Consider the following 57,671-nt stretch of genomic DNA (forward strand, 5'->3'; position numbering starts at 1 on the left):
CCTTTGCGGCGGCGACCGACGCGTTGTCGAGCAAGGTGCCGGCGCCGACGATCAGTTCGGGCCGTTCGGCGCGGATGCGGCTCATTGCCTCGGCAGCGGCGGCGGTGCGGAAGGTGATCTCGGCCACTGGCAGGCCGCCTTCGAGTAGGGCGTCGGCCAGGGCGATGGCGTCCTTGGCATCGTTGATTGCAATGACCGGGACGACGCCCAGGTGGGCGATGGCTTCAAAAGGATGGGTCATGGGTAATTACCTGGCCGCAGTGAGCTGGAAAATGTGGCTGATCTGTTCCTGGCTGCGTGGCCGGTAGTCGGTGTTTTCCACCTCCGTCCAGCCACCCTTGCCGTCATCGACGATGCGGGTTCGCATGCCGCCCGAGCGGGCGATGATGTCGTAGTCCTGGCCGGCGTCCGTGGGATAGACGAACACCATCACCAGGTCGTCGTCGCCGACGTTCACCGAGCGGTGAATCCAGTACGGCGGTACATAGCAGATGGTGTGCGCGCTGATTTCCACGGTGCGGGTTTCGCCGTCCGGGGATTCCATCAGCATCACGCCGCGGCCACTTTGGCCGTAATAAATTTCCGGGCGGTCGGCCCTGGCATGGATGTGTCCACGGGTAATGAAAAACTCGTTACCGATTTTGCCGGGGCTCATTCTCGTGACCCCGAAAATCAGATCGCCAGCCTCGGTGGTCGGGCGTTGCTCGGTGACGTCGTAGACGATGCGCCCGGCCTCGCGAGCTACGTGCTCTGCAAAGGCCTGGCTGTCGGCGTACAGGCCTTCAAGGTCTGCAAGCTTCTTGATATAGGCGCCACTGCTGTTGAGCAATCGGCCGTCAGGCACGTCCACTTCGCAGGTTATGGGCTCACGGATAGTCATTACTGAGTTACCTTTTTTTGTACTAAAATTACGTTATGGAAATTTTAAGCACATTTAAATCGGTTTAAAAAGCCTTATTTTGCCAAATCTTTCAGCGATAGGCGTTTCAATCTGTTGACGTGAGAACGTTTTACGTAATAAATATACGTAAACCGCAGGCCGCGATGCCTGATGCCAATAACAAGATCGATCCCGGGCAAACCACTTAAGGGCTGTTCGCCGGATCAATAAAAGAGGTAGTCATGTTCAGTCCACTTCGCCTTACCTGCTCCGCACTGGCCCTTGCCGGGTTTCTCAGCCACACGGTGCAAGCCGCCGACGAATGCATGGTGGGCATCTCGATGTTCACCCTGGGCGCACCGTTCTATGCCGCTCAACAGGAAGCAGCCTCGAAAAAAGCCAAGGAGTTGGGCTGCAAAGTGACCACCGCCGACGGCCAGAACGACATGGCCAAACAGATTGGTGACGTGGAAGACATGGTCGCCCGTGGCATCAACGTACTGATCATTGACCCGCGTGACCCCGAAGGCCTGGTACCGGCGGTTAATGCTGCCGCCAAGGCCGGCGTCAAAGTCGTGGTGGTGGACAGCGCACTCAACCCGCGCGCCAATTACGTCACCTTGATTCAATCCTCCAACGACCAGAACGGCCGCCTGATCGGTACCTGGCTGGCGAAGAAAACCAAAGGCAAACCACTGAAAATCGCACTGATCTCCGGTGCCAAGGGCAACGTAGTCGGTGAAGAGCGCCGCCTGGGCGTGATTCGGGGGTTGGTCGAGGCGCAACTGCAACAGGGCAGCTCGTCCAACGCGAACATTGTTGGCCAGGGTTGGGGTGGCTGGACCAACGAGGGCGGCTTGAAAGCTATGGAAGACTTGCTCGTCGCCCACCCGGACATCGACGTGGTGCTGGGTGAAAACGACGCCATGGTGCTCGGCGCACGCAAGGCGCTGGAACAGGCCGGCAAGCTGGACAAGGTGCTGCTGGTGGCGGCCGCCGACGGGCAAAAAGAGGCGTACCGTCTGATCAAGGACGGCAAGTACGGCGTGACCGGCCTTAACGATCCTGACGTGATCGGCACCCTGGCGGCGGAATACGGCATCCAGGCGGTACAGGGCAAACTGCCTGCCGACTTCCCGCGGGTGTATTACACCGAGCCTGCGGCGGTGAGCATCGACAACGTCGACAAGTACTACCGCGCCGACTCGACGTTCTGAAACAACGCGTGCGCTGAGGCGGTGCCTGCGGGCATCGCTTCGCTTCATTCATGACAAAAACAACAAAGGAAGCACTCACGATGTCGCAATCGTTGATCGAGCTTCGCGGGATCACCAAGTCGTTCGGTGGGATCCACGCACTCAATGGCGCACAGTTGCAAGCCCACGCAGGCGAGGTTCATGCGTTGCTGGGTGAAAACGGTGCGGGTAAGTCCACCTTGATGCGCGTGCTGGGCGGCGAGCTGCAACCTGATCAGGGCCAGTTGATTATCGGCGGCGAAGTCTTGTCGTTGAAGGGCCCCGGCGATGCGATGTCGCGTGGCATCACCATTATCCACCAGGAAATGGCCCTGGCCGCTGACCTGACCGTGGCGGAAAACATCTTCCTGTACGACCTGCCGCGCTTTATTTCCTGGGGCAAGCTGCGGGCGCGAGCGGGTGAAATTCTTGATCGCCTGGGCTTCTCAATCGACCCCTCGGCGCTGGTCAGTGACCTGAGCGTGGCGCACCAACAAGTGGTCGAGATTGCCAAGGCGCTGTCCCGCCAGGCGCGGGTGATTGTCTTCGACGAACCCACCGCCGTGCTCTCGACCCAGGATGCCGACCGCCTGCTGGAAATCATCGACGGCCTGCGCAAGCGCGGGGTGGCGGTGATCTATATTTCTCACCGTCTGGACGAGGTGTTCAAGATCGCCGACCGCATGACCGTGATGAAAGACGGCCAGTGGGTTGCGACCGTGACGCCCACCGACACCTGTGTTTCCGAGGTGATCCGGCTGATGGTCGGGCGCCCGGTAGACACTCTGTTCTGCGACCGCAACGCCCGCCAGCACGGCAGCGAAGTGCTGCGGGTGGAGAACCTGAATGCCAGTCGCAAGGTGCGTAACGTCAGTTTCTCGGTCAAGGCCGGCGAAGTGCTGGGGCTTGGCGGGTTGGTCGGTTCGGGCCGCACCGAAGTTGCACGCCTGATCTTCGGCGCCGACCGTTGTGAGAGCGGCGCGGTGTTTCTCAAGGGCCGCAAGCTCAAGCTCAGAAGCCCGCAGGATGCGGTGGCGGCCGGCATCGGCCTGGTGCCCGAAGACCGTAAAGGGCAGGGCGTGATTCTGGACATGCCGATTCGCGCCAACGTGACCATGGCCAACTTCTCTTCAGTGCTTAACCTGTTCGGGTTTATCCAGTCGGATCGCGAGCGTGGCGTGGTGGAAAAACTCGCCGGGCAGATGCGCCTGAAGTCCTCCAGCATCGACGCCCCGGTGTCCAGCCTGTCGGGCGGCAACCAGCAAAAAGTGGTGCTCGCCAAATGGTTTCATCTGGGCGGCGACGTGATCATTCTCGACGAGCCGACCCGTGGCGTGGACGTCGGCGCCAAACGCGAAATCTACGAATTGATCGAAGGCCTGGCCGCCAATGGCCTGGCGGTGATTGTCATTTCCTCTGAACACCATGAGTTGTTCGGCTTGTGCGACCGCGTGCTGGTCATGTCCGAAGGGCAGATCTGCGGCGAGCTGCAACCTGATCATTATTCCGAAGAAAACCTACTGTCGATGGCCATGACCCATCGCCCGGCACTTTCCCATGTGGAGATCCGCACATGACTTCGCTTTCTGTCAAAACCGTGCCCAGCAAATCCAAGTTCGACTTCGGTGAATTTTTCCGGCGCTACGGCACCGCCGTCATCTTTCTGTTGTTGGTGGTGTGCGCCACGATGCTCTCGTCGTCGTTCCTGAGTGAACGCAACATCATGAACGTGCTGCGCCAGGTCTCCGGCACGGGAATCATGGCGGTGGGCATGTTGCTGGTCATCCTGACCCGTGGCATCGACCTCTCGGTGGGCTCGATTGCCGCGTTGGGCAGCGTGTTGTCGGCGGTGATCGTCGCGCAATACAGCACTGGCGCTTCGATCGCCATGGTGATTCTGGCGGGCGCCGCCTGCGGCATGATCAGCGGCGTGCTGGTGGCTTATGTGCGCTTGCAACCGTTCGTGATGACCCTGGCGATGATGGCGATTGCCCGTGGCATGGCGCTGATCATTTCCAACGGCCAGCCGATCATGATGGGCGAGCGGGGCGACACCATCACCGATTTCGGCACCTCGTTTGTGTATGGCGTGCCGATGCCGGTGTTGCTGATGCTCGGGGTGTTCATGGTGGCCGCGCTGGTGCTGAACTTCACCAAGTTCGGGCGCCTGATCAAGGCCATCGGTTCGAATGAAGAAGCGGTCAGGTTGTCGGGGATTCCGGTTGCCCGCTACGTGCTGGCGGTGTATGCCATATCCGGCGCTTTGGCGGCGGTGGCCGGGATCATTTCCACCAGCCGCTCGGGCGTGGGCTCGGCCACTGTTGGCGTGGGCTCGGAGCTGGATGTGATTGCCGCAGTGGTCATCGGCGGCGCCAGCCTGATGGGCGGGCGCGGCAGTGTGTTCAATACCTTGCTTGGCGTGCTGGTGTTCGGTGTCATCGGCAACATCATGAACCTGATCAACGTGCCGGGTTATCACCAGCAAGTGTTCATGGGCGTCATCATCGTTGTCGCGATGCTCCTGCAAAAGGGCACGGGTTGGCTCAAGCGCTGAGGCACACAGCACTCAGGGTTAAAGAGGATAAAAATTACAATGTCTCAAGACCTATACCTTTCCATCGACGTCGGCACCGGCAGCGCCCGTGCCGCCCTGGTGGATACACGCGGCACGATCCTGGCGATCGTCAGCCGCGAGCACGAACAGATCGTGCAGCAATACGGCTGGGCCGAGCAGCGCCCGGAAGACTGGTGGGCCGGGGTGATCCATGCGATTCGCGGGCTGCTCGATGCGCACCCTTATGCCCGCGAGCGCATTGCCGCCATCTGCGCCTGTGGCCAGATGCACGGCACCGTATTGATTGATGCCAACGGTCAACTCACCAGCCCCTCGGTGCTGCTGTGGAATGACAAGCGCACCGCGTCGCTGGTCCAGGCGTTCGAAAAAAACAATCGGCCCGAAGATTACCTGAGCCGCAGCGGCAATCCGCCGACCCCGGCCTGGCCGGCTTTCAAGCTGCAATGGCTGCGCGACAACGAGCCTGACGCGTTTGCGCGCACGGCGGCAGTGATGATGCCCAAGGACTACATCAACTATCGCCTGACCGGTGAAATTGCCCAGGACTGGACCGAAGCTTCGTGCAGTTTCCTGATGGACCCGCAAACCCGTGACTGGTCGCCGCAGATGCTCGACCGGCTGGGGATTCGCGCGCAGATCCTGCCGAAGATTCGCTCGCCCCAGGAAATTCTGGGAAGCATCAATGCCGTTGCGGCGCAGGAAACCGGGCTGGCTGTGGGCACCCCGGTATTAGTCGGCGGCGGGGATTACCCGGTGTCATTGCTGGGTTCCGGTGTCTGCCGGCCAGGGCTGGGTTCGGACGTGACCGGCACCTCGTGCATCATCACCACGGTTGCCCGCCAACCACTGCTCGACCCGGAAATCTCCAACGTCGCCTGCGTCAGCGATTGGGGGCCGTTCGTGTTGCTGGAATCCGGTGGCGACGCGATGCGCTGGGCGCGCCGGGCGTTTCACGAGAACAGCCTGAGCTACGCCGATATTTCCAACCGCGCCGCCCAGGCGCCGGCTGGCAGCAATGGGTTGTTGTTTGCGCCGTATCTGTCCGGTGAGCGCCTGGGTGATCACCGTAATGCCCGTGCGCAGTTCTTCGGGATCGCCGCCAACCATGGCCTGGCGCACCTGCACCGCGCGGTCCTGGAAGGCGTGGCCTTCGCGGCGGCGCGCCATATCGACATCATGCAAACCGCTACCGGCCAACCGCTGCAACGGGTCGTCGCTTCCGGCGGCGGTGCCAAGTCGGCGCTGTGGCTGAAGGTCAAGGCGAGTATCTACGGGATCCCGATTGCCGTGCCTGAAGAGGCCGAATGCGGCGTGATCGGTTGCGCGGCATTGGCGGCGGCAGCGGTGGGGCACTTCTCGACGCCAGAGGATGCCGCCGAGCATTTCGTGCGCTACGCCGACGACGTGCTGCCGGACCCGGAATGGGTAGAGGTGTATCAGCGCATGCAGCCGATTTTCAACCGGCTGTACCTGCACAGCCAGCAAATGTATGACGACCTCGACAGGCTCGCACTATGAAATTTCCAGCGGTTCTATGGGACATGGACGGCACGCTGATCGACAGCGAGCCGTTGCACTTCACGGCCCTGATCCAGGTGCTCGGTGAGCTGGGCCTGGCGTGGCCTGAAGATTTGCAGCAGCAACTGGTGGGGCGTTCGGCCCATGCGGTGCATGCGCTGCTGGTCGAAGGTTTGGGCCTGACACTCGACTACCCGCAGTTCACCCGGCGCAAGTACGCGGCGTACCTCAGTGGCGCGTCCACCTTGCAGGCCCGCGCGCCGGCCGTCGCGTTGTACCGGCAGCTCGCCGCGCTGGGTTGCCCGCAAGTCATCGTTTCCAATTCCGACCGAATGCTGGTGGAAGCCAACATTCAGGCGCTGGGCCTGAACCAGGTGGATTTACTCAGCGTGACCCGCAACGACGTGCGCCACGGCAAGCCCGACGCCGAGCCTTACCTGCGTGCAGCGTGGCTGGTGGGCGTCGAGCCGGGGCGCTGCGCCGTGGTGGAAGACAGCCCGACCGGCGCCGCCGCCGGGGTGGCGGCGGGCATGACGGTGTTCGCCCTGCCCGAGGCCGAAACGGCCGGCATGCAGTTCCCCGACACAGTGATTTCAGTGACCTGCGCCGAACAACTGGCGCAGCTGTTAGGTGTGCAAATAGATGGGCGCCAAGCCTGGTCCCAATAAGGAGTTGCGGTATGTATCTGCAGAAATTCGATTTGAGCGGCAAACTTGCGATCGTCACCGGTGCCGGCCGTGGTATCGGCCTGGCGACTGCCCAGGCGCTGGCCGAGGCGGGCGCGCGCCTGGTGATCACCGACCTGAACAGCGAACTGGCGGAAACCGTCGCGGCCAATCTGGTGGAGCAGGGCCACTGGGCGGTCAGCCATCGCCTGGACGTGACCGACCCCAAGGCCATCGACCAGTTGCGCGACCAACTGGTGGCCGAGTACGGCAAGATCGATATCCTGATCAACAACGCCGGCATCGCGATTTCCCAGCCCGCTGAAGACATGGATGACGCGACCTGGCTGAAGGTGATGGACGTCAACCTCAACGGGGTGTTCTGGTGCTGCCGTGCGTTTGGCAAGGCCATGCTCGAAGCCGGTGGCGGAAATATCGTCAACGTCGGCTCGATGTCCGGTTTCATCGTCAACCGGCCCCAGGCCCAGGCCCAGTACAACGCCTCCAAGGCGGGCGTGCATCACCTGACACGTTCGTTGTCGGCCGAATGGGCCAGCCGTGGCGTACGCGTGAATGCGGTGGCCCCGACCTACATCGACACCGACATGACCGCCCACGTGTACCAGAACGAAGAAATGTACCGTTACTGGGTCGGCGGCACGCCCATGAACCGTCTTGGCCGCCCCGATGAAGTGGCCTCGGTGATCCTGTTCCTCGCGGGCGAGGCCTCCAGCCTCATGACCGGCTCAATTGTGTTAGTGGATGGTGGCTATGTCTGCTGGTAAAGAAGGCGCCCTGAAGGGCGCACGTTTCCCCGGCCGTTATCTGCAAGGACCGGGCTATTTGGCGCACCTGGGCGATGAAGCAGCGATATTCGGCAGCTCGGCGCTGATCATTCTCGACGCGGGGATTTATTCGCTCTACGCCGACGAGGTCACCACCGCCTGCAAGCTGTTCAAGCAGATTGACCTGCAACGCCATGGCGGCGATTGCACCGAAGCGGAGATCGCCCGCCTGGTGGATCGCGCCAGCACCCGAAGTGCCGAAGTGGTCATCGGCATCGGTGGCGGCAAGGCGTTGGACACCGCCAAGGCCGTGGCCCATCACCTGGAGTTGACCTGCGTGGTGGTGCCGACCATCGCCGCTTCCGATGCGCCGTGCAGCGCATTGGCCGTGGTGTACGGTGAAGACGGCAGCGTGGCGTACGACCTGTTCCTGCCGCGCAACCCGGACTTGGTGATTGTCGACACCGCGCTGATCGCCAAGGCGCCGCCGCGCTTTCTGGTGGCCGGCATGGGCGACGCGCTGGCGACGTTTTATGAAGCCGACGCGTGCCGTCGCAGCGGGGCCAACAACGTGCTGGGCCTGACCGGTTTGCCGGTGGCTTACGAGCTGGCGCGGTTCTGCCGTGACACCCTGTTCGAACACGGCTTTGCCGCCTTGCAGGAATGCCGCGAAAAAACCGCAGGCCCGGCACTGGAGCGTATTGTCGAAGCCAACATCCTGCTCAGCGGCCTGGGTTTCGAGTCCGGCGGTGTGGCGGCGGCGCATGCCATCCACCATGGCCTTTGCGAGTTGCACGAGACCCATGGTTTCCTACACGGTGAAAAGGTCGCCCTCGGTGTATTGGCCGAGTTGCTGTTGCAGGAGGTCCCGCCTGCAGTGTTCAGCGAGGTGTTGGCGTTCTGCCTGAAGATTGGCCTGCCCACGCGCCTGGCTGACCTGGGCATCGTCGACCCGAGCCTTGAGATGTTGCAGCGGATTGCCGCCCGGGCCTGTCGCGAGGGCGAAATTATTCACAATGAACCGTTTCCGGTGACGTCCCAGCGGGTCGTGGAAGTCTTGCAGCGGCTGTTGTAAGTCGACGCTCATGCAACCAGTGATGCACCGGCGTTCGGGCCGGTGCGCAGGTAAATACTCATGTCTATGATGTTGAACGAGGTGCAGGCCATCCCGGATGTGCTGCGCCGAATGTTGGACGATGATGCGGCGGTACTCGACTTGGCTGCGCGTTGGGCGGTCGATCAGCCGGGGCTTTTTGTCAGCGTCGCGCGGGGCAGTTCGGCCCACGCGGCGGAGTACTTTCACCATGCTGCGATGCGCCAGTTGGGGATTGCATCGTTTGCGGTGCCCTTGTCGCTGGTCAGCCTCACCCCTGCGCCGCTGCAACTGGCAAATGCCTGCGCGTTGGGGTTTTCCCAATCCGGTAAAAGCCCGGATCTGGTGGACAGCCTGCGCTATTTGAAGCAACGCGGTGCGCGCACCACGGCCATCGTCAACACGCCGGACTCGGCACTGGCGGCAGTGGCTGACAACGCGATCCTGCTGCCTGCGGGAAACGAGGTCAGCGTCGCCGCCACTAAAAGCTGCGTCGCGATGATGATGGCGAGCGTCCAGTCCATAGCGTTCTTGAGCCATCACCGTGGCCACGGCAAAGCGCTGCTGGAGGCCTTGGCGCAACTGCCGGACCAGATGAGCGCCGCGCTGGACCTGGATTGGTCCGCTGCCCTCGAGTTATTGCTGAACTCCGATACCGCGATGGTGGTGGGGCGGGGCGGGGCCTTGCCGATGGCGCGCGAGGCCGCGCTCAAATTGCAGGAGACCTGCGCGATTCAAACCGCCTGCTACAGCAGCGCGGAAGTGCGCCACGGACCGATGGAAATCATCGCGCCTGGGTATCCGCTGGTGGTCTTCGCCCCCAATGGCCCCGAGCAAGGTGAAACCCTGTTGTTCGCCGATGCGATGCGTGAGCGTGGTGCCAAAGTGCTGGTGATTGGCCCGGCAAAAACCGAGGGCGTCGACTTGCCCTATGTCACCACCCAACACCCGCTGCTCGAACCCTTCACGCTGATCCAAAGCTTCTACGGCGTGGCCGAGGCTCTGGCCATTGCCAGGGGACGCAACCCTGACCAGCCGCAGTTCCTGCAAAAGGTCACTGAAACCCGTTAAGCCCTTTTCTCACTTCGCGCTAGACCCAGGAGTACTCATGCACGACTTTCTGCAAAGCTTCAGTTCGAACCTGTTTGCCGACAAGACCGTCCTGGTCACGGGTGGCTCCAGCGGCATCGGCCTGGAAATCGCCCGTGGGTTCGCCCACCTTGGCGCCAGGGTGATCGCGGCTGGCAGCTCCACGCAAAAAATCCAGGCACTGGCCGCGCAAGCCGCTACCCCAGGCTTGAGCTTCAAACGGCTGGACGTGGGCGACCCGGGCGCGATTCTCGACTTCGTGCAAACCCTTGGCACGCTCGACATCCTGATCAACGCCGCAGGCATTGCGCGCCCTGGCGACGAGTACCTCGACGAGGTGTTCCAGAACGTCATCGACATCAACCTGACCAGCGCCATGCGCTTGTCCATGGCGGCCTTGCCGCTGCTGGAAAAATCCCGTGGTTCAATCATCAACATCGCCTCGATGCTCAGCTACATGGCCGACGCCGACGTGCCCGCTTACTGCGCGAGCAAAAGCGGGGTGGTGGGGCTGACCCGTGCGCTGTCCCATCGCTTCGGCCCCAAGGGCATTCGCGTCAACGCCATCGCCCCCGGCTACCACCGCACCGACATGACGCGCGGGCTGTGGGAAGACGCCAAAGCCGCGGAAAAAATCGAGCAACGCACGGCGCTCAAGCGTTGGGGGGAAGCCAGCGACCTCGTGGGCGCGGCACTGTTCCTCAGTGGGCCGGCAGCGGCTTACATTACTGGCGTGACCTTACCGGTCGACGGCGGGTACGTCAGCGGGAGCTAGCATAATCGTCAGGCAGGTGCCCTCGGACGGCTTTTGCCGGGGAGTGGCTTTGTTCGGCAACTCATTGGGTCTCAATCCGCACATGCCAGGGAAGGCTTGCGACAATTGAGTTTGATCGAGCATTCGCGGCTTGTGCGCGCATGGCCATCGATATCCGTGTAAGGCTTGCTGGCCAGCACTGTCTGGTCATGCAGCGTTGTTTCAAGCGCCTCCAGATATCTCGACAGGATATTTATCGATACGCTGAGGTGTGCAGGGTCGAATGGGATTTTTCAGTTGGCAATGAGCACCTTTGCCAGTTCACAGGCTCGCTGTGAGTCATTCATCAGGCAACCGCCCTTTCAACGTTTACGATTTTCGGCGCATCAGCCATCGAGATGGCTGGTGCAGCGATCTACCACTGCCATATCTCCGGTTATCTCAATCGGATTCAGTCCGGCCGACGGCCTGAGCGTGAGGCCCCGGTAACGTCGAGTTGATGAGGCTAACAGGCCGTTTGGTTCCGGACTTCAAAACGATTGCCAACTTTCGTAAGGATAACGAAGGCTATTCGCAGTCTCTGCCAGCAATTTGTAGGGCTTTGAAGTAGTTCTTTGTCGCAATCTCTTCTCTAACCAGGCGGTATTCGTCGATGGAAGACGGCATGTTATTGCATTGTTACTACTTTTCGGACGCCAGTCCTGCGCAATGCAAAGCAATGGACGATGGGTAAGGCGCGCCGTGTGAATCGCTGGGAACATGAGGTCGTAATCGATGCAATGCAGACTCGGCTGACCGCATCAACGTTAAGAGAATTCTCCTTGGTACCCAGGGGTAGCGTGTGTGATGCGTGAGTGTCTGTCCATCGATGATGGATTACGCGTCAGTTGGCAACTGTCGCTGCTTTGGCAATGTTGGCTGCGCTGTCGAGTTGCTCCACGTCCCAGCACGTCGCGATTAGCTTGCGTACCTGTTCGTCCGGTAAAATGCCTTTGGCCAGGTCGATAAACTTCGCCTCCAGCTGTTGATCGGTCATCGGCACTTCAAGGCTGCCGATGGCATGCTGGATAAACTTGTGAAGTGTGCGCCCATCTTTCAAGGTAATGGTCATGTCTACCTGCTCTGGCTTGATGGCGGGGTCAATGGTGGCGATCACCTTGTCACGCAGGGCAATAACAGTCGGGTCAAGTACAGCATTGTCGCTGTATTGGCGTTCCCCGGCTGCCCCTTGGATGATGGCGACCGCCACCGAATGGTAGACACTGAACTTACCCTCAAGACCTATCTTCGGTGTTTTTTTGCCGGTCAACTCAAGCACGAGAGGATGCACTTTGAGATCGACTCGAGCAATCTGCTCGGGGGTCAGCGAGTTTTCATTTCGCAGCTCAATAGAGGCGTCGATGGCGGGATGAATCACGATGCCGCATGCGAACGGTTTGTAGGTGTTGAGAGCTGATTCATACCGGCTGCCCAGGCCGTCGGTGATCTCGGAGAAGTCCTGCTTTGTGCTGATGGTATGCGCCCAGCCGCGCTTGGCTTCAATCATCGCGTATGAGCTAGTGAAATCCTTGGCCGCCAGCAAGGCCGCGAACAACCCATTGCTGGCGGCTCGCCCTGGGTTGAAACTTTTATTCATCGAGCCGAAGGATTCACGCAACCCCACCGGCTGGGATGCAGCCAGGCCCAGCGCCCAGACCATCTGCTGTTCAGTCAGGCCGAGCAGTTTGCCGGCCGCCGCGGCTGCGCCAAATACACCAGCCGTACCGGTGATGTGCCACCCGATGTCGTAGTGATCGGGGTAGACCGAATTGCCAATACGCCACTCTGTTTCGACACCCAGGATCAGTGCATTAAGAAATTCCTTACCTGTCACCGGGTGATATTCCGAGAGCGCCAGAATCGCCGACACTACCGGACCGGCGGGATGGATGATGGTCTTGAGGTGGGTGTCGTCAAAATCGTATATATGGCCGGCGACGCCATTCAAGAACGCCGCATTCATGACGTCGAAGCGTTCCGAGCGGCCCAGCAGGCTCGACTGCGCGGGCCCGGAAAATGGATTCAAGGCCGCGATGGCGCGGTCGAGGGTTTCGTGGTGTGAGCCGCCGACGGCTACGCCCACCCAGTTGAGTAAGGTCCGTGTACCTTCCTTGCGAACGTTAACGGGAAGATCCTCGTAACGCGCTTGCACAATGTAGCGCGCAAGGGTGCGGGTGACACCCTGGCCATCATTCCCGGGTATGGCGACCGGATTCGTGGGTGCCTGCTTTGCAGCCTCGGCTGCAAATGTCAGACCTGGTGTGGCCGCAGCGATTGAGGCAAGAGCCCCAACCTTCAAAAGACTGCGGCGATTGAAAGAGTTCATGATGCGCGTGCTCCTTTGCTTATCGTTGTCCGGTGGCACATGCTGGATGCGCACTAAACGATCATGAAGGAAACGGATCATTATGTTCATTGCATGAATCGGATGGACTTATGCGCGGCGGACATAAAATAGAAATGAGTGACCTGCGCTCGTTCGTGACTGTGGCCGAGCGTGGCAGCTTCAGCGCCGCCGCACTGGATCTGCGCCTGTCGCAGCCTGCTCTCTCCCGCCGCATCGCCAAGCTGGAGAGCACCCTAGGCGTGTGCTTGATCGAACGAACCACACGGCGGGTCGACCTTACGGCTGTCGGGCGTGATTTCGCCCGCAAAGCGCGGGAGGTGCTAAATACCTTCGAGTCTTCGCTCCTAGGGATCAATGAGGGAACCAGCCATCTTTATGGCGAAGTGAGCGTTGCCTGCGTACCCTCTGCTGTCATCCATTTTCTGCCCGACGTGCTCAAAGAGTATCGCGCGTCTACCCTAGAATACTGGTCCGTGTGATGGATGAGGGTGCGAGCCACGCACTTTCAAGCGTCGTTCGAAGTGAGGCGGACTTCGGAATTAATTATATCGGGGCGCAAGAAATCAACATCGAATTTGAGGCGATGTTCAAAGAGCGCTTTGTACTTGCCTGCCGTTATGATCATCCGCTGGCCGCACGCACTTCTGTGACCTGGGCAGATATACAAAAATACGATTACATTGCCGTCGCCAAGGCCAGTGGTAACCGCTTTCTTCTTGACCTGGCACTGGCGGACGTTCCCACAATGCCACACCCAGTCTGCGAAGCGCGGCACGTTAGAACCGTGGTCGACATGGTAGAGGCAGGACTGGGAGTCGCCGCTGTACCGCTCCTTGCAATGCCCCGACCAGGCGCGCACTCCAAGTTGCGCAGCGTTCCCCTGGAAGCACCGCAGGTTTTCCGTACCCTGGGTCTAATTCGTCGTCGAGGGCGAGTGCTCTCTTATGCTGCCAAACAGTTGTACGGGATGATCCAGAAATGGTCGATGGAGAGCAAGGACTGAGCCGATCAGGGAGGTCCCGGCTCAATGCCCCGAAACAATGCGTGTTGGCGCTGACGCATTTTTCACCCATCTGCCGAAATTTCATTGACCCAGTTTCAAAAATACAACTCATTGTTGAGTTTCGTTTTTAGGTCGATGGATTGGGGCACAATAGCGTCGGCCCCTGGGTCAAAAATCCATTGGCGGTAACATCGATATGTATCGAGATCGCGATGGCCAGCCGATTGGCCTGACACGAGCGCCCGCGGATCAGAAAGGTAACGCCACTGGCTTTTACCTAATGGCGCAACAACAGGTCTGTCAGGACTCGTCAAATTCAGCTCGCGGCCTTTTGTTGTTTGCCAACGTCATCCAGACCGACCTCGATGTGTTTTATGTCGAGCAAGCCTGGCAGGCCGGGTTATTTCTGAGCGCACCCTTCGACGCTCGCCCGAAGGATGAGATCGGTTTGGCTGTGGGTGGCCTTAAGGTCAACAGCATGCTGCCGATCGGGGTAACAGAGCAGTACATTCCGCACATCGAGTACCCGGCTGAGTTGTATTACGGCGTCAGCACCGGTCATCACGGTCCAGCCCAATGTGCAGTACGTAAAAATCCGGGCGACTTTCGGGTGAGACGGGTGTGGTGGTATTTGGTCTGAAAACCCTTATCAATTTCTAAGACCAACATAAAGCGGAGCAGTCCGCAAAATCATCGATATTTCAGGGTTGAGTGAACTATGGATGCAGAGGCTGCGGAGCTTTCCCAGGCGGCGGTAGCGGGTGCAATTGCTGATCCGTCACGCTCAATAATGTTGTGCGCGCTGCTGGATGGCCGTGCTCGCACGGCCACTGAACTTGCCGCACTGGCCGATATTGCGGCGTCCACCGCGAGCGGTCATTTTGCCCGTTTACGCGAGCAGGGCCTGGTGCAGATGTATGTTCAGGGACGGCATCGTTACAACCGTCATCTCAATTCCAGGGCATTTACCCTGACTGCCTGGGGCGCAACCGCGCTGGCCAAAACATTCGGCGCCTGACAGGGGGTGTAGCCGCTTCGGTTTGAACCCGCCCGGGCACAGGTAATGGGTGACCGGGACCAATAACCCGGAGATCGGACCTGCGCTCGGGTTTATACTCGCCGCCCTTGCAATTAATCAAAATCAAACGAACCGAGATTCTTCATGAGCAGTTCTCTCTCTATGACCCCCGCGCGCAAGTCGTTTGCGCCGCTGGTGGCCTTTATCTTCCTGGTGCTTGGCGCCGTGTTCCTGCAAAACAGCGTCGGCTCGCGCCAAGTGCTGTTGCTGGTGGTCGGCGCGGCACTGGGCTTGACCCTTTATCACGCAGCCTTCGGCTTTACCTCGGCCTGGCGGGTGTTCATCACGGATCGGCGCGGCGCAGGTTTACGCGCACAAATGGTGATGCTGGCGCTGGCGGTGGTGCTGTTCTTCCCGGCGCTGGGGGCGGGAACCCTGTTCGGTCAGCCGGTGGTCGGGCTGGTGGCGCCGGCCGGCATTTCGGTGGTGTTCGGTGCGTTCATCTTCGGTATTGGCATGCAACTGGGCGGCGGATGTGCGTCAGGCACCCTGTTTACCGTGGGCGGCGGCAATGCGCGCATGCTGGTGACCCTGTTGTTCTTTATCTGCGGTTCGCTGATCGCCACTCAGCACGTTGACTGGTGGTTTGCATTGCCGTCGTTTCCGGCGGTTTCCATCGTCAAAAGCTTCGGCGTGATCCCGGCATTGCTCTTGAGTCTGGCGGTGTTCGGGATCATTGCAGCGGTGACCGTACGCCTGGAGAAGGGCCGTCACGGTCAGCTTGAACAGGGCGTGACCAGCGAGCACCCGGGGCTGCGCCGTTTTCTGCGCGGGCCGTGGCCGCTGGTCTGGGGGGCCATTGCCCTGGCCTTGCTCAACTACGCGACCTTGGCGTTGGCCGGACGGCCGTGGGGCATTACGTCGGCGTTCGCCCTGTGGGGTGCCAAGGTGGCCAGCGGGCTGGGGGTTGATGTCGCAAGCTGGGTGTTCTGGCAGGTCCCGGCTAACGCCAAAGCCCTGGCCGCACCGGTGTGGGAAGACATCACCAGCGTCATGGACATTGGCATCATGCTCGGTGCGCTATTGGCCGCCGGGCTGGCCGGACGTTTCGCCCCCAGCCTGAAAATCCCGCCGCGCTCGCTGGTGGCGGCGGTGATCGGCGGCCTGCTGCTCGGTTACGGCTCGCGCCTGGCGTACGGCTGCAACATAGGCGCGTACTTCAGCGGTATTGCCTCGGGCAGCCTGCATGGCTGGGTATGGCTGGTGGCGGCGTTTATCGGCAACAGCGTGGGCGTGCGCCTGCGGCCTTTTTTCTTTGCCGGTGAGCGTCGTCCGCAGGCATTGAGCGGTTGTTAGTACACCTGCTGTGAGTGTGCTGGCGCTTTACTGCCGTGGACCCTTCCGGACCTATGCTGGAGGCAGCGAGGCAGCAGTTGGAGGCCCGCGGTTTGCTGGCAAGTACCGATATGTACCTTGGGCATATCGAGGATCTGGCGCCAGACGATACTCACGACGCCGCCACTCTGATCGGTGTGCTTCACCATCTTGACGGGGACGCTGCCAAACGCGGCATTCTTCACGCCATCCAGGCTCGTCTGAAACCCGGTGCGCCGCTGATTGTGGCTGGCAACCACCATGCCTATGCCAGCCAGCCGTTATTGCTTGCAGCCTGGGGGCAGCGCTGGCGGCAACACGGAGCGAGCCCGGATCAAGTGCAGGTCAAACTCGGGAAAATCCTTCAGGGCGCGGACCCGCCGCATTCCGAGGCTGCGGTGCAAAAACTGTTGCATGAGGCCGGGTTCGGCGAGGCTACCCGTTTCTTCAGCAGCCTGTTCTGGGGGGCTTGGATAACCGTTAAGACGGCCTCAACCTGACCACCCGCAGGGCAGTGAAAACGCCGATGACCGGGGCCAGCGCGAACACCCCGAATAGCCAGCCTGCAGCATTCATCATCCCGGCGATACCGCCGGGATCTGTGAGGCCTGCGAGGTTGGCGACCATCCCCGCCAGCGCCGCGCCGAGGGCGGTCGCGAACAACTGCACGGTGGTAATGGACGCGCTGGCCAGGTCCTGCTCGCCAGCGGGCGCGACCTGGAACACCCGGGTCAGCAGATGCGGCCATGCCAGGCCAACCCCCAGTCCGATGGCAACCAGCGCCAGGCAGATGGGTATGAGCGCCTGCCAGTCCCCGCTACTTTGATTAGGCATCAGCACCGCAAGCGCCAGCATCCCGGCCAATCCAAGCGCCGGGCCGGCGAGGATCGCGCGGCGGATGCCTTTGCCGCTCGCTCCTGAACTTGCGATTGACCCCAGCGTCCAGCCGGCCCCCATGAGCGCCGCGAGATAGCCGGCCACCAAGGGCGACTGATGGTGCAGGACCTGCAGGAACAGCGGCACGAATATTTCGCCACTGGTCACTGCGCCCGCAAGCAATGCCATAGTGGCGTAAAGCGCGCCCAGCGCGGTGCTGATGCGCAATGCGCCCGCCGGCAGCAGCCGGTGGCGGGCGCGGCTTTCGGTGCGTATCAACAGAACGCTGAGGATGGCGGCGGCGCCAAGCCCCAGAATATTGCGCGACAGAACAGGCGCGACACTACCGGCCGAAACTGCGAGTACGGCTGCTGTCAGGAGCACCAATTGGGCCAGAGGAAGCGGCGAGCCGGCAGCTTTGACACCGCGTTTGGGCAGTACGGTCGCAGCGAGCAGGGCGAACAGTGCTGCCACCGGGATCAGCGACCAGAATGCCGCCCGCCATACCCCGAGTTCGGCGAAGATGCCGCCTACCGCAGGGCCCACCAGGGTTGCCACCCCCCACATGCCCGAGACCAGCGCCATCGCCCGCGGCCACAGAGATTCATCGAATACCAGACGGATCATTGCGTAGGAGAGCGCGAACAGGAAGCCGCCCCCCAGTCCCTGAATCAGACGGCCACCGAGCATTACCGGCATGGAGGGGGCAAACGCACAGATCAACGCGCCTGCTGCAAATACCAGGGTGGCGCTGATGTAAACGCCACGGGGCCCGGTGCGGGCGAGCAATCTGGCCGACAGCGCCGAACCGAGGATGGAGGCTGCGACGAACAGGGTGGTGTTCCAGGCGTAATAGTCGATGCCGCCAATGTCCTGGACCACGGATGGCAAAATGGTGGTGGCAATGTAGACATTGATCGCATGGAGGATGACGCCGCCGGCCAGAGCCAGTGAGCGCACGCCATTGGCGCCCGAGAGCAGGGCGGCCCAGCCGGTTCTGGCGGGGCCGGCACAAGTCTGCGGCGTGGCTGCCGGTTGCGCGTGTTGATCGGACGGGACGTGACGCGGGTCCATGTTAGCTCCACTTCAAGAGGTCAATCGCAGCCGCGAATGAAGGCTTGCAAAGGCAGGCCGACAGTCTTTATAAGACCTCATGTAAAGGTGAGGTCAACAGGAGTCCGCTACCCATGATCGATGTCCGAGTGCCGCTTGCGGTAGGCGAAGTAGCCCGCCGCTGCGGTGTCACTATCGCTACCGTGCACTTCTACGAGGCCAAGGGGCTGATCCATGGGCAACGGAACGCGGGCAACCAGCGCCGTTATTCACGGGATATTCTTCGTCGGATAGCCATCATCAAAATCGCACAGCGTGCCGGTATCCCTCTGGCAACCATCAAGGGGGCGCTGGACCAGCTTTCATTCGGGCGGCCGCTCACGGCCAGGGACTGGACGCAGCTCTCGACAATCTGGCGGGACATGCTGGATGAGCGTATTCGTAGCCTCAGCCAGCTTCGCGACCAGCTCGACGGCTGCATCGGCTGTGGCTGCCTGTCCATGGACGATTGTCCGCTGCGTAATCCTGGCGACCATTTGCAGCAGCTCGGGGCAGGAGCCGTCCTGCTGGAAAAAGACCCCGCGCCACCGGGAGACTGAAGGTCTGCGCCGGGTGAAATCGCGGCGTGGTTTTCAAGCTGCTTCTGCTAGTCTGGGCGCCCCGTAATTGATCAGGAAAGGCCGGTCAATGTTCACTATCCGAGTCATGACCCTGGACGATTACGCTGCGGTGATCGCCCTGATAACACGAACCCCCGGTGTGTCCCTGCGTGATGCCGACTCCCGCGAGGCCACCGCCAGATACCTGGCACGCAACCCCGGGATGAGTTTCGTTGCGCACATCGACGGCGTCATTTGCGGTTGCATCATGAGCGGGCACGACGGCCGCAGAGGCTACTTGCAGCATTTGGTGGTGGTTGCTGACTGTCGCCGGCAAGGCATCGGCAAACAGTTGGTAGAGCGCTGCCTGTCGGAGCTTGAGAAGCACGCAATCCACAAATGCCATGTCGACGTGTTCAAGACCAATGAATCGGCTGCCAGATACTGGCAAAGCCAGGGCTGGCAGTTCAGGTCGGACATCGACAGGTATTCGTTTACCCGATCAGAGAATGAAAATATATGACCGCCCCCGACCGTGGAGGCATGCCTTGCACAGGGTGAGAGTCATTCGTCGCGCCCGTCAGGACGATGTTGAAGCCATCGCGGTGCTGGTCAACCAGGCCTATGCGCCCTGGATCTGCAGGATCGGCAAAAAGCCGGGCCCCATGCTTGAGGACTACCGCCAGGTGGTGGCTGATACCCATACCTTCGTGCTTAAAGAAGGGCCGGATCTGTTGGGGGTTCTGGTGATGGGCCTGGAGCACACAGAATTGCTTCTGATCAACATCGCCGTGCTGCCTCGCCATAAAGGCAAAGGTATCGGGAAAATCCTGATGGCGTTCTGTGAGCGCCATGCACTGGGCAATGGGTGTGATGCCATACGGCTCTACACCCATGAACTGATGACCGAGAACATCGAAATCTACAAAAAGCTTGGCTACCGGCATACCCATAGCGCTAAAGAGAATGGATTCGCCAGGGTATTTATGGTCAAGGCACTGCCCGTTCGGTGATCAGCTGACAGGCACTTCATCCGCCAGCATGATCTCGATCCGCTCCTTGCCCCGACCGGTATTTTTGCGCTTGAGCTTTATTGCGCCTATCTCGCGAGTTGATTTGGGATGGGTACCGCCACAGGCCATTTTCGCGAAACCCTCAACTTCCCAGTACCTGCGCTGGCCCGGCACATCGCTGAAACCTGTGACTACAGGCAGGTCGCGGGTGATCAATTGTGCGGCCGCCGATTCGATATCCGAAAACAGCGGTGCGAGGCTCTGATCACTGGCGAAATCTATCCGGGCCTTATCTTGTGCGATGTGTGCACCCATGCGCTCGATGCCGGGGCGCAACTGATAAACCATTTGCAGGACCATTTCTGCGGCGAAGTGCAGGCGCATCAGCCGGTATCGGCGCGCCCACTCAACTTGCCAGGTCACCCTGTCGTTCACTTTCAGCTGATGGTCATGGGGCAGGCTGTAGATGATCTCCAGGCCACGCTTTTCGGCCTTGAGCACCCGGTATCCGGCCAGTGAGCCATAATCGCTTTCCTGACCGCCGGAGAAGGCAAAAAAAATCGTCGCATCGACCTGTACCTGCTCGCCGTCTACGCGAGTGACGAGGGTGTCCAGGGTGACTCGATAGGGATCTTCCCAGAATATTTTCCGCGTCATGGTCAATGATCCTTTTGGGCCGCAAAGTGGATTAAGGTAATCAATGCGCATGCAAATATCTTGTACGATCTTGCTATCCAGGACCTGGTCTGGATGGATGAACGGCGCAGTACTGCACCGTTCAAACTCCGCGCCTTTTACTGCATCCGAATCAGATTTGCGTGCTGGGCAAGCTGATTACGGTGACGCCACAAGAGGTCTTCCAGGAAAAGCGGGTGTTCAACCAAATTCTCAGCAAAGGGCGCTGCGCCGCCTACCCGTTGCAGTTCCTGAGCTTCGTAATAAAACGGATCAAGGTGTTGAATCTTGTTCGGATCTATTCCTGCCTGAGTCAATTGATGGGGGTAAAAGTCCGGGTGTTGCCCGGATGCAATACGTCTTACTTCGCGTACAAAATTGGGGTTTTCTATTTGTGGATAACCGCCCCGGGTGGTCCTTATGCCGTTGTGCTCCCAGGCTAAAAGCCTCCCATCCCTGATAGGCGTGGCTCGTGGAGGTAATTGCAGTGGGGTGATCGGCTTATTGGCATAAACGGCAAGCCTGTTAGCCGAGTTGGTTTGCCCTATATTTTGCAGATCACCACGGGACAAACGCGGCAAGAAACTATCTCTGGTCGGTCCTTGTTCCAGCAGGTAGGACAGGTCCATATCGCGCATGGGGGCACTCGATCCTACTCGTTGAGCCTGTCCCGGTATGCCTCGGCTTCTTCCCCCGGCGTTCTGCAACTTCTGCTGCCAGGCACCGACAAACTTGCCCGCTTTCTTGACCCCCTTGGCAGCCGCTCCGGCAATCGACGGCGCAGCCGATGCCAGACCTGTGGCCATCCCGACCCAGCCCAATATCCGCCCTGCGTTTTCATTGCCGGTGGCCAGCAAGGCTATCGAGGCGACGTCTGCGGCCAGCGACACCGCGCTCAATGTCGCAGTGGTGACTGCCGTTACATAGCTGGCAGTCAGCGCCGCAGTGGGCGCTGCCAATGCACCGAATGAGGCCACGGTGCCCACCAACGCGAACGCAATCCCCACCGCCGGCAGCAACCAGTCCAGCCACGAATGGCCCGACGGGTCGATGCGGTTGACCGGGTCGCCGGCGCAGTAGGCGTAGCCATTGAGGCCGCCTTCACCGAAGGGGCTGAGGCTGTCACGGCTGTGAAAACGCATCAGCGCCGGATTGTAGATGCGGTAATCACCGAGGAAGTACCAGCCGCTGTCTTGTTCGCGCAGGGCTCCGGCGTAGCCCAGGCGGCTGGCGCCGGGCTGGCTCTGGCCGTAGGCGCCGTAGACCGGGGTATTGATCCCGTCCTCGGCCTCAGTAGTCACAGAGCCCTGGGCATCGGTGCCCAGCAACATGACTTTGCGCACCGCTGAGGCCAGCCGGCTTTCGGCCACCGGCACCGCACCTGCCCGTACCCAGCGGGTTTGAGTGTCTTCACCCAGCTCGCAACTGAGCTGGCCGCTGGTGTGGTAACGCCAGCGGGGGCCGCGCAGATCCTCGGTCTTGATGATGTTGCCCGCCGGGCCGTAGTGCCAGCGGCGTTCTCCTGTAGGCAGGGTGACGCCAATGAGTCGGCCCAGGGTGTCGTAGTGCAGTGGATTACCGCGCTCGTCGCGTTTGAGATTGCCGAGGGCGTCGTACTCCAGGGTTACCGGCGTCGGGTAATCGCTTCGGCTGTGGCTGATGTTTATCAGCTGGGTGAGGTCAGAAGGGTTGTAGGTAAATGTGGTGACATTGTTTGCGCTGGCATCGGCAAATAGCGTTTCCAGACTGCGCACATTGTCCAGCGCATCGTATTCAAAGTGCTGTTCGCGGTAGGTTTGGCCGTGGGCGTCTTCGGGCAACTCCTCGCCCACGAGCCGCTGGGCGACCATGCGGCCACGTATGTCGTAGTCGAAGGTTTCACGACGTATCAGAACACCGTCACGGGTCAGTTCGCGCTGGGTCAGCTTGCCGTCTTTGCGCCATTGCTGAGTCTGTACTTCTACATGTTGTGCGCTCGGTGTGTGGGTTTCGGTAGTGCGACGGGCGGGACGGCCGAGGTTGTCGTAGCTCAGGGTCACGGTCATGTCCCGAGCGCCGTCTTTTGACTGGGTGCGCTGCTGGTGGATGCGCGAGGCCGCATCGTAAGTGACGCTAATGGTGACGTCGGGACCTTGCTGCACGCTCAAACGGCCGAATTCATCGTACTGGCAGCGCTGTTCGGCGCCGTCGGCATCGGTCAGCCGCGTGACCTTGCCCGCTGGTGTGGTGGTTTGCTGTTGTGAACGAGGTTGATCGCCTTGCCAGTTGTAGTCCGCCTTGGTCAGCAAACCTGACGGCGACCAGTGATCTTTTTGCATGCCCAGGTTGCCTTGGGCTTCCAGCAACCGGCCACTCAGAGGATCGTACTTGTTGAACACGCTGATGCCGGGGGCTTCTAGTGACAGCAGCGCACCGCCCAGTTCCGGCTGACGTTCGGTCTGGACCTGGGTGCCGTCGGGCAGCGTCTGGGTATGGGCGTGGATTTGTCCTTCGGCGTATTGCCATTCAGACACACTCTGGCCGACCTTTTCCCACACCAATCGGCCAAGACCGTCGTATTTGCGCTCGCCCAGCAGCACTTCATTGCTGCCTAGCGAAGGATGGGTGATCGACACCGTAGCCGGTAATTCACCGTCATGGCCTTCGGCGTAGGTGCGCTTGATCAGGCTGCCGTCGGGTAGCGTGGTCGACACCAGTCGATCGCGGGCATCCCAATCCTGACGCGTCTCCCGGCCCATGGCATCGGACTGGCTGATGCAGCGACCCAGCCCGTCGTAGCTCCAGCTCAGCTCATGCTGCAGCACGCCGTCGGCGCTGTACAACTGCTCGGTCAGCGGCTTGCCATCGAGGGTGTGGGTCGTCACGGTTTTGGCCCCGTCCACGCCATTGGCGTCGGTCTGCCAACGGGTGCCGGTCAGTGCCACAGGGTCGGCTTGAGTGTGTTGCGTCACCCCATCAGCTCCGGTTTCCGTTAGCACATTGCCCCAGTCGTCAAAGGTACGTTCGGTGCTCAGGCTCAGGGCCGGAGTGTCTTCGTTACCGGGGTCGTAGCTGGTCTCCCGAAATACCCGGCCCAACACGTCATATTCGCCAGTCCAGGCGGTATAAGTCTCACCGCTGTCGGTCTGTTTTTCTCGACGAATTTCCCGGCCCATACCATCTAGCCAGACCGTTTCCTTACGCCCCGAAGCGCCTATTCGGCTCTGGCAACGCTCGCTTGCTGACAACGAATAGGCCCAATTGACCTCGGCCTCGAACGCCGAATCCGGGGCGGCGACCTCTTGTACTACACGGCCCAGGGCATCGTGGGCAAAGGCGATGCGCATTTGCTCATCGGTCTGCTCGGTGACCATCAGGCCCGAGTAAATATCCTGCGAGGATTGGGAGCTGGATTCATGCCCGTCGTGGCCGGTGAAGGTGACGTTTTCCTGAAGCACCGCATGCTCAAGCGACCGTGCATTGCGGGCTTGGTTGAGCTGGTAGCTGTAGGAGCGGGTGGTGCTTTTACCCTGCACGGTCTGAGTTTCACTGAGCATGCGACCGTGGTGGGGCGATGCTGGATCGACGATAAAGGTCTGGCTGGAACGGCCCAGCTCGGTACGTTTTTCGCCCTCCACCAGCAACAGTTTCTCCTCGCTGCTCTGGATAAAGGTCGGCAGTGCAAACTCGGGCGCATCCTGACGTACTGGCAATGATTGATAGCGATATTGAGTCTGCTTCACCGGACCCTCGGTGCCGGGTGGCGGACTCACTGTGCGACTTTTCAGACGGGTAATCCTGCCCAACGGATCGGCCGGGCAGTTGTCGGTCTCACCACTGACCGGGTAATACTCCGACGCTTCAATGCCACCCAATGCATTGCGGTGCCACACCGGGTTGCCCAAGTCGTCGTAACGGGTTTCTTCTTCAGTGCTCAGTTCACGCAGCACCCGCTGCCCGTCCAGCCGCGCCTTGCGGGTAATCACCTTGTGCGGGAACTGGAAGTAAGGCAGTTGCCGGGCAATGGGCAGCCAGGGCTCGTCGTAATAGGTGGTCTCGGTTTCCTGCAAGGTCTGGCCCTGTAACGTGCGTTCGCGGGTCAGCAGATGGAAACGGTTAAAGGTGCGGGATACCGTTTGCAAAACAGTACCCCGGGCATCCATCAGAGTTTCGGTAGAGCCATAAAGGAAATCGCCACCCCCTGTCAGGTGGTAAAGATTGTCCTCACGGTTGCGCCACTGGCGCACCGCCGGCCAGCCGAAGTAATTGTTGGAGCCATAAAGGCCGTAGTCATAACGAACCAGCTGCACCGGCTGGCCGTCACCCGGATCCTTGCGGGTCTGACTGACCACCGGCATCCGTGGGAACGGCGCGCCCGGCGGCAACGCCAGGCCGTTGGCCTCGCTGTAGGTCACTTCCTCGGTACTGCCGGTGGGCTGGGTGCATTTGCTCAGCAACAACAAGCCCGAGCTCGCGGTGCTGTAGTCAAACTGCCAGCCGTTATTGGGCAATCCGTCCACCGTCACCCGGCGCAACTGCCCGGAGATGCGCTGAAAAGTCATCACCATCTGTGAGGGAGTGTCGGGTTGCAGAGTCAGATGGGTAAGCTGGCCTTCGTAGGCAAGTGCCACCAGTGTACGGCCCTGGGCATCGCTGACTTGCTGCAAATAAGCCGCGTTGCCGATCGAGCGCCAGTCAAAACTCAGGGCACTGCCATCGGCTCCCACCAGGGTGCTGACCACCCACAGGCTCGGATGCCCGGCCAATGGAATCAGGCGCTCACAGGTGCCGTCGTTATGCCGCACCCACATCTCCTGGCGCTGAACCGTAACCGTCACCACCGGCAAGCGAACGTCCGGGAAGCGCATGCCCTGGCCAACAATCTCGCCGCGAAAACGCTCGCCGGAATTGAGCTGCAACTGCTGACTGGCGCCGTCCCAGGACGTGGTGCCGAGCATCCAGCCCAGGCCAAAACCCTGATCCTCGGTCATCAAGGGGCTGTAACCCAGACGCAGCTGGCTGATCGGCCCGCGCAGATCGTTGGCGGCGCCGGTGGGCAGGCTCACCGAGGCCGAGAATGAACCGGTGCGTGGGTCGACCCCGGCACTGATGCTGCTCATGAAGTTGTAGGCACCGGAATAAACGTCGCCAGTACTGAACAGGCTGGCGGCGGATCGGGTGTCGGGGGTGTGGTCAGTTGGATTGGTCATGATGGCTATTCCCTGGTTGGCTGGAACGGAATAGCAAAATAGGAGCGCGCAGTTGAGGCGAACAATGAGCACGGGCTGTAAGGGGCGCCGGCACAAAAAGCCACGTCGGCAGGGCAGGGCAGGTGCTGTCTGGGAGTATTGCGGCGGCCATCGAATGGCTCGGACCGGTAAGCGCACCGCGCTGGTTGTTGTCATTTTCAGCGCGACAATTGAATTTCTTGCTATAAACGCACTCCATTAGCCCCTGCGTGACACGTTTTTCGTCGTTTTCCATGTTTTGCTGGACAAATAGCTGTCATTTCAGTTGCTGACTCGATAAGTCGGCCTTAGACTGCCGCCCCTCGTAAATTGAGTGCCGGGTGGCGCTTGAAATAGATAGCACCTAACTGGTTGGGATGAAGAACGGTCAGGACGCTCCCTAATTCGCCTTAATGCACGTATTTTTTATAGAGAAATCAATGACAAAGGATAAGTTGCTGGCCATGCCGGCGGATGACTACATGAATGCCGAGCAACATGCTTTTTTCAGCGAGCTGTTGCAAAACATGAAGGTTGAAACCCACGAGCGTATTGAGCAGAACCGCATCGCCATCGAAAGCCTGGACACTCCGGCCGACCCTGCGGACGCCGCTTCGGTTGAAGAAGAGCGTACCTGGCTGGTGAACTCTATCGATCGCGATCAGCGTATGCTGCCTCAGCTGGAACAAGCGCTGGAACGCATCAAAGATGACAGCTTCGGCTGGTGTGATGACAGTGGCGAGGCAATCGGCCTTAAGCGCCTGCTGATCAGCCCTACCACCAAGTACTGCATCGAAGCTCAAGAGCGTCATGAGCAAATCGACAAGCATCAGCGTCAGGCCTGATTGTTTGGCCTTGCAGCAGCCGCGCCACGCGGCTGTTGCAGGATGCAGGCGTTCGCTCTGCATCTTTTTGTTGTAAATCCCCCCCCAACATCCTGTGAGCATTGAGCTGGTCGGGCTTGTTGCGTCTACTTATATTTGGCGCGGCATTTTTGCGCGCAGCCGAAATAATCGAGGACAGGATTGATGAGCAATACAAGCAACGCAGGACGAGTGTTGCGGGTCGGTATCTTTTTTGATGGCACGGCCAATAACCAGTTCAATAGCCTGCAGGGACAGCAGCGCCAGGAACAGGGGCTGATGATTGATGCCGGCAGCAGCTATGCCGGTGTACCGACCAATATTGCCAGGCTGCTCCAGTGCTACCCGGCGCAGTCCGGGTTTGATCCCGCAGGCTGCGCAGTGACCTCGCTGTACATCGGTGGCATCGGCACCACTACCGGCTGGCCCGATACTCCGTTTCCGGGGCAGACCTATGGTCGTGGCAAAACTGGGGTGCTGGGCAAGGCCGAACAGGCTCTGGCGCAGCTGACCGAATGCTTGAAGCATTTTGTAGCGCTGCTGGCACCGCAGACCCTGAACCGCCTGCAGCTGGATCTGTTTGGGTTCAGTCGTGGCGCTGCGGCGGCCCGCCATTTTGTAAACCTGTTCAACGCCGACGGATTAAAAACGCAACTGGCATTAGCCGCCGATTTTGAGTGTGCCATCCACTTTATCGGTTTGTTCGACACCGTCGCCGCAATGGGCGGGCTGGAGGATTGGGGCGATGTCGGCGATGACGTTAACCCCGGACTCAACCTGTACCTGAGCCCGGATTGTGCGCAGCAGGTCGTCCAGCTGAGCGCACGGGATGAACAACGGCGTAATTTTTCGTTGACCCGTATCGCCCCGCAATGGCCCATGGATGTTGCGGTACCAGGGGCGCATGCCGACGTTGGCGGCGGTTATCCGCTGGATATGCAGGAACAGGTTTTTTTGACCCGCTGGCAGAGCAATCTGGTGCCGCCGTCCACTGCCATTGAACAGACCCGGGCCTGGAAGTTGACCCAGGCTCAGTTACTGGCCTGCCAGGCCGAGGACTTGATTGACCCTCTGGCTCCGGATGATTTTCTGCGGCTACGCACTGTTGAGCGCAATGAAGGCTCGCGCGAGGACCCGATGAAGCGGGTGCAGGCTGCGGTGTTTATGCAGCGCAGGATAGATGGCCGTCTGGCACGGGTGTACTTGCGGATCATGCATGCTCTGGCTTGTGAGCACGGTGTTCCTTTCAGGGCATTGCCCGGTGAACAGGCCGAACTGCCTGATGAGTTGCTGGCGATCATGGCCAGGCTTGCGGAGCAGGTGCGCCAGGGAGCTGTCCAGCTCACAGCCGACGAAGAGCGCTTATTACGCCAGCGTTACATCCACCGGTCTGCTAACTGGAATGCGGGTGTGGGGGCGGGTGAGGCAGCGGTGCAAAGGGCTTTTTTCAACATTCCCCAGGAAGGCGGACGCTCGGTCTACGATCAGAAAGCCCCGGATTACGCGTAGGCAAAACAGAGATTGTTACGGTTTATGCAATTGATCTATGCCGTACATAGCTTTTTCCGATGGGTATTTGCCACTACCATAGGCAACATCGTTAGGTTGCTAACTAATTGCTGGAGAAATCATCATGCCTAATCAGGTTGATGTTGCCGTAATGATCGGCAGCGGTGTTCCCAAGGGCTTGCGAGAAACGGGGCAGAAGGTCTGCTGGGTGGTGCTGGTCAATGGCGAGCAGCGCGGTACGGCTTTTTCCAATCGCCCGGAAGCCGAAGAGTGCCGCGCTGCATGGCTGGCGCAGCTGGGCACAAGCCATGAGTGCAATGCGGGGCATGCTCAGCGCGCTTGATGCAATACAAAGTGTTGGATCTAGGAATTGAGGGCGCCAGCGTCCACTGCGGCTTTTAATTCTTTTGCCGATTGCCTGGCGGCATCTGCGGCCTGTTCGGCTGTCTTGAACCAACGATCCTTCTCGACCTGATGGTAGGTGACTGTTGTTAGCGGTGGTTTGGCCCGCATGATGATCACTGCCTGAAATTCGCCGTCAACGTCTTTGGACTCACCGCGGATAAAAAATTCGCCAATATCAAATTCCGTCACGTGTCGCTTTCCCTTGGAGGTAATGGAGCCTGCATAACCGGGCGGCATGGGCCAGGTCGATTTTTACGCGAGTATGGCAGCAGTTGACTGTGCGTGGCGCAGTTAACTCATCCATGCGACGAAAGCCCTGTCCAGCAGGGACTCAATCGGGCAGAAAATGCATTGATTGCTGAACAGACAAGAGGATGTCTATACCCAACTTCGCGTATGACCCGTTAGAATGGCGCCCCCGGCTATATTTTTCAGCCAGCTTTAGCTGATACAGGCGCTGCTTCAATCTGTAGTGCCTGTTCGCCGGGTTAATCATGGCGGGGTCTATCAGTCTGAATGTTACATGCCACTCCTGACTCGAGCAGTCAGGAGCACTTGTCGTACTTTGTTTTTAATCAAGTAGCTCTGGTCTTTTTTTCTGCTGCCGGTGGTTTGCCCCGGTCAGTTTCATTTCAGGTTTTCGAGGGTTTTGCGTTGGCAGTCAGTAATTTGGAAATGCACGCGTTGTTTGTTCTGGGTGACTTGCGGGCCCGCTTGGTCAAGCTGTTCCATTCACGCTTTGTATACGTCACCGAGCAAAATGCTGAAGGTATTTACATCGCTGAAATTGATACTGAAACAGCGCTGGTGGTAGATGACAAGCCGGGCCTGGAACTCAAGGTAGGTGATCATTTTCGCGCTGCAGTGTTGCCCAGCCGCGAAGGTGGCAAGTTCGAAATAAAATTTCGCGACATCAAGATGACCATCTACGGTATCGGTGAATACGCCTATGTTGCCTCACCACTGGGTGAAGGGGTGGTATTCAAGGAAGGCCAGACCGTCATGTTGATCTTTGCCGCCAAAGAGCAACTTACCGAAGGTTTGAGCAAAACACTCAAGGCCGTGACCGCCAAAGCCGCCAAATGGCCCAAGGGCGAATTGACCTTCAAGGCCAGCAAAGAGTGACACGCGTCGCTGACAAATACGCCGCCCGCTGCTGCGTCCCTGCGCATTACGATTGCTTCGCAACCGGACGTAGCCTGCGGCAACTGCTACATCTGTAGCAGCTGACGAGTGAAACGAGGCTGCGTTCGAGCGCAGCTCGCAAAACCTGGCGCCCCCTCATCGTTTAGATGCGCCGCACGTTGCTGCGTCCGTCCGCTGCGGCCCTGCGCATTACGATTGCTTCGCAACCGGACGTAGCCTGCGGCGACTGCTACATCTGTAGCAGCTGACGAGTGAAACGAGGCTGCTTTCGAGCGCAGCTCGCAAAACCTGTAACCCCTTTTTCGACTGCTGCGCACTCGATCGCAGCCCCGTGCCTCGTCAGCCACTACCCAGTCCCTCCCTCAAATAGCCTAGGCCTTATGGACGATGTCCGGGTCCCGGGCCAGCTTGATGATCGATCCCACTCAAGAGGGGCTGATAAACCGGCCGCAACCAGAAAAATAATAAAAATGTGCGAGGGATCGTGAGCATGAGCGCCATCGTCTTTTCATTAGCTGTGCGAGGTCGAAATGGCCGACGCTCATAAAACTCCTCCCATGCAGCGTTTTGTGAATCGATGTGCCGACCGGTTAATGGCGCGCCGTAAATGCCTGCTCGGTTTTTTCCTGCTGATTACCCTCGGCCTGGGGTACAGCGCCACCCATGTCAGGCTGGATCCGGGGTTTAACAAACAGATCCCCGTGCGACATGCCTACATGCTCAACTTCCTGGACTTCAGCCGGATTTTCACCGGGGCCAACCGGCTGCTGGTGAGCGTGCACTGGAAGGGCGAAGGCGATATCTACAACCCTGAGTTCCTGCAGACTTTGCAGCAGGTCACGGACGACGTGTTCTACATCTCCGGCGTCAGCCGCCCCAGCGTGACTTCGCTGTTCACACCCAATGTGCGCTATATCGAAATCACCGAAGAAGGCTACGTCGGCGACCTGGTGGTGCCGCCGCAATATGCGGCGACGCCTGAAGACCTGCAGCAAGTTCGCAGCAATGCCGCCCGCTCCGGGCAGATCGGCCGATTGCTGGCCAATGACCTGAAATCGGCGATGGTGCGCGCCGATCTGCAAGACATTGATCCCAAAACCGGGCAGCCGGTGAGCTATGTACAAATCGCCCGGCACCTCGAAGACATTCGCGCCAAATACAGTAATGCCGACATCGAAATCAACATCGTCGGTTTCGCCAAGCTGGTGGGCGATGTGGTCGAGGGGCTGAATACGGTGATGGGCTTTTTCGCCGTCGCATTCCTGATCACCGGTTTACTGCTGTGGGTCTATTCACGGTCGTTGCGCCTGACCCTGGTCGCGCTGTTCGTGGCCTTGTTGCCGGTCATCTGGCTCCTGGGGTTGCTGCCCTTACTGGGCCTTGGTATCGACCCGATGTCGATTCTGGTGCCGTTTCTGATCTTCTCGATTGGCGTATCCCATGCGGTGCAAATGACCAATGCCTGGAAGCAGGAAGTGCTGGCGGGCAGCGATTCGGTGAGTGCGGCCAAGGCCGCCTTCAGCAAGATATTCATCCCCGGCGCCCTGGCACTGCTGATGAATGCCCTGGGCTTCGGGGTAATCATGCTGATCGATATTCCCATCGTTCACGAACTGGGCATCACTGCGTGCATCGGCGTGATGCTGATGATCATCACCAACAAAATCATGCTGCCGCTGATCATCGCCCACCTGCAACTCGAGCCGCATCTGCTCGGCGCCCGGACACAGCAATCGACCCGACGCCACCCGCTATGGTGGCGGCTATCGGCCCTGGCCACCCCGGGCCCGGCACTGTGGGTGTTTGCCATCAGCCTGCTGTTGCTGGCAGCGGGGGCGTACAAGGCCCGCGAACTGCAGATCGGTGACATCGGCTCCGGGGCCCCGGAACTGCGGGCCGACTCGCGCTACAACCAGGACAACCAGAAAATCATCGGCAACTATTCCATCGGGCTGGATGTGCTCTCGGTATTTTTGACCATCGGCGGGCGTAGCGAAGCCTGCCTCGACCCGGCGGTCATGCGTGCTGTCGAAACCTTCGACTTCAAGATGCGGGAAGTGCCCGGTGTGCAATCGGTGCAAAGCGTGGCCGGCATGAGCAAGCAAGTGATTGCCGGCAACAACGAAGGCAACCCGCGCTGGGCAGCGATCCCGGGTTCCGCCCAGGGCTTGCAGCAGGGCGCCTATGCCTATTCGCCGGATTCGGGGCTGGTAACTGACAGCTGCCAGAAAATGCAGATTCTGGTGTTTCTGACCGACCACGAAGGCGCCACCGTGGCTCAGGTGTTGAGGGAGGCCAAGCGCATCATTGGCGCGATCCAGGTACCGGGTGTGACGTTCCACCTGGCGGGCGGCAACATCGGTGTGATGGCCGCTTCCAATGAAGCGGTCAAGCAGGCCGAGGTGGTGATGCTGGCGGCGCTGTTCTTCTCCGTGGCGCTGTTCTGCCTGCTGACCTTCCGTTCATTGCGCGCCGTGCTGTGCATTCTGGTGCCGCTGGCGATTGTAGCGGTGCTGTGCAATGCCCTGATGGCGATGCTGGGCATTGGCCTCAAGGTTGCGACCTTGCCGGTCATGGCGCTGGGGGTGGGGGTGGGCGTGGATTACGGGATCTACCTCTACGAGCGCATCGAGCACGAGATGCAGGCCGGGCAAGACCTGCGCGAAGCCTTCTACCGCGCCATGTGCCAGCGCGGTACGGCGGCCGTATTTACCGCCATCACCATGTCTCTGGGGGTTTGCACCTGGGTGTTTGCGCCCCTCAAGTTCCAGGCCGACATGGGTGTGCTCCTGGCCTTCATGTTTCTGGTCAACGTACTGGGCGCGATCTTCCTGCTCCCGGCGCTGGCCGCGTGGTTCGACTTGGGCAAGCCGCTGGTGAACAGACAGCGGCAGGTGTGTGAAACCGGCAATTTCAGCACTGCGCAGGTTAACCGGCTTTAGGTGGGAGCGGGCTTGCCCGCGATGCGTTAAACCCAGTTTTTACTGTAGTGCGCGGTGATGCTATCGCGAGCAAGCTCGCTCCTGCAGATCGGCATGAACGTCTAATAACAAGGAGATCCCCCCATGCGACGACTCACTCAGGTGGGCGGCTGGCTGTCAGTCGCTCTGGTTTTGCACAGTTACAGCGGGCCGCTCCTGGCCCAGGCACCCGCCGACCAGATCGCCCGGCTGGGCAAGGATCTGACCTGTGTCGGCGCCCAGCAGGCGGGCAATGCCGAGGGCACTATCCCGGCATTTGGCGGCCAGTGGCTGGGCGCGGCACCCGGCATGAAATTCGAAGGCACCGGAAAACACCCGATAGACCCGTACCCCAACGAAAAGCCGTTGTTCGTGATCACGGCGCAGAACCTGAGCCAGTACGCAGCACACCTGTCCGAGGGCCAGAAAGCCCTGTTCAAGCTCTACCCGCAAACCTTCCGCATGCCCATTTACCCCTCGCACCGCGACTTCCGTTTTTCCGACACGGTGTGCAAGGCCACCCTGGAAAACGCCGCGGTCGCCAAGCTGGTGGATGATGGCGAAGGCGTGGTGGCGCGAACCGGCGGGGTGGCATTCCCGATCCCGCAGAACGGCATTGAACTGCTGAAAAATGCCTCGTTGTTCACAGTGCGTGCCTGGACCGAGGAATACACCTCGGACAACGCCTATGTGCTCAAGGACGGCAATATCAACTGGGGCCGCGTGCACTCGCGCAATCTGGCGCCGGGGCTGGAGCCGGGCAAGATCGGTGATACCGCCGGCAACTCTTCGTTCTACCTCAACGAAACCCTGTTGCCGCAGCGCGACAAGGGCGAAATCAACACCGGTACCGAATACTGGAACGACAAGACCGAGCCGCGCCAAAGCTGGCGCTACGACCCGGGCACCCGTCGCGTGCGGCAGTCGCCCGGCTACGGTTTTGACATGGCATTCCCCGGCTCCGGCGGTTCGATCACGGTCGATGAAGTGCGGATCTTCAACGGTTCGGCCCAGCGCTATAACTGGAATATCGTTGGCAAAAAAGAGCTGTACATCCCGTACAACACTGCGCGTTTGCACGCCAGTAATCTCAAGTACGCCGACCTGCTGACGCCGGGCCACATCAACCCTGACGACATGCGTTACGAACTGCACCGGGTATGGATCCTCGAAGGCGTGCTCAAGCCAGGCAACCGTCACCTGTACGGCAAACGCACGATGTACATCGACGAAGACAGCTGGTTCCCGATCATGGGTGACAACTACGACAACCGTGGCGAGTTGTGGCGCACCTCGATGGTCAATTACTTCTACGCCCCGGAAACCCAGACCTGGCAGGCAGGCGTAGGCCTGTACCACGACCTCAATGCTGGCAGTTACCTAGCCTTCAACCTGATCAATGAGCAGCGCAACGGCTATGTGCTGAACAAGGGCGGCTTTGCCCCGGGCGACTTCGGCCCCGAGGCGGCGCGCCGGGCTGGCAAATAACCCCTTGACCCCCTGACTTTACCCGTCTGCCACAGGCTTGCCGGTGGGCAGGCGGGCGGGTGATGCACAACAATAAGAAACAAGGAGCACGGCATGCTGAAGCACTACACGCGTTTTGTGGGTACCGGTTTACTGTCGGGGTTGAGCACCCTGGCGGCAGCGGCGCCGACCATTGATCTGGGTGAAAACACCACCCTCGACTCATCGCTGACGGTCAACTACACCGCCTCCATGCGCACAGAAAAGCCCGATCACGAATACCTCAACAGCATCAACAACGACGATGCCACCCGCAACTTCAAACGCGGCTCGTTGATCAACAACCGGGTCAGCGTGTTTGGCGAGTTGATGCTCAAGCACGACAACCTCGGTGCCGTAATGCGTGGCAGCCACTTCTATGACGAGGTGTACCACCAGCGCAATGACAACGACTCGCCGGACACGGTCAACAAAACCGGGCGCTACAACGACTTCAGCCGGGACACCCGCAAACTCAGCGGCAGCAAGGCCCGTCTGCTGGACGCCTATGTCTATGGCGACTTCACCGTCAACGACGATCAATACGTGTCTCTCAAGGCCGGGCGGCACCTGGTGGCATGGGGTGAGAGCCTGTTCTGGCCCAACATCAGCCAGGGCCAGGCTCCCGTAGACGCGACCAAATTCAACGTCCCGGGGACCGAAGCCAAGGACGCCTACTTGCCTGTAGGGCAGGTATCGGGCTCGTGGTCGATCAATGAAGACCTGGCCTTGCTGGGTTTCTACCAATACAAATGGGAAGAGACCCAGCTCAATCCGGTGGGTGATTATTTTGGCAGTGACACCTTTGGTCCTGGTGCCGAGTTCTATCGCCTGGCCCCCGGTATCGTCAGCACCCTGCCCGATTCGGCAGCGGTGGGCTACGGCGGTTCGGTCAAGCCGGGCGACAGCGGCGAGTGGGGCATCGGCACCCGCTACCGGATTACGCAAAACACCGAAATCGGCTTGTTCCACTATCGCTACCATGACCGCGTACCGTCCCTGTTTTTCGACTTTACCGGGCAGACCCATTACTCCTCACTGAATAAAGTCGGGGGCAGTGGCAACGGTCCGAGTTACCAGCTTGGCTACTTCGACAACATCAAGCTGACGGGCATCAGCTTCACCACCAAAGCGGGGGACTCGGTACAGTTTGCCGGCGACCTGAGCTACCGCGACGGTGCGGCGGTGTACCTGAGCAATGGCGCACCGGCCCGGGGGCAACTGTGGCAAGGCAACCTCAACGCGGTGTACATAATCGGCCCGACCTTCATGGCGCAGCAAACCACCCTCATGACCGAAGTGGTGCACCAGCGGATTCAGGGGGTTGATGACCTGACCATCACCGGTGGCGGGGCGGGCACCGACGGTACATTCAACAAATACGTGTATGACGGCCAGACCCGTGGCTCCAGCCTGCTGGGGATTGGCGCGTACTTTGATCATCCGAACGTATTCAATGGCTGGGACCTGACCACTAAAGCCACCTGGACCCAAAACATAGATGGCAGCGCCTACTCCGGTTTGGGCCGTGCAGAAAAGCGCCTGACCCTGGGCGGGGATTTCAAATACCTGGGCAACTTCCAGCTGGGGCTGACCTACGTGGCCTACCTGAGCTCGGCAGACCTGGCCCAGGGCCGGACCATGGCAGACAGGGATTACGTGTCGTTTAACGGCAAGTACACGTTTTAGTTCTGGCTTCATCGCCGGCAAGCCGGCTCCCACAAGGTCAGAAGCAGCACTGTCATTGTGGGAGCCGGCTTGCCGGCGATAAGGTTTCAAAGCCAGACAGCATCCCACAAAGGGTAATCCCCTACCCGATTCACCAGGCCTGCCCGTAAAGGATTGGCCACCACATAGCGCGCCAGATTTTTCAGATCTTCTTCGCGACGCAATGCATGATCGTGAAACCCTTTTTGCCAGCGCCTGCCGGTTCTGTCTGTCATGCGATTGATGGCACGAGCACTCAATGACTTGGTGCGCCCCATGACCTTATCAAGTGAAGCGCTTTGCAGCTCTACCAGCCAATGAAAATGATCGGGCATTACAACCCATGCGAGTGAATTGACCGAACCTTGTGTGTGCTCATGACGAAATTGAGCAACCACTAACCTGCCAACGCGCCAGTCAGAGAACAGAGGTTCCCGATCCAGCGTATTGGCGGTCAACAGGTGGATGCCATTGGCCTGGGAAAATCGGCCGCGTCTTAAGCGGCTGGAAGCAGGTAGTTGGGTCATGAGCTCTACTCATAAGTCAGAGCTGCAAAGACTAGTTTCTGAGGCAAGCGACTACCGAGAGTCTCTGGACCAAATATTTCATGGCTTGATGCATCGCCGGCAAGCCGGCTCCCACAATGGTAGGGTTGCGTCTGACCTTGTGGGAGCTGGCTTGCCAGCGATACGAGCCCCACGGTCTATCTGGCCTCGCGCGGCATTCCCAGCGCCCGTTCGGCAATGATGTTGCGCTGTATTTCGCTGCTGCCACCGTAGATGGTGTCAGCCCGGGTAAACAGGAACAGTGCCTGCAGCCGTGTCAGTTGATAGGGCGCTGCGGCCAGCAATTCGGCGTCCGGCCCCAGTACATCCATCGCCAGTTTCCCCAGCTCCAGATGCCAGGTCGACCACGCCAGTTTATAGATGGTCGCCTCCGGTCGCAGGCTGCCATCCTGTACCCCCGAAAGCATGCGCAGCGAGTTGTAGCGCAATACCCGCAGCCCGCTCCAGGCCTGGGCGATGCGCTGGCGCATGATCGGGTCTTGCGCCGCACCGTTGGCCTTGGCTATGCGCACCACTTCGTCCAGTTCGTTCTGAAATTGCATCTGCTGGCCGAGGGTCGATACTCCGCGCTCGAACCCCAGCAGGGCCATGGCGATTTTCCAGCCGTCACCGGGCTGGCCAATCATGTTCTCGGCCGCGGTGCGGGCCTGGTCGAAAAACACTTCGTTGAACTCGCTGGTGCCGGTCAGTTGCCGGATCGGCTGCACCTCAATACCCGCCTGAGCCATCGGTACCAGCAGGAATGACAAGCCGCGATGCCCGACACTGCCCGGCTCGGTACGCGCCAGCACAAAACACCAGTCCGATTCATGGGCCAGCGAAGTCCAGATTTTCTGCCCGCTGATCAGCCACTGCCCACTGTCACTGTCGAAGCTGGCGCGGGTCTTGATATTGGCCAGGTCCGAACCGGCACCGGGTTCCGAGTAGCCCTGGCACCAGAAGTCTTGTCCGGCCAGGATGGCCGGTAAAAACCGCTGCTGTTGCTCAGGTGTACCAAACGTTGCCAGCGTGGGACCGACCAGCCCTTCACCGATGTGGCCCATGCGCCCCGGACCACCGGCGCGGGCGTACTCCTCATAAAAGATCACTTGCTGGTTGATGCTTAACCCCCGACCGCCATGCTCTACGGCCCAGCCCGCACCAATCCAGCGGCCCGCGGCCAGTTCGCGTTCCCACTGCTTGCGCAAGCCGGGGGCGAAGTCTTCGTCTCCCGGCCCACCACGAAAGCGCAGTTCGCTGTATTGCCCGCTCAGGTGCTCCTGCATCCACTGCGCCACCTGCTGGCGAAAATGCTCATCTGCCGCGCTGACACCAATGTTCATGGGCGCTCTCCGAAAATATGCCTGGCCAATTGCTCACGATGAAAGGCTGGCGTGCCTAATAGTTGTTCGCTGGCCCGTGCCCGCTTGAAGTACAGATGCGGGTCGTACTCCCACGTGAAGCCAACCCCGCCATGCAGCTGGATTGATTCGGCCGCGCATTTGAAAAAACCTTCGCTGGCATGGATTTTTGCCGTGGCCGCTGCTTCCGCCAATTGCAGCTGTGCACTGGGGTCGCCGTCGATATTCAGGCACTGGTCGGCAATACAGGCGGCGTAGTAACTGGCGGACCGGGCGCACTCAACCTCCAGCAGCAGGTCGGCGCAGCGGTGCTTGATCGCCTGAAAGCTGGCGATGCTGCGGCCAAACTGTTCGCGCCCGCCGATATAGCTCAAGGTCAGCTCCAGCACCTTGCGGGCACCGCCAGTCTGCTCGGCCGCCAGGCCGATACAGGCCATGTGCAGTACGTCGCGTAACAGCGGCCAGCCAAGACCGGGCTCGCTGAGCAGGTGCTCATCATTCAGCACCACGTCATTGAGGGTGATGGTTGAAAAGCGCCGGGTCTGATCCAGCGTTGGCTGCTGCTGGCGGCTGATGCCGGGGGTCAGGGCGGGCAGGGCAAACAGGCGGATGCCGGCCTCACCGATACTGCCCGGGGTACGGGCGGCAATGATCAACAAATCACACTCGGCGCCGTCGATCACATACTGGTACTGGCCGTTGAGGCGATACCCTGCGGCACAGCTCTGGGCATAGACCTGCACGCCGCTGTCATCCCAGCGCGGGGCGCTGGTCCAGGCCAGGCTGGCGCTGATTTCACCGGCTGCCAGTCCGGGCAGCCACAGATTCTTGAGCGCCTGATTGCGGCTCAGCAGCAACGCCGGAATCGCCATACAGCAGGTGGCGAAAAAGGGCGTCGGCAACAGGCTGCGGCCCAACTGTTCCTGTAACAGGCACACCTCGACAAAGCCCAGGCCCAGCCCGCCATATTCCTCGGGGATCGCCAGGGCCGGCCAATACAGCTCGCGCGCAATGCGTGCCCAGGCGGCGGAGTCCTGACCGGTCTCGCCAGCCATTGCCGTGCGCACCGAGCCTGCGCTGGCCACCAGCGCCAAAAAACGTTCGGCAGACTCTTGAATCATTCGCTGCTCTTCGGTCAGGGCAAGCTCCATAGGGCTTCTCACTCTATAAGCGGATCAAGGCTTGAGCATGCGAGGCCACCACCACCGCGTAATCCCTGAGCCGGACTAGTCCATTTGGTGGTCAGACGCAGCGCCGGGCCGTGCCCGCAGGTGTTTAGTCTCAACGGACGATGATCGGCCCCCGGTGCATTCCCATACTGCCCGCATGCCTTTCGCCAATTGAGGAGCACCTGTGAACAGTGCAGCCCCCACCGCAACCCATTCCGCCTTTCACACCCGTCTCGAGGCGGGGATCGCTGAGCTTGTGATCGACCGGCCACCGGTCAATGCCCTCAATAGCCAGGAATGGCTGGATCTGGCACGTACCCTCGAATCCCTGGGGCAGGACCCGCAGGTGCGGGTCATCGTGATTCGTGCCGATGGCCGCGGATTCTGTGCCGGCGTCGATATCAAGGAACTGGACGCCCACCCCGAGCGAATCGTGGCCGTCAATGCGGGCAACTACGCGACCTTCAAGGCTGTGCATCGCAACCCGGTGCCGGTCATCGTGGCGGTGCATGGCTATGTACTGGGGGGCGGGATTGGTATTACCGGCGCCGCCGACATCGTGGTGGCGTCCGATTGCGCAACGTTTGCCCTGCCTGAAGTAGACCGCGGCGCCATGGGCGGCGGTGCGCATTTGCAACGCCTGTTCCCGGTGCAAAAGGTTCGTTATCTGTTTTTCACCGGCGACAAGATCGGCGCGGTCGAGGCCCAGCAGTACGGCTTTATCGAGCGGGTAGTGCCCCGTGAACAATTGCGCGAAACCGCATTGCAGATCGCCCGCAAGATCGCCAGCAAAAGCCCGGACATGATCCGCATCGCCAAAGAGGCGTTGAACGGCATCGAAGACGGCAACCTGGAAGACAAATACCGCTGGGAGCAGGGCTTCACGCTCCAGGCATACAACAGCGCGGACTCTGCCGAAACCCGGCGTGCCTTTGTTGAAAAACGCGACGCCACGTTCTGAGGAGCTGACGATGGACCTGACTTACTCCCCCAAGCAAAAGGCCTTTCGCCAGGAGGTGCGCCACTGGTTGGCGGCTAACCTGCCGTCCGAGCCATTGGCGAGTTACGACACCCGCGAAGGGTTCGAGCAGCACCGTCAGTGGGAAGCCAAGTTGTTCGACAGCCGCTTCTCAATGGTGATGTGGCCGACCGCGTTGGGCGGGCGTGGCTGTGACCTGATCGAGTGGCTGATTTTCGAAGAGGAATACTACGGCGCCAATGCGCCGATGCGGGTCAATCAGAATGGCCAGTTATTACTGGGCCCGACCTTGATGGAATTTGGCACCGAGGCGCAAAAGAAGCGCTTTTTGCCGCGCATGGCGGCCAGTGCCGACATGTGGGCCCAGGGCTGGTCCGAACCCAATGCCGGTTCCGACATGGCGGCCATCACCAGCAAGGCCACCCGCGACGGTGACAGCTATGTGCTCAATGGCCAGAAAACCTGGTCGACCCGCGCCATCTTTGCTGACTGGCTGTTCGGTCTGTTTCGCAGCGACCCCACCTCCAGCCGCCATCACGGCCTGTCATTCGTGATGGTGCCGCTCAATGCACCGGGCGTCACCGTACGTGCGATCAAGGCTTTGAACGGCAAGGACGCATTTGCCGAAGTGTTCTTCGATGACGTGCGCATCCCCCTGGAAAACCGTATCGGTGACGAAGGGCAGGGCTGGAACGTGGCGATGGCCACTGCCGGTTTTGAACGCGGTTTGCTGTTGCGTTCACCGGCGCGGTTTCAGTACACCGCCCGCAAGCTGGTGGAGCTGTACCAGGCCAATCGTGCCGGCGCCGACCGTGATCCGAGCCTTGGCGAAGCGGTCTGCAAAGCCTGGTCGGACGCCCAGGCCTATGCCTTGTCCGCCTATCACACGGTTGGCCGCCTGAGCCGCGGTGCGCAGATTGGTCCCGAATCGAGCACCAACAAAATCATCTGGTCGGAACTGGATTTGCGCATGCACGAAACCGCCATGCGGATACTGGGTGCCAATGGCGAACTGACCGGCAAATCGGCAGACGGCCACGACTGGCTGGAGGGCTTCCTGTTTGCCCAGGCCGGGCCGATCTATGCCGGAACCAACGAGATTCAGCGCAACATCATTGCCGAGCGCATGCTCGGCCTGCCGAAGTGAGGCCGGGTATGGACTTTACCTTTACCGATGACCAGCAAACCTTCCGCGAAGCCATCAGCCGTTTCTTGATGACCGAAGCCGCACCGGAAATGCTTCGTGAAATCTGGGAGACCGACGTCGGCCGCTCGCCGGATTTGCGCAACAAAATTGCCGAGCAGGGCCTGACCGCGCTGTCGGTGCCCGAAGCCTTCGGCGGGCTGGGCATGGACGATGTGGCCTGGGCCCTGATGACTCAGGAGCTGGGCTACTACGCCATCCCTGACTCTCTGGGCGACACCGCTTATGTCGCCAGTGCACTGATTGCGCAACTGGCAGCCGACACCCCGCAACGCGGCGAATGGCTGGAGCGCATTGCCGAAGGCAGCCTGCGGGTTGCCATTGGCCACCCGGTCAACCCGCTGGTGGCGGACGCCGCCCATGCCGACCTGCTGCTGTTGGCCCATGGCGATGAAGTCCACGCCGTGCCCCGCAGCCAGGTCGATGTACAAGCCCACAGCAGCATTGATGCGTCCCGGCGCCTGGCGCAAGTCAGCTGGCAACCGGGCCCCGCCACATTGGTGGCCGAAGGTCAGCTCGGTCGTGAACTGTGGGCGCAGACCCTCAACCGTGGCGCCTTGCTGGTGGCCGGGCAACTGGTCGGCCTGGCCCAGCGCATGCTCGATTTGTCAGTGGATTACGCCGCCCAGCGCAAGCAGTTCGGCAAGCCGATTGGCAGTTTTCAGGCGGTCAAGCATCACCTGGCCGATGTCGCCACCCAGCTCGAGTTCGCCAAGCCGGTGCTGTATCGCGCCGCTTACGCTCTGGCCCACGGCGAGAAAAACGCCGGGGTATGGGTGTCCCAGGCGCGTCTGGCCTGTTGCGAAGCCAGCTGGCTGGCGGCCCGCCACGGCATTCAGGTGCACGGTGCCATGGGATACACCTGGGAAGTCGACCTGCAAATGTTCATGAAAAGGGCCTGGGCGCTGGATAACGCCTGGGGTGATCGCGCCCTGCATAAAACCCGGGTGGCCGAACATGTACTCAGTGGCGCCACGCCTTTGGGCCCTGGCCATACCTTCGAGGATTGATTGATGCCCCAAGCCTATATTGTTGATGCCTTGCGCAGCCCGACCGGCAGGCGCAAGGGCGGTCTGGCCCATGTCCACGCGATGGACCTGGGCGCCCATGTGCTCAAGGCGTTGGTTGAGCGCAACCAGATTCCGGCCGACGAATACGACGACGTGATCTTTGGCTGTGTCGATACCATTGGCTCGCAAGCGGGAGATATTGCCCGCACCAGCTGGCTGGCCGCCGGTTTGCCGCTCAATGTGCCCGGCACCACCATTGATCGTCAGTGCGGCTCGTCGCAACAGGCGCTGCACTTTGCCGCCCAGGCGGTGATGAGTGGCACCCAGGATGTGATCGCGGTGGGCGGTGTGCAAACCATGACCCAGATCCCGATTTCCTCGGCGATGCTGGCCGGGCAGGCACTGGGTTTCAGCGATCCGTTTTCCGGCAGCAAGGGCTGGCAGGCGCGCTTTGGCAACCAATCGGTCAACCAGTTTTATGCGGCGCAGCGAATAGCCGACCACTGGGATATCAGCCGCCAGCAGATGGAAGCCTACGCGCTGGAAAGCCATCGCCGGGCACTGGATGCCATCGCCGGGCGCCGCTTCGTCAATGAAATCGTGCCCTGCGAAGGGGTGTGGGACGATGAAACACCGCGCCACACTAGTCTGGCCAAAATGGCCGAACTGGAGCCGGTGTCTGCCGAGTTCCCTTCGATTACCGCAGCGGTTTCCAGCCAGACCTGCGACGCCTCGGCGGCCTTGCTGGTGGTCTCGGAAGCGGCGCTCAAGCGCTACAACCTGACGCCTCGGGCACGGATCCATCATCTCTCGGTGCTCGGCGACGACCCGATCTGGCACCTCACGGCACCCATTGCCGCGACCCGTGCCGCGCTGAAAAAAGCCGGCATGAACATCAACGACATCGACTTGGTGGAAATCAACGAAGCCTTTGCCTCGGTGGTCATGGCCTGGGCCAAAGAGCTGGATTACGACCCGGCCAGGACCAACGCCAATGGCGGGGCGATCGCCCTGGGCCATCCGCTGGGTGCCAGCGGCGCACGGTTGATGACCAGCCTGCTGCACCAGCTTGAGCGCAGTGGCGGCCGTTACGGCTTGCAGACCATGTGCGAAGGCGGCGGGCAAGCCAACGTGACCATCATTGAGCGTCTCTAGGAGCATTGACATGGCAATTTGTGCAAACCGTACCGTGATCATCACCGGCGCTGGCGGCGGCCTGGGCCGCGCCTATGCGCTGGCTTTCGCCGGGCAGGGCGCCAATGTGGTGGTCAACGACATACGTCGCGAAGCAGCAGAAGACGTGGTGGCCGAAATTCGCGAGGCTGGTGGCCAGGCCATCGCCAACGCCGATGACATCACCACTGTAGCCACCGCTCAGCACATCGTTGATGCCGCTCTGGCGGCATTTGGCGAAGTGCATGTACTGGTCAACAACGCGGGCATTTTGCGCGACCGGATGTTTATCAGCCTGAGTGAAGACGACTGGGACGCAGTGATGCGGGTCCATCTCAAAGGCCACTTCTGCCTGGCCAATATCCTCGGTAAACGCTGGCGTGACCTGGCCAAGGCCGGCCAGCCGGTGGCCGCGCGCATCATCAACACCAGCTCCGGGGCCGGCTTGCAGGGCTCGGTGGGGCAGTCCAACTACAGCGCTGCCAAAGGCGGAATTGCCGCCTTGACCCTGGTGCAGGCGGCTGAACTGGCGCGCTACGGGGTGACCGTCAATGCACTGGCCCCGGCGGCCCGTACATCGATGACCGAAAGCGCGATGCCGGACGTGGTGAAAAAGCCTGACGACGGCGGCTTCGACGCCTGGGCCCCGGAAAACGTCGCACCGCTGGTGGTGTGGCTGGGCAGCAGCCTGTCGAGTCATGTGACCGGGCAAATCATCGAAAGCCAGGGCGGCCGATTGTCCCTGGGCGATGGCTGGCGTACCGGCGTGACCCGGGACAAGGGCGCGCAATGGCAGCCCGAAGAAGTGGGTGTAGCCATGGCCCAGATCCTCGCCGAAGCCCCCGCCCCGCAGCGGGTCTGGGGTAGCTGACACGAATGCCCCTGTGGGAGCTGGCTTGCCAGCGATGCAGGCAACCCGGTGTAGCTCAATATCCGGGTGATCCAATCGCTGGCAAGCCAGCTCCTACAAGGTTGCGCATGTTGTTTCGTTAGAACAAGAGAATTTCTGCCATGAGACAAGCTCCTCCTTACGTGCCGGGTCACCAGTTGCTGGCCGGCAAGTCGATTTTGATTACCGCCGCCGCCGGTGCCGGTATCGGTTATGCCGCTGCCAAACGCTGCGCCGAAGAAGGCTGCCGCGCCCTGATGATTTCTGATATCCACCCGCGTCGCCTCGAAGAAGCGGTTGAGCGTCTCAAGGCTGAAACCGGGTTGCAGGCGGTGTACGGGCAGCTGTGCAACGTCACCGTCGAAGCCGATGTACAAGCCCTGGTGGCAGCCGCTGAAGAAGCACTGGGCGGGGTCGACGTGCTGATCAATAACGCCGGGCTTGGCGGCCAGGTTCGGCTCACCGAAATGACCGATCAACAATGGTCTTCGGTGCTCGACATCACCCTGACCGGCACCATGCGCATGACCCGCGCCATGCTCCCGCACATGGAGCGCCGGGGCGCTGGCGCCATCGTCAACAACGCCTCGGTGCTGGGCTGGCGTGCGCAAAAGGAACAGGCCCACTACGCCGCGGCCAAGGCCGGGGTCATGGCCCTGACCCGTTGCAGCGCGCTGGAAGCCGCGGAGAGCGGGGTGCGGATCAACGCCGTGGCGCCGTCGATCGCCCTGCACGACTTTCTGAAAAAAGCCTCCAGCAGCGAACTGCTGGAACAGCTCACCAGCCGCGAAGCCTTTGGCCGCGCCGCTGAGGTCTGGGAAGTGGCCAACGTGATGGTGTTTTTGGCCAGCGACTATGCCTCGTACATGGTGGGCGAAGTGCTGCCCGTCAGTTCGCAACAGGCTTGAGGTGAGGCAATGAGCACGCTATTTAGCAGCGCCGGGCAGTTACTCGCCGCGCAAGGGCTGGATCTGGGACGCACCGACTGGCTGCTGCTGACCCAGGAGCGGATCGATCTGTTTGCCGAGGCGACGGGCGATCACCAGTGGATTCATGTTGACCCCGTACGCGCCGCCAGCGGCCCCTTTGGTGCCTGCATTGCCCACGGCTACCTGACCCTGGCGCTGGCCAATCTGTTTATGCCGCAGTTGATGCAGTTCGCCAATCTGGCCATGGGCGTCAATTACGGCAGCGACCGGCTGCGCTTCCCGGCGGCGGTCAAAGTCGGTTCCCGAGTACGCGGGCATGGCCAGATCGTGGGGGTCGAAGTCATGGGCAGTGCACTGCAGGTGGTGGTGCGCATCAGCGTCGAAATCGAGGGCAGCGAGCGCCCCGGCTGCGTGGTGGACACCATCAGCCGCTACACCTTCAACCCTATTGAACAGTGAGCCTTGTACATGAATTTAAATGACGTTGTGATCGTCTCCACGGCCCGCACCGCGCTGAGCAAATCCTTTCGCGGTTCGTTCAACGACACCGAAGCGCCGGTGCTCGGCGGCCATGTAGTGCGTGCGGTAGTTGAGCGCGCCGGTATCGAGCCGGGCTCGGTAGAAGATGTGATCATGGGCGCCGCGGCACAACAGGGCACCCAGAGCTATAACATCGGCCGCCTGTGCGCCAATACCGGGGGGTTGCCCAATACGGTGCCGGGCATGGCGATTGACCGCATGTGTGCCTCGGGGTTGATGAGCATCGGCGTGGCCGCCAAAGGGATCATGACCGGCGAAATGTCGATTGCCGTCGCCGGCGGTGTCGAGTCGCTGTCCCTGACCCAGAACAAATACAAGAACACCTACCGCGCCCAGTCCGAAGCAGTGCTGCAATGCATGCCCACCGCGTACATTCCGATGCTTGAGACGGCCGAAATCGTGGCCCGTCGTTACAACATCAGCCGTGAAGTGCAGGACCAGTACTCCCTGCAAAGCCAGCAGCGCACAGCAGCTGCCCAGGCGGGCGGGCTGTTCGCCGATGAAATCGTGCCTTTGGCTGCGCGCAAGCTGCTGTTCGACAAAGAAGGCAAGCCCAGCGGTTATCAGGACGTGATTGCCGATCGCGACGAGTGCAATCGTCCGTCAACCACCCTTGAGGATCTGGCGGCCCTTAAACCGGTCTGGAAAGACGGCAAGTGGGTGCAGCAGGGCGAGTTCATCACTGCGGGCAACGCCTCGCAATTTTCCGATGGTGCCGCGGCCGTGCTGCTGATGAGCCGTGCCGAAGCCAGGCAACGCGGGATCGAAGCGCTGGGCACCTATCGCGGGATAGCCGTGAGTGGTTGTGCACCGGAAGAAATGGGCATTGGCCCGGTGTTTGCGATTCCCAAATTGCTCAAGCGCTTTGGCCTGACCGTGTCCGACATCGACCTGTGGGAGATCAACGAAGCGTTTGCCTGCCAGGTGGTGTACTGCCGTGATTTTCTGGAAATCCCCAATGACCGCCTGAATGTGAATGGCGGGGCGATTTCCATTGGCCATCCGTTTGGCATGTCGGGAGCGCGGATGGTGGGCCACAGCCTGCTGGAAGGCCGCCGCCGTGGCGCCCGGTTTGTCGTGGTCGCCATGTGCATCGGCGGCGGAATGGGCGCGGCGGGACTGTTTGAATTGAATTGAAACCGGGCCTGGTACCGGACCTGGACCTGTAGGAGCGAGCTTGCTCGCGAGCTCTTCATAGCCACATGGAAAATCTCGCGAGCAAGCTCGCGCCTACAGGAAAAGCAGAAATCATACGCCTGGGTTATGGGAGACATGTTTGGTAACGCTTTTTGCGACCTGTGGGGTATAACGCCTTATGGCTTTTCAATAAGGACATCCCGTTATGCAAACCCCTTCACAAAGGCCGCTGTGGCAGATCTACCTGATCTTTCTGGCACCGATGGTGCTGTCCAATTTCCTGCAGGGGTTTTCCGGCACCCTGAACGGTATTTATATCGGGCAAATGCTGGGTACTCAGGCACTGGCGGCAGTGTCGGGAATGTTTCCCGTGCTGTTCTTCTTTATTGCCCTGGTGATCGGCCTGGGCGCCGGTGCCTCGGTGTTGATCGGTCAGGCCTGGGGCGCCCGCGAGACGTCGATGGTCAAGCAGATCACCGGGGCCACCTTGACCCTTGGCGCGTTGGTCGGGCTGATCGCTGCGGTGCTGGGCAGTGTGTTTGCCAGACCGGCCATGCAGGCCCTGGGCACTCCGCCTGATGTGCTGGATGAAGCGGTCGGTTATGCCCAGGTGATGATGCTGATCCTGCCGCTGCTGATGGTGTTCATTCTGTTTACCCAGCTGCTGCGCGGCGTGAGCGATACCGTGTCGCCATTGCTGGCCCTGATGGTGTCGACGGCCGTAGGCCTGTTACTCACGCCTGCCTTGATCAAGGGCTGGGTCGGGCTGGCGCCGATGGGCATTCAGAGTGCGGCGCTGGCCGGTCTGGTGGGTAACGCGCTGGCCATGCTGTTTCTGGTGTATCGCCTGCGTCATAAAAACAGTGTGATGGCGCCGGATCGCGAGCTGTGGGCTGCGTTGCGGTTGAACCGGGAGATTCTGGGCAAGGTGTTGCGCATCGGTTTGCCGACCGGAGTGCAGATGGTGGTGTTGTCGCTCTCGGAGCTGGTGATTCTGGCACTGGTCAACAGCCACGGCTCCCAGGCCACGGCCGCTTATGGTGCGGTGACCCAGATCGTCAACTACGTGCAGTTTCCGGCGCTGTCGATTGCCATCACGGCCTCGATCCTTGGTGCCCAGGCCATCGGGGCCGGGCACCTGGAGCGCATCGGGCCGATCCTGCGCACGGGCATGCTGATCAACCTGTGCCTGACCGGTGCCCTGATCGTGCTGGGCTATGCGTTGTCGGACTGGCTGCTGGGGCTGTTCATTACCGACGTCGATGCGCGGATCCGGGCCGAGCACCTGTTGCACATCATGCTGTGGAGCATTCTGGTATTCGGTTTCCAGGCGGTGATAGGCGGGATCATGCGTGCCAGCGGGGTGGTGCTGGTGCCGATGGGCATCACGATTTTCTGCGTGTTGTGTATCGAGCTGCCGGTGGCCTATGCCCTGGATGCCCACTTCGGCCTTGAGGGCGTGTGGATGGCCTTCCCGGTAACCTACCTGGCCATGCTGGGGTTGCAGACCGCGTATTACCGGCTGGTATGGCGGCACAAGCAGATCCAGCGCCTGGTCTGACCCCCGTAACCCTGTAGGAGCGAGCTCGCTCCTACAGTGAGTCATCCGGGCTAGGCCATTTGGACGATGTGCCCGTGACCCACCAGTCCGAAGATCGAAGGCAGGTTCTAGGCACCTCGCCGCCGAGGTAGCCAGAGCATCCACGATAATAAAAAGAGGACTGGCTGCATGAACTCTGCCCAGCAACTGAATCGTGCAGCGAGGCTTCGACCATGCGTGCAATGATCGGCTATCTGGTTTGCCTGATTGTCGCGGCAACCGTCGTTTTTACCTTCACTCCCCATCCCGCTGCTTCTCTGGACTCTGCGCAGTTGCGCCCGGACCGCCTGCAAATCAACGGCATGCTGTATCTGGATCAGCGCGTGGTAGCGGTGGGGGAGCGCGGCAATATTTTGCTCAGTGACGATCAGGGGCAGACCTGGCAGTCCGCGGTGGTCAAGCCACAACGTGACTTGACCCTCACCGCACTGGTGGCGCTGGCCGACAAGAGCCTGTTGGCGGTCGGTCACGATGGCTGGATTCTGCGCTCCGAAGACCAAGGCGCGAACTGGACTGAAGTGCGCCACGACGATGAAGTCGCCGAGCCTTTGCTGGGTATCTGGAACGCCGGTGGCAAGCGGGTGCTGGCATTCGGCAGTTTTGGCAAGTTTTACCAGTCCGATGATGACGGTCGCTCCTGGCAGGCGCAGCCGCTGGAAGTCGACAGTGCCCACCTCAACGGCATGGATGGCGGTGCGGATGGCCGACGCATGCTGGTGGGCGAGCAGGGGCTGGTGATGCGCAGCGAAGATGGCGGGCGCCACTGGCAGAAGTTGCCCGGGTTCTATAACGGTTCGCTGTTTGGCGTGGTGCGTTTGAGCCCTGATCGTTGGGTGACCTACGGCATGCGCGGCCATGTATTTGTCAGCCAGAATTTTGGTCAGAGCTGGGAGCCTGTTGAAGTGGGCAATCAGTTACCGCTCTACGGCCATGTCCTGTTGCCTAACGGCGGCGGGCTGTTGATCGTTGGGGCCGGCAGCTCATTGGTGCGTCTGGATGCCAAGGGTCATTTGGTCAGCGCCACGCGCTTGCCAGGATTGGGCACCTTGACCTCAGCGGTACTGGTGGGTGGCGAGCGGTTGCTGGTGGGCGGTGAACGTGGGGTGTTCCAGGGCTCGGATGGCAGCGTTGCTGCGTTGGCAGGTGCCAAATGAGCAGCGCTAAATCTGCAGTTAACCGTGTGGTTGAACGTATCGCCGATCTGTTGATCGCCTGGCGCAAAGGGCTGCTGGCGCTGTTCGTGCTGCTGACCCTGGCGCTGGGTTACAGCGCCACCCACACCCAGCTCGACCCGGGCTTTAACAAGCAAATCCCGGTGCGCAACGAGTTCATGGTCAACTTCCTCAATTTCAGTCAGTACTTCACCGGGGCCAACCGCTTTCTGGTCAGCGTAAAGTGGAAAGGCGAGGGCGATATTTATAATCGCGAGTACCTCGAGACCCTGAACAAAGTCACCGGCGATGTGTTCTTCATCAACGGTGTCAGTCGCGCCAGTGTCACCTCCTTGTTTACGGCCAATGTGCGCTATATCGAAATTACCGAAGAAGGTTTTTTCGGCGATGTGGTGGTGCCGCCGCGCTTTACCGGATCGACCGAAGACCTGGCGCAGGTACGCAGCAATATTGCCCGCTCGGGTCAGATCGGGCGGCTGGTGTCCAATGACCTGAAGTCGTCGATGGTGCGTGCCGACTTGCAGGATCTGGACCCGCAAACCGGCAAGCCGGTGTCCTATGCCGAGGTCGCCAAGCGCCTGGAGGACATTCGTGCCAAGTACAGCAACGATGATATCGAGATCAATATCGTCGGCTTTGCCAAGCTGGTGGGCGATGTCATTGAAGGTTTGACCACGGTGATCAGTTTCTTCGTGATTGCCTTTGTGATCACCGGGTTGATGCTGTGGCTGTATTCCCGCTCCTGGCGCCTGACGCTGGTGGCGTTGGCCGTGGCTTTGTTGCCGGTGGTCTGGCTGCTGGGGCTGCTGCCTTTGCTGGGGCTGGGGATCGATCCGATGTCGATACTGGTGCCGTTTTTGATTTTCTCCATTGGCGTGTCCCACGCGGTGCAGATGACCAATGCCTGGAAGCAGGACGTGCTGGCCGGCAGCTCCTCGGTACAGGCCGCCCATAGTGCCTTTTGCAAGATCTTCATTCCGGGTTCGCTGGCGTTGCTGATGAACGCACTGGGCTTTGGCGTGATCATGCTGATCGACATTCCCATCGTTCATGAGCTGGGGGTGACCGCGTGTATCGGCGTGATGCTGATGATCATTACCAACAAGCTGATGCTGCCGATCATCCTCTCCTACCTCAAGCTTGAACCCAGTGCTTTGGCCCGGGGCCTCAAGGCCGTCGGGGGCAGACATGCACTGTGGTGGCGCCTGTCGGCGCTGGCTGAGCCTAAACCGGCGCTGAGTGTATTTGTGATCAGCCTGTTGCTGCTGGGCGTGGGCGCCTACAAGGCGCGGGATCTGGCTGTGGGCGATATCGGCGTCGGGGCACCGGAGTTGCGCGCCGATTCTCGCTACAACCAGGACAATCAGAAAATCATCAACAGCTATTCCATTGGCCTGGATGTGATGTCGGTGTTTGTCCAGGTCAAAGGCATTGAAGAAGGCTGTCTGGCGCCGCAGGTGATGCGGGCGGTTGAGTCGTTCGACTTCCAGATGCGCAGCGTGCCCGGGGTGCAGTCGGTGCAAAGTGTGGCCGGCATGGGTAAAAACGTGATTGCCGGCAACAACGAAGGCAATCCTCGCTGGTCGGCGATTCCGGGTTCCGAACGCGGTTTGAGCCAGGGCGCCCGGGCTTACATGCCGGACGACGGGCTGGTGACTGAAGGCTGCCAGCGGATGCAGATTCTGGTGTTCCTGACCGACCATGAGGGGGCGACTGTCAGCCATGTGGTCAAGGAAACCCAACGCATCATTGCCGCTCTGCAAAGCCCTGAAGTGCAGTTCCTGATGGCCGGCGGCAACGTGGGCGTGATGGCGGCATCCAACGAGGCGGTCAAGCAGGCCGAGGTGGTGATGCTCGCCGCCCTGTTCGGTTCAGTGGCACTGTTTTGCTGGCTGACCTTCGGCTCGTTTCGGGCTGTGCTGTGCATTCTGGTGCCATTGGCGATTGTGGCCATTCTGTGCAACGCCTTGATGGCGACCCTGGGCATCGGCCTGAAAGTCGCCACCTTGCCAGTCATGGCGCTGGGGGTCGGGGTCGGGGTCGACTACGGGATTTATCTGTATGAGCGCATTGCCCATGAGATGGCTGACGGCAAAGACCTGCGTAACGCGTTTTACCAGGCCATGTGCCAGCGCGGTACGGCAGCGGTGTTTACCGCGCTGACCATGTCCATCGGTGTGTGCACCTGGGCCTTTGCTCCGCTCAAGTTCCAGGCCGACATGGGGGTGCTACTGTCTTTCATGTTCCTGGTCAACGTGCTGGGGGCGATCTTCCTGCTGCCGGCCCTGGCCGCCTGGTTCAACCTGGGACGCCCGCTGGTCAGGGTCAGGGCTGCATCTGACAACTCGGGCCACGGCACCCATGCCGGGCATTACCCGCTCAAACAGAGCGTAGCTGCGAAGGACCTCTCAAACCGTTGAAACAGACCGCTGAACGGGCTTGTATGGCGGTCAACATAAAGAAATACTGGGCCGCCTTTGTGCAGGGTTGACGGAACATCCCGATTCCGTGCAAAGGCAAACCGCAGGCGATAAAAACAATAATGAGGGCAGGTCTTTGAATCTGGCCCGATGCGAGGAAATGTCCGTGGATACAGTGACCCTGAATCACCAAACGTTGGCCAGTCTGGGACTGGACCTGGCCGATTACGATCAAATGGTTGGCAAGTTTTATGATGGCGCGCTGGATCCCAAAGTCATGGGTCGCACCCTGTGCTCCGTGCGTGAAATGTTTGCCGCCAACTACGCCACGCTGATCCTGCGGGTACCGGATCAGCCGGATCTGGGCCTGATGATTGTGGCCGGGGACATCGAAGGTGAAGGTGAGCTGACCTACCAGACTTACCCGCAGACCAACACGCCGTTTGCCGGCCAGGCGCTGGATCAGGTGTTTACCGTAGAAGACCTGATGAGTGAGTCGGACTGGACCCACTCAGCCTATTTCAAAGCTTATTGCGGCCCGCAAAACGTTTACCACGTGATGGGCGCCGACATCTCCACCCCTGACGGTGGCAAGCTGCGCTTCCGTATCACCCGGCCCAAGACCTCGCCCAAATTTTCCAGTGCCGAACGCGCCCTGTGCAGCATGTTCTTGCCGCATCTGCGCCGCGCCCTGCACCTGCACAACCTGCTGGACCGCAGTGAGTCGATGAGTGAGCTTTACGCTCAGGCCATTAGCCGCCTGTCAGTGGCGACCATTGTGCTCGACGAAACCGGCAAGGTGCTGCGCCTGAACCCGGTTGCCGAAGAAATCCTTAAAAGCGCCGATGGCCTGAAACTGGTGGGCGGCCGGCTGGAAGCCACCTATCCCAGCGATAACCGCGAATTGCAGCGCCTGGTCAAACACGCCTTCAGCGCCGAGGTACGCGAAGGCGGGCTGACGGCCGATGCCATGTCCGTGACCCGACCTTCGGGGCAGGTCAGCCTGGGCCTGGTGGTCGAGGCGATTCCTTCACTGGAATGGGCCGAGGGCAAGAGCAAGCCGGCAGCGGTGATCTACATCCGCGACTCGGTGGGCAAGTCGCTGGCCAGTGAAGTGGTGACCAAGCAATTGTTCAATCTGACCAAGGCCGAAACCGCGCTGGCCATGGAGCTGGCGAACGGCTTGTCCCTGGAAGAGGCGGCCGAGAACCTGAACATCCGGCGCAATACGGCACGGGCCCATTTACGTTCGATCTTTTCCAAAACTGGTGTGCGCCGTCAGACCGAGCTGGTAAGGATTCTGCTGAACAGCGTGGTCGCGCTGGGAAAGCCCAAGTGCGCCTTGCGGGGGGCTGAGTCGGTGATCGTACCGGCGCCGCAGTTGGCGCGGCCAGTGCGCAAGAGCGCTTAAGCACCCACGTCAGTCAGGCTCGCGGTGAGCCTGCATCATCAAGGAAAGTCTTATGCCAGTTACAGCTGTCAGCGGTTCCGCTTCCGGAATCGGCGCCGCCGTGTGCGCGGTATTACGGGATGCGGGGCACCGCATCATCGGGATCGACCGGGCCGGTGCCGAGGTGGTCGCCGACCTCTCAACCGGTGACGGGCGCCGGGCGGCAGTGGCCCAGGTGCTTGAACAGTGCGACGGAGTGCTCGACGGCCTGGTGTGTTGCGCAGGGTTGGGCGTCACTGCGTCTTCAAGCAGTCTGGTGCTGGCGGTGAATTATTTTGGCGTCAATGAGTTGCTTGACGGTCTGGCCGATGCGCTGGCCAAGGGTGAAAACCCGGCGGCGCTGGTGATCGGTTCAGTGGCGGCCACCCAGCCCGGTGCGGACCAGCAGCCAATGGTTGCAGCGTTGCTCGCCGGTGACGAAGCGCAGGCCCTGCAATTGGCCGATGCCCTCGGCCAGCCGCATATCGCGTATGCCAGCTCCAAGTACGCGGTGACCTGTGAGGCCCGTCGTAAATCGGTGCAATGGGCCATTCAAGGGGTCCGTTTGAATGTGGTGGCGCCAGGAGCGGTGGAAACCCCGCTGCATCAGGCGGCCAAGGATGATGCACGGTTTGGCAAGGCGGTCAGCGAATTTGTCGCGCCACTGGGGCGCGCCGGGCATCCCGAAGAGATCGCCCGGGTGGTGGCGTTCCTGCAGTCCGCCCAGGCCAGCTTTGTCACCGGCAGCGTCATCTTCGTTGATGGCGGGATGGACGCGATGGTGCGCGCGCAACGTTTCTAATTCTTGAGGAACCGCTATGAATAAAGTGGCATTTATTACCGGCGCCAGTCGTGGCATCGGTCGTGAAACCGCTCTGGCATTTGCCCGCGCAGGTTTTGATCTGGCCATCAGCGCGCGCAGTCTGGATGAAGGCGAAAGCCACCGGCACGGCTTGCGCAACCCCGATGGCACGGCGCTGCCGGGCAGTTTGAACGCCACCGCGGCCGCGATCCGCGAACTGGGACGCAAGGCCCTGGTGGTGCCTATGGACCTGCTCGACAGTGAGTCAGTGCTGGCGGCCAGTGAGGCGGTGTTTGCCGAATATGGCCGGGTGGATGTTCTGGTCAACAATGCGATTTACCAGGGCAGTGACCTCAACTTGCCATTTATGGAGTTGCAGCCCGAGACCTTGCAACGGGTATTCCAGGGCTATGTGCTGACCCCGTTTTTGCTGACCCGGGCCGTGGTCGCACGCATGCTGGAGCAGGGTGGCGGGGTGGTGATCAACGTGACCTCGGGGGCCGGTGAAACCGACCCGCCGGTGGCTGCGGGCAAGGGCGGCTGGGGCTATGCCTATGGTGCCGGCAAGGCCGCGGTATCGAGGCTGTCGGGCATCCTGTCGATAGAGCTGGGCGAGCAGGGGATTCGTGCCTACACCCTCAACCCCGGTGTGGTGACGACTGAGGCACTGCGCGCGACTATTGGCGATAAAGGCGTGATTGCCTTGCGCGCCGGTTCCGCGCCGCCTGAGGTTCCGGCGGCGGTCATGCTGTGGCTGGCGACCCACGAAGCGGCGCGCGATTACCAGCGTCAAACCATTCACTGCCAGCCGTTTGCCCGTGAGCACGGGATAGTTGCCGACTGGCGCTGACAGGCCACGGGGGCGGCATCGCTGGCAAGCCAGGCTCCTGCAGGGGGGGGGCGCTGTTTCTGGCTTGCCGTGTTGCCTGCATCACCGCCAAGCCGGGCCCCCACAGGATTTGTGCAAGTCCTGTCTCTAGTCCATCTGAACGATGAGCCCGTCTTACGCCTCGGTGAAGATCAGTAAGGCACGCGCCCTGGTCCCTAACCTGAGGAATAATAAAAATGACTAAACTCGCTGAAATCCACGTCGAGAATGCGTTAGCTCCGCGCTTTGGCCGGGGATGGCATTGCCTGGGCGAGGCGGATGAATACCGTGACGGCAAGTTGCATACCCTGAATATTTTTGGTTCCCGCTTGCTGGCATTCGCCACTTCGACGGGCCAGATCAGTGTGCTCGACGCCCATTGCCCGCACATGGGTGCCGACCTGTCCCAGGGCACTATCGAGAACGACCGTGTGGTCTGTCCTTTTCACCATTGGCAGTACGAAGCCAGCGGTAAATGTGTCGAGATCCCGTACTGCAAGCGTATTCCGCCCAAAGCGAAAACCCGCGCCTGGCTGACCTGTGAAGTCAACAGCCTGCTGTTTGTCTGGAACAACCCGGAAGGTAAGCCGCCCGCTGCTGATGTGGTGATTCCGCACCTGCCGGAAATGGACAGTGATGAGTGGCTGCACAGCTGGCATCTGGACAAGATGATCATCAACACCAACCCCCGCGAGCTGGTCGACAACCTGGTGGATGCGCAGCATTTCGGCCCGGTGCACGGCACGCCAACCAAGTATTTCCACAACGTGTTTGAAGGGCATATTGCCGAGCAGATCTTCCATGGCGACTCCGAGCGCCTGGGCGGGGATCTGGTCGCGGAGTCGGCCTATTACGGCCCGGCCACTCACCTGACCCGCATGCGCGCTATGTTCGACGGTCAGGAAATCAAGTCCATTCTGCTCAACTGTCACGTGCCGATCGGCCCCAACAGTTTTGAACTGCGTTTTGGCTGCATGGTGAAAAAAGTCCCGGGCTGGAGCGATGAGCAAAACGAAGCCCTGGCGCTGGATTACGTGCAGCGTAACCGTGATTCGTTCTATCAGGATGTTGATATCTGGACCCACAAAGTTCGCGTCAATAACCCGGTCCTGGCAGAGGGCGATGGCCCTGTGTATCAACTGCGCGAGTGGTATCAGCAGTTCTTCACTGACGAAGCCAGCGTGCCGGCGAGCGTTGTCGAACGCCGTGAAATCACGACCGTTGATCAACGCTGATTGATCAACTGAACCACGGGCGCGGCCAATGATGTTGAGTCAGCGTAAACCCTGATCTTTATGCCAGCGGCGAGTCTGGCATCCACCCTTGGCGGTTTGCCCTTCAAAATGCTGCCTGTTTTGCAGGGTTCGCTGGCGGACAGCGTTGGCTTTGCGCCAGTGGATTGAGCCGGGCTGGTGGCACGGGTGCTGTTTGTGCTGCCAGCGCGAGTCATTGCAGGCATGACCCCTGACGTCGTTCGATCATGCTGATCCCGGCTAAGGTACTACTGGCTTTTTGATCTGTGCTGCTTAAGATGTCCGACAGCTAAAAGTCATCGGGCTTGGATCAGGGTCAATGCTCAACAAAGACACTATCTCTATTCATCTGGTGCGTGAGGCGCTGCTGCAGAGCTGTGGGCCGGGTAGTGCCACGGATGAAGTACTGCATAAGGTCGGGATCGACCCGCAGTTGCTCAGCCAGGCGGATGCCCGTGTTCCTGCCGTTGTTTATGCGCGGATGTGGCGGCTATTGGCGCGTCGCCAGGATGATGAGTTCTTTGGCATGGACCCGCGCAAGCTGAGGTTCGGCAGCCTGGCGTTCATGTGCCGCTCGGCCATGGTCCAGCCCACCCTGGCCCAGGGGCTGGAGCTGGTGCTGGGGTTCTTGTCGTTGATGCTCGAACGGGTACCGGCCCGGTTGGTCCGTCAGCAGAGCCTGGCGCAAATAGTGCTGCATGAACCGGATGCCGGGTCGGGCCGTGCTTTTACCTACTTCACCTACTGGATGATCGTGCATGGCATTGCCTGCTGGTTGGCCGGGCGGCGGATTCCGATCATGGCCATCGAGCTGCGCTGCGGGGCGCCGGATTATTGCGAAGACTACGAAGTGATGTTTTCCGCCAATCTGCGTTTTGACCGCCCGCGTACACGGATGATCTTTGCTGCTGATTGCCTGGCAGCGCCCATCAAGCGCAGCCTCCAGGAGTTGCAGCGTTTTCTGGCCCAGGCGCCGGCCAATATTCTGGTCAAGTACCGTGACCCGCAAAGTCTGGGCAGCCAGATCAAACAGGATCTGCGCCAATTGCCTGCCCATCAATGGCCGGAAACCGGGGGCATGGCCCAGCGCTTGTGCATGTCGGCGTCGACCTTGCGTCGGCGTCTGGCGGAGGAAGGTCAGACCTGGCAAGGGCTCAAGGACAGTGTGCGCAAGGAGTTGGCTATCGGCTGGCTGGCGGAGCCGCAACTGAGCTTCGCCGACATTGCCCTGCGGCTGGGCTTTGCCGAGACCAGCTCGTTTTACAAGGCATTCCGCAAATGGTCCGGGACCAACCCC

Annotated in this window: 47 protein-coding genes and 4 pseudogenes (2 of these 51 running past the window's edge); 41 read left to right on the plus strand and 10 right to left on the minus strand. The window is 60.5% G+C overall.

All coding sequences use genetic code 11. The annotated features are described in order from the left end of the window. Both eda and AOC04_RS06205 read right to left on the minus strand, forming a co-directional pair. On the minus strand, window positions 1-241 hold the beginning of the coding sequence (eda, locus tag AOC04_RS06200; protein WP_060691634.1) for a bifunctional 4-hydroxy-2-oxoglutarate aldolase/2-dehydro-3-deoxy-phosphogluconate aldolase. It extends 413 nt beyond the left edge of the window; 241 of the gene's 654 nt are visible here — the first part of the coding sequence; it begins with the start codon at window positions 239-241; its stop codon lies off the left edge, out of view. A 6-nt stretch (window positions 242-247) separates the two neighbouring features. Further along, window positions 248-880: a glucose-6-phosphate isomerase gene (locus tag AOC04_RS06205; protein ID WP_060691635.1), complete on the minus strand. Its 633-nt coding sequence runs from the start codon at window positions 878-880 to the stop codon at window positions 248-250. Window positions 881-1,122: 242 nt separating this feature from the next. Here AOC04_RS06205 and AOC04_RS06210 point away from each other — a divergent pair, with 242 nt between their 5' ends. From AOC04_RS06210 to AOC04_RS23355, 10 genes and pseudogenes are all read left to right on the plus strand, one after another. Beyond that, entirely contained in the window at window positions 1,123-2,097 is a 975-nt protein-coding gene (locus AOC04_RS06210; protein WP_060691636.1) for a substrate-binding domain-containing protein, read from the plus strand. An 80-nt stretch (window positions 2,098-2,177) separates the two neighbouring features. Beyond that, entirely contained in the window at window positions 2,178-3,692 is a 1,515-nt protein-coding gene (locus AOC04_RS06215; RefSeq protein WP_060691637.1) for a sugar ABC transporter ATP-binding protein, read from the plus strand. Next, entirely contained in the window at window positions 3,689-4,669 is a 981-nt protein-coding gene (locus AOC04_RS06220; protein ID WP_082363660.1) for an ABC transporter permease, read from the plus strand. Before AOC04_RS06215 ends, AOC04_RS06220 begins: the two co-directional genes overlap by 4 nt. Window positions 4,670-4,708: 39 nt before the next feature. Then, window positions 4,709-6,208: a xylulokinase gene (locus AOC04_RS06225; protein ID WP_060691638.1), complete on the plus strand. Its 1,500-nt coding sequence runs from the start codon at window positions 4,709-4,711 to the stop codon at window positions 6,206-6,208. Next, window positions 6,205-6,876, plus strand: a complete 672-nt coding sequence (locus AOC04_RS06230) for an HAD family hydrolase (protein ID WP_060691639.1) — start codon at window positions 6,205-6,207, stop codon at window positions 6,874-6,876. The genes AOC04_RS06225 and AOC04_RS06230 overlap by 4 nt, the downstream gene beginning before the upstream one ends. Window positions 6,877-6,887: 11 nt before the next feature. Next, entirely contained in the window at window positions 6,888-7,658 is a 771-nt protein-coding gene (locus tag AOC04_RS06235) for an SDR family NAD(P)-dependent oxidoreductase (protein ID WP_060691640.1), read from the plus strand. Then, window positions 7,645-8,733: a glycerol dehydrogenase gene (locus AOC04_RS06240; protein WP_060691641.1), complete on the plus strand. Its 1,089-nt coding sequence runs from the start codon at window positions 7,645-7,647 to the stop codon at window positions 8,731-8,733. The genes AOC04_RS06235 and AOC04_RS06240 overlap by 14 nt, the downstream gene beginning before the upstream one ends. Window positions 8,734-8,793: 60 nt before the next feature. Continuing rightward, entirely contained in the window at window positions 8,794-9,822 is a 1,029-nt protein-coding gene (locus tag AOC04_RS06245; RefSeq protein WP_060691642.1) for an SIS domain-containing protein, read from the plus strand. A gap of 37 nt (window positions 9,823-9,859) precedes the next feature. Then, entirely contained in the window at window positions 9,860-10,615 is a 756-nt protein-coding gene (locus AOC04_RS06250) for an SDR family NAD(P)-dependent oxidoreductase (RefSeq protein ID WP_060691643.1), read from the plus strand. A 407-nt stretch (window positions 10,616-11,022) separates the two neighbouring features. Continuing rightward, window positions 11,023-11,196: pseudogene (locus AOC04_RS23355) on the plus strand (transposase); the annotation flags it as partial. Window positions 11,197-11,477: 281 nt separating this feature from the next. Here the strand turns inward: AOC04_RS23355 and AOC04_RS06255 are convergent. Beyond that, window positions 11,478-13,040 (minus strand): MmgE/PrpD family protein, encoded by a 1,563-nt coding sequence (locus AOC04_RS06255; protein WP_205891790.1) that lies wholly within the window; start codon window positions 13,038-13,040, stop codon window positions 11,478-11,480. 29 nt (window positions 13,041-13,069) lie between these two features. On the opposite strand from AOC04_RS06255, the pseudogene AOC04_RS06260 reads away from it, so the two are divergent. From AOC04_RS06260 to AOC04_RS06280, 5 genes and pseudogenes are all read left to right on the plus strand, one after another. Beyond that, window positions 13,070-13,983, plus strand: a pseudogene (locus tag AOC04_RS06260) (LysR family transcriptional regulator). Between the two features lie 196 nt (window positions 13,984-14,179). Next, window positions 14,180-14,623 (plus strand): carbohydrate porin, encoded by a 444-nt coding sequence (locus AOC04_RS06265; protein WP_060691645.1) that lies wholly within the window; start codon window positions 14,180-14,182, stop codon window positions 14,621-14,623. Between the two features lie 78 nt (window positions 14,624-14,701). After that, window positions 14,702-14,944, plus strand: a pseudogene (locus AOC04_RS06270) (ArsR/SmtB family transcription factor); the annotation flags it as partial. Window positions 14,945-15,145: 201 nt separating this feature from the next. Next, window positions 15,146-16,357 carry a YeeE/YedE family protein gene (locus AOC04_RS06275; RefSeq protein ID WP_060691646.1) on the plus strand — a complete coding sequence of 404 codons (1,212 nt, stop codon included), beginning with the start codon at window positions 15,146-15,148 and terminating at the stop codon, window positions 16,355-16,357. A 20-nt stretch (window positions 16,358-16,377) separates the two neighbouring features. Beyond that, window positions 16,378-16,875 (plus strand): annotated as a pseudogene (locus AOC04_RS06280) (class I SAM-dependent methyltransferase); the annotation flags it as partial. Here the strand turns inward: AOC04_RS06280 and AOC04_RS06285 are convergent. Next, entirely contained in the window at window positions 16,856-18,325 is a 1,470-nt protein-coding gene (locus tag AOC04_RS06285) for an MFS transporter (RefSeq protein ID WP_060691647.1), read from the minus strand. The pseudogene AOC04_RS06280 and the gene AOC04_RS06285 overlap by 20 nt on opposite strands. A gap of 113 nt (window positions 18,326-18,438) precedes the next feature. On the opposite strand from AOC04_RS06285, the gene soxR reads away from it, so the two are divergent. The 3 genes from soxR to AOC04_RS06300 all read left to right on the plus strand — a co-directional run bounded on the left by soxR (window position 18,439) and on the right by AOC04_RS06300 (window position 19,916). Continuing rightward, window positions 18,439-18,903 carry a redox-sensitive transcriptional activator SoxR gene (soxR, locus tag AOC04_RS06290; protein ID WP_060691648.1) on the plus strand — a complete coding sequence of 155 codons (465 nt, stop codon included), beginning with the start codon at window positions 18,439-18,441 and terminating at the stop codon, window positions 18,901-18,903. An 88-nt stretch (window positions 18,904-18,991) separates the two neighbouring features. After that, window positions 18,992-19,426 (plus strand): GNAT family N-acetyltransferase, encoded by a 435-nt coding sequence (locus tag AOC04_RS06295; protein ID WP_060691649.1) that lies wholly within the window; start codon window positions 18,992-18,994, stop codon window positions 19,424-19,426. Window positions 19,427-19,451: 25 nt separating this feature from the next. Continuing rightward, window positions 19,452-19,916, plus strand: coding sequence for a GNAT family N-acetyltransferase (locus AOC04_RS06300; protein ID WP_237178895.1), 465 nt, complete (start codon window positions 19,452-19,454; stop codon window positions 19,914-19,916). Here AOC04_RS06300 and AOC04_RS06305 read toward each other — a convergent pair whose 3' ends face one another. After that, window positions 19,917-20,573 carry an alanyl-tRNA editing protein gene (locus AOC04_RS06305; protein ID WP_060691651.1) on the minus strand — a complete coding sequence of 219 codons (657 nt, stop codon included), beginning with the start codon at window positions 20,571-20,573 and terminating at the stop codon, window positions 19,917-19,919. Window positions 20,574-20,710: 137 nt separating this feature from the next. Then, window positions 20,711-25,780 carry an RHS repeat domain-containing protein gene (locus AOC04_RS06310; protein WP_060691652.1) on the minus strand — a complete coding sequence of 1,690 codons (5,070 nt, stop codon included), beginning with the start codon at window positions 25,778-25,780 and terminating at the stop codon, window positions 20,711-20,713. A gap of 458 nt (window positions 25,781-26,238) precedes the next feature. Between AOC04_RS06310 and AOC04_RS06315 the strand changes: the two genes are divergently transcribed. The 3 genes from AOC04_RS06315 (at window position 26,239) to AOC04_RS06325 (ending at window position 28,513) form a co-directional block, all read left to right on the plus strand. Continuing rightward, entirely contained in the window at window positions 26,239-26,643 is a 405-nt protein-coding gene (locus tag AOC04_RS06315) for a TraR/DksA family transcriptional regulator (protein ID WP_003446412.1), read from the plus strand. A 183-nt stretch (window positions 26,644-26,826) separates the two neighbouring features. Further along, window positions 26,827-28,170: a phospholipase effector Tle1 domain-containing protein gene (locus tag AOC04_RS06320; RefSeq protein ID WP_060691653.1), complete on the plus strand. Its 1,344-nt coding sequence runs from the start codon at window positions 26,827-26,829 to the stop codon at window positions 28,168-28,170. A gap of 124 nt (window positions 28,171-28,294) precedes the next feature. Continuing rightward, window positions 28,295-28,513: a hypothetical protein gene (locus AOC04_RS06325; protein WP_060691654.1), complete on the plus strand. Its 219-nt coding sequence runs from the start codon at window positions 28,295-28,297 to the stop codon at window positions 28,511-28,513. Window positions 28,514-28,533: 20 nt separating this feature from the next. Here AOC04_RS06325 and AOC04_RS06330 read toward each other — a convergent pair whose 3' ends face one another. After that, window positions 28,534-28,764 carry a hypothetical protein gene (locus AOC04_RS06330; RefSeq protein WP_060691655.1) on the minus strand — a complete coding sequence of 77 codons (231 nt, stop codon included), beginning with the start codon at window positions 28,762-28,764 and terminating at the stop codon, window positions 28,534-28,536. A gap of 465 nt (window positions 28,765-29,229) precedes the next feature. Between AOC04_RS06330 and AOC04_RS06335 the strand changes: the two genes are divergently transcribed. The 4 genes from AOC04_RS06335 (at window position 29,230) to AOC04_RS06350 (ending at window position 35,876) form a co-directional block, all read left to right on the plus strand. Then, entirely contained in the window at window positions 29,230-29,700 is a 471-nt protein-coding gene (locus AOC04_RS06335) for a hypothetical protein (RefSeq protein WP_060696887.1), read from the plus strand. Window positions 29,701-30,278: 578 nt separating this feature from the next. Further along, the gene (locus AOC04_RS06340; protein ID WP_060691656.1) at window positions 30,279-32,663 is read left to right on the plus strand and encodes an efflux RND transporter permease subunit; all 2,385 of its coding nucleotides are present in this window, start codon (window positions 30,279-30,281) and stop codon (window positions 32,661-32,663) included. 123 nt (window positions 32,664-32,786) lie between these two features. Next, window positions 32,787-34,169, plus strand: coding sequence for a DUF1329 domain-containing protein (locus AOC04_RS06345; protein WP_060691657.1), 1,383 nt, complete (start codon window positions 32,787-32,789; stop codon window positions 34,167-34,169). Window positions 34,170-34,262: 93 nt separating this feature from the next. Next, window positions 34,263-35,876 carry a DUF1302 domain-containing protein gene (locus AOC04_RS06350; protein ID WP_060691658.1) on the plus strand — a complete coding sequence of 538 codons (1,614 nt, stop codon included), beginning with the start codon at window positions 34,263-34,265 and terminating at the stop codon, window positions 35,874-35,876. Between the two features lie 86 nt (window positions 35,877-35,962). Here AOC04_RS06350 and AOC04_RS06355 read toward each other — a convergent pair whose 3' ends face one another. From AOC04_RS06355 to AOC04_RS06365, 3 genes are all read right to left on the minus strand, one after another. After that, entirely contained in the window at window positions 35,963-36,421 is a 459-nt protein-coding gene (locus tag AOC04_RS06355) for an REP-associated tyrosine transposase (RefSeq protein ID WP_060691659.1), read from the minus strand. 176 nt (window positions 36,422-36,597) lie between these two features. After that, entirely contained in the window at window positions 36,598-37,782 is a 1,185-nt protein-coding gene (locus AOC04_RS06360; protein ID WP_060691660.1) for an acyl-CoA dehydrogenase family protein, read from the minus strand. Further along, on the minus strand, window positions 37,779-38,951 hold the full coding sequence (locus tag AOC04_RS06365) for an acyl-CoA dehydrogenase family protein (RefSeq protein ID WP_060691661.1): 1,173 nt from the start codon (window positions 38,949-38,951) through the stop codon (window positions 37,779-37,781). The genes AOC04_RS06360 and AOC04_RS06365 overlap by 4 nt, the downstream gene beginning before the upstream one ends. 202 nt (window positions 38,952-39,153) lie before the next feature. Here AOC04_RS06365 and AOC04_RS06370 point away from each other — a divergent pair, with 202 nt between their 5' ends. The 16 genes from AOC04_RS06370 to AOC04_RS06445 all read left to right on the plus strand — a co-directional run. Continuing rightward, a complete protein-coding gene (locus AOC04_RS06370; protein ID WP_060691662.1) occupies window positions 39,154-39,930 on the plus strand; it encodes an enoyl-CoA hydratase family protein in 777 nt (258 codons plus the stop codon). 10 nt (window positions 39,931-39,940) lie between these two features. Next, a complete protein-coding gene (locus AOC04_RS06375; RefSeq protein WP_060691663.1) occupies window positions 39,941-41,095 on the plus strand; it encodes an acyl-CoA dehydrogenase family protein in 1,155 nt (384 codons plus the stop codon). 8 nt (window positions 41,096-41,103) lie between these two features. Further along, window positions 41,104-42,162, plus strand: a complete 1,059-nt coding sequence (locus tag AOC04_RS06380; RefSeq protein WP_060691664.1) for an acyl-CoA dehydrogenase family protein — start codon at window positions 41,104-41,106, stop codon at window positions 42,160-42,162. A 3-nt stretch (window positions 42,163-42,165) separates the two neighbouring features. Then, complete coding sequence (locus AOC04_RS06385; RefSeq protein WP_060691665.1) at window positions 42,166-43,317, plus strand: acetyl-CoA C-acetyltransferase; 1,152 nt, start codon at window positions 42,166-42,168, stop codon at window positions 43,315-43,317. Window positions 43,318-43,327: 10 nt separating this feature from the next. Further along, a complete protein-coding gene (locus AOC04_RS06390) occupies window positions 43,328-44,206 on the plus strand; it encodes an SDR family oxidoreductase (protein WP_060691666.1) in 879 nt (292 codons plus the stop codon). 140 nt (window positions 44,207-44,346) lie between these two features. Beyond that, window positions 44,347-45,132, plus strand: a complete 786-nt coding sequence (locus tag AOC04_RS06395; RefSeq protein ID WP_003446457.1) for an SDR family oxidoreductase — start codon at window positions 44,347-44,349, stop codon at window positions 45,130-45,132. A gap of 9 nt (window positions 45,133-45,141) precedes the next feature. Next, on the plus strand, window positions 45,142-45,612 hold the full coding sequence (locus tag AOC04_RS06400) for a MaoC family dehydratase (RefSeq protein WP_060691667.1): 471 nt from the start codon (window positions 45,142-45,144) through the stop codon (window positions 45,610-45,612). 9 nt (window positions 45,613-45,621) lie between these two features. Next, window positions 45,622-46,830, plus strand: a complete 1,209-nt coding sequence (locus AOC04_RS06405) for an acetyl-CoA C-acyltransferase (RefSeq protein ID WP_060691668.1) — start codon at window positions 45,622-45,624, stop codon at window positions 46,828-46,830. Window positions 46,831-47,035: 205 nt separating this feature from the next. Further along, entirely contained in the window at window positions 47,036-48,391 is a 1,356-nt protein-coding gene (locus AOC04_RS06410) for an MATE family efflux transporter (protein WP_060691669.1), read from the plus strand. A gap of 212 nt (window positions 48,392-48,603) precedes the next feature. Then, the gene (locus tag AOC04_RS06415) at window positions 48,604-49,584 is read left to right on the plus strand and encodes a WD40/YVTN/BNR-like repeat-containing protein (protein WP_060691670.1); all 981 of its coding nucleotides are present in this window, start codon (window positions 48,604-48,606) and stop codon (window positions 49,582-49,584) included. Beyond that, window positions 49,581-52,022, plus strand: a complete 2,442-nt coding sequence (locus AOC04_RS06420; protein WP_060691671.1) for an efflux RND transporter permease subunit — start codon at window positions 49,581-49,583, stop codon at window positions 52,020-52,022. Before AOC04_RS06415 ends, AOC04_RS06420 begins: the two co-directional genes overlap by 4 nt. Before the next feature lie 166 nt (window positions 52,023-52,188). Continuing rightward, complete coding sequence (locus tag AOC04_RS06425) at window positions 52,189-53,433, plus strand: helix-turn-helix transcriptional regulator (RefSeq protein WP_397456444.1); 1,245 nt, start codon at window positions 52,189-52,191, stop codon at window positions 53,431-53,433. A gap of 52 nt (window positions 53,434-53,485) precedes the next feature. Beyond that, on the plus strand, window positions 53,486-54,253 hold the full coding sequence (locus tag AOC04_RS06430) for an SDR family oxidoreductase (RefSeq protein ID WP_060691673.1): 768 nt from the start codon (window positions 53,486-53,488) through the stop codon (window positions 54,251-54,253). Window positions 54,254-54,269: 16 nt separating this feature from the next. Further along, a complete protein-coding gene (locus AOC04_RS06435; protein WP_060691674.1) occupies window positions 54,270-55,103 on the plus strand; it encodes an SDR family NAD(P)-dependent oxidoreductase in 834 nt (277 codons plus the stop codon). A gap of 215 nt (window positions 55,104-55,318) precedes the next feature. Next, window positions 55,319-56,356 (plus strand): 3-ketosteroid-9-alpha-monooxygenase, oxygenase component, encoded by a 1,038-nt coding sequence (locus AOC04_RS06440; protein WP_060691675.1) that lies wholly within the window; start codon window positions 55,319-55,321, stop codon window positions 56,354-56,356. Between the two features lie 337 nt (window positions 56,357-56,693). Beyond that, on the plus strand, window positions 56,694-57,671 hold the 5' portion of the coding sequence (locus tag AOC04_RS06445; RefSeq protein WP_060691676.1) for an AraC family transcriptional regulator. Its footprint extends 51 nt past the window's final position; the window shows 978 of its 1,029 coding nt (coding positions 1-978); its start codon is at window positions 56,694-56,696; its stop codon lies off the right edge, out of view.

This window comes from Pseudomonas versuta, assembly GCF_001294575.1.
In the GTDB taxonomy this organism is placed as follows: Bacteria; Pseudomonadota; Gammaproteobacteria; order Pseudomonadales; family Pseudomonadaceae; genus Aquipseudomonas; species Aquipseudomonas versuta.

Coding starts and splice junctions, on each gene's coding strand:
- AOC04_RS06205 (WP_060691635.1), bottom strand. CDS start 880: ATGACTATCCGTGAGCCCATAACCTGCGAAGTGGACGTGCCTGACGGC.
- AOC04_RS06210 (WP_060691636.1), top strand. CDS start 1,123: ATGTTCAGTCCACTTCGCCTTACCTGCTCCGCACTGGCCCTTGCCGGG.
- AOC04_RS06215 (WP_060691637.1), top strand. CDS start 2,178: ATGTCGCAATCGTTGATCGAGCTTCGCGGGATCACCAAGTCGTTCGGT.
- AOC04_RS06220 (WP_082363660.1), top strand. CDS start 3,689: ATGACTTCGCTTTCTGTCAAAACCGTGCCCAGCAAATCCAAGTTCGAC.
- AOC04_RS06225 (WP_060691638.1), top strand. CDS start 4,709: ATGTCTCAAGACCTATACCTTTCCATCGACGTCGGCACCGGCAGCGCC.
- AOC04_RS06230 (WP_060691639.1), top strand. CDS start 6,205: ATGAAATTTCCAGCGGTTCTATGGGACATGGACGGCACGCTGATCGAC.
- AOC04_RS06235 (WP_060691640.1), top strand. CDS start 6,888: ATGTATCTGCAGAAATTCGATTTGAGCGGCAAACTTGCGATCGTCACC.
- AOC04_RS06240 (WP_060691641.1), top strand. CDS start 7,645: ATGTCTGCTGGTAAAGAAGGCGCCCTGAAGGGCGCACGTTTCCCCGGC.
- AOC04_RS06245 (WP_060691642.1), top strand. CDS start 8,794: ATGTCTATGATGTTGAACGAGGTGCAGGCCATCCCGGATGTGCTGCGC.
- AOC04_RS06250 (WP_060691643.1), top strand. CDS start 9,860: ATGCACGACTTTCTGCAAAGCTTCAGTTCGAACCTGTTTGCCGACAAG.
- AOC04_RS06255 (WP_205891790.1), bottom strand. CDS start 13,040: ATGATCCGTTTCCTTCATGATCGTTTAGTGCGCATCCAGCATGTGCCA.
- AOC04_RS06265 (WP_060691645.1), top strand. CDS start 14,180: ATGTATCGAGATCGCGATGGCCAGCCGATTGGCCTGACACGAGCGCCC.
- AOC04_RS06275 (WP_060691646.1), top strand. CDS start 15,146: ATGAGCAGTTCTCTCTCTATGACCCCCGCGCGCAAGTCGTTTGCGCCG.
- AOC04_RS06285 (WP_060691647.1), bottom strand. CDS start 18,325: ATGGACCCGCGTCACGTCCCGTCCGATCAACACGCGCAACCGGCAGCC.
- soxR (WP_060691648.1), top strand. CDS start 18,439: ATGATCGATGTCCGAGTGCCGCTTGCGGTAGGCGAAGTAGCCCGCCGC.
- AOC04_RS06295 (WP_060691649.1), top strand. CDS start 18,992: ATGTTCACTATCCGAGTCATGACCCTGGACGATTACGCTGCGGTGATC.
- AOC04_RS06305 (WP_060691651.1), bottom strand. CDS start 20,573: ATGACGCGGAAAATATTCTGGGAAGATCCCTATCGAGTCACCCTGGAC.
- AOC04_RS06310 (WP_060691652.1), bottom strand. CDS start 25,780: ATGACCAATCCAACTGACCACACCCCCGACACCCGATCCGCCGCCAGC.
- AOC04_RS06315 (WP_003446412.1), top strand. CDS start 26,239: ATGACAAAGGATAAGTTGCTGGCCATGCCGGCGGATGACTACATGAAT.
- AOC04_RS06320 (WP_060691653.1), top strand. CDS start 26,827: ATGAGCAATACAAGCAACGCAGGACGAGTGTTGCGGGTCGGTATCTTT.
- AOC04_RS06325 (WP_060691654.1), top strand. CDS start 28,295: ATGCCTAATCAGGTTGATGTTGCCGTAATGATCGGCAGCGGTGTTCCC.
- AOC04_RS06340 (WP_060691656.1), top strand. CDS start 30,279: ATGCAGCGTTTTGTGAATCGATGTGCCGACCGGTTAATGGCGCGCCGT.
- AOC04_RS06345 (WP_060691657.1), top strand. CDS start 32,787: ATGCGACGACTCACTCAGGTGGGCGGCTGGCTGTCAGTCGCTCTGGTT.
- AOC04_RS06350 (WP_060691658.1), top strand. CDS start 34,263: ATGCTGAAGCACTACACGCGTTTTGTGGGTACCGGTTTACTGTCGGGG.
- AOC04_RS06355 (WP_060691659.1), bottom strand. CDS start 36,421: ATGACCCAACTACCTGCTTCCAGCCGCTTAAGACGCGGCCGATTTTCC.
- AOC04_RS06360 (WP_060691660.1), bottom strand. CDS start 37,782: ATGAACATTGGTGTCAGCGCGGCAGATGAGCATTTTCGCCAGCAGGTG.
- AOC04_RS06365 (WP_060691661.1), bottom strand. CDS start 38,951: ATGGAGCTTGCCCTGACCGAAGAGCAGCGAATGATTCAAGAGTCTGCC.
- AOC04_RS06375 (WP_060691663.1), top strand. CDS start 39,941: ATGGACCTGACTTACTCCCCCAAGCAAAAGGCCTTTCGCCAGGAGGTG.
- AOC04_RS06380 (WP_060691664.1), top strand. CDS start 41,104: ATGGACTTTACCTTTACCGATGACCAGCAAACCTTCCGCGAAGCCATC.
- AOC04_RS06385 (WP_060691665.1), top strand. CDS start 42,166: ATGCCCCAAGCCTATATTGTTGATGCCTTGCGCAGCCCGACCGGCAGG.
- AOC04_RS06390 (WP_060691666.1), top strand. CDS start 43,328: ATGGCAATTTGTGCAAACCGTACCGTGATCATCACCGGCGCTGGCGGC.
- AOC04_RS06395 (WP_003446457.1), top strand. CDS start 44,347: ATGAGACAAGCTCCTCCTTACGTGCCGGGTCACCAGTTGCTGGCCGGC.
- AOC04_RS06400 (WP_060691667.1), top strand. CDS start 45,142: ATGAGCACGCTATTTAGCAGCGCCGGGCAGTTACTCGCCGCGCAAGGG.
- AOC04_RS06405 (WP_060691668.1), top strand. CDS start 45,622: ATGAATTTAAATGACGTTGTGATCGTCTCCACGGCCCGCACCGCGCTG.
- AOC04_RS06410 (WP_060691669.1), top strand. CDS start 47,036: ATGCAAACCCCTTCACAAAGGCCGCTGTGGCAGATCTACCTGATCTTT.
- AOC04_RS06415 (WP_060691670.1), top strand. CDS start 48,604: ATGCGTGCAATGATCGGCTATCTGGTTTGCCTGATTGTCGCGGCAACC.
- AOC04_RS06420 (WP_060691671.1), top strand. CDS start 49,581: ATGAGCAGCGCTAAATCTGCAGTTAACCGTGTGGTTGAACGTATCGCC.
- AOC04_RS06430 (WP_060691673.1), top strand. CDS start 53,486: ATGCCAGTTACAGCTGTCAGCGGTTCCGCTTCCGGAATCGGCGCCGCC.
- AOC04_RS06435 (WP_060691674.1), top strand. CDS start 54,270: ATGAATAAAGTGGCATTTATTACCGGCGCCAGTCGTGGCATCGGTCGT.
- AOC04_RS06440 (WP_060691675.1), top strand. CDS start 55,319: ATGACTAAACTCGCTGAAATCCACGTCGAGAATGCGTTAGCTCCGCGC.